55 protein-coding genes, 2 tRNA genes and 1 pseudogene (2 of these 58 running past the window's edge) are annotated in these 57,245 nt (G+C 49.8%); 32 read left to right on the top strand and 26 right to left on the bottom strand.

All coding sequences use genetic code 11. From position 1 onward, the window contains the following. Positions 1 to 791, top strand: partial view of an HTH-type transcriptional repressor PurR gene (gene purR / locus SK35_RS13450; RefSeq protein ID WP_003832757.1) — the 3' portion only. It extends 235 nt beyond the left edge of the window; the window shows 791 of its 1,026 coding nt (coding positions 236-1,026); its start codon lies off the left edge, out of view; it ends in the stop codon at positions 789 to 791. Here the strand turns inward: purR and punR are convergent. Continuing rightward, entirely contained in the window at positions 788 to 1,720 is a 933-nt protein-coding gene (gene punR / locus SK35_RS13455) for a DNA-binding transcriptional activator PunR (protein ID WP_003029215.1), read from the bottom strand. The two genes, purR and punR, sit on opposite strands and share 4 nt — an antisense overlap. A gap of 112 nt (positions 1,721 to 1,832) precedes the next feature. Between punR and punC the strand changes: the two genes are divergently transcribed. Both punC and cfa read left to right on the top strand, forming a co-directional pair. Then, on the top strand, positions 1,833 to 3,038 hold the full coding sequence (gene punC, locus SK35_RS13460; protein WP_048214271.1) for a purine nucleoside transporter PunC: 1,206 nt from the start codon (positions 1,833 to 1,835) through the stop codon (positions 3,036 to 3,038). A gap of 290 nt (positions 3,039 to 3,328) precedes the next feature. After that, on the top strand, positions 3,329 to 4,477 hold the full coding sequence (gene cfa, locus SK35_RS13465) for a cyclopropane fatty acyl phospholipid synthase (protein ID WP_048214272.1): 1,149 nt from the start codon (positions 3,329 to 3,331) through the stop codon (positions 4,475 to 4,477). A 41-nt stretch (positions 4,478 to 4,518) separates the two neighbouring features. Here cfa and SK35_RS13470 read toward each other — a convergent pair whose 3' ends face one another. Beyond that, positions 4,519 to 5,166 carry a riboflavin synthase gene (locus SK35_RS13470; protein ID WP_003832752.1) on the bottom strand — a complete coding sequence of 216 codons (648 nt, stop codon included), beginning with the start codon at positions 5,164 to 5,166 and terminating at the stop codon, positions 4,519 to 4,521. Between the two features lie 217 nt (positions 5,167 to 5,383). On the opposite strand from SK35_RS13470, the gene mdtK reads away from it, so the two are divergent. Next, positions 5,384 to 6,757 carry a multidrug efflux MATE transporter MdtK gene (gene mdtK, locus SK35_RS13475; RefSeq protein ID WP_048214273.1) on the top strand — a complete coding sequence of 458 codons (1,374 nt, stop codon included), beginning with the start codon at positions 5,384 to 5,386 and terminating at the stop codon, positions 6,755 to 6,757. Positions 6,758 to 6,793: 36 nt separating this feature from the next. On the opposite strand, the gene SK35_RS13480 is transcribed toward mdtK, so the two are convergent. Further along, a complete protein-coding gene (locus SK35_RS13480; RefSeq protein WP_008784660.1) occupies positions 6,794 to 7,492 on the bottom strand; it encodes an RluA family pseudouridine synthase in 699 nt (232 codons plus the stop codon). A 129-nt stretch (positions 7,493 to 7,621) separates the two neighbouring features. Between SK35_RS13480 and SK35_RS13485 the strand changes: the two genes are divergently transcribed. The 7 genes from SK35_RS13485 (at position 7,622) to SK35_RS13515 (ending at position 14,003) form a co-directional block, all read left to right on the top strand. After that, positions 7,622 to 8,413, top strand: coding sequence for a PhzF family phenazine biosynthesis protein (locus SK35_RS13485; RefSeq protein WP_048214274.1), 792 nt, complete (start codon positions 7,622 to 7,624; stop codon positions 8,411 to 8,413). 36 nt (positions 8,414 to 8,449) lie between these two features. Next, positions 8,450 to 8,758: a monooxygenase gene (locus tag SK35_RS13490; RefSeq protein ID WP_008784658.1), complete on the top strand. Its 309-nt coding sequence runs from the start codon at positions 8,450 to 8,452 to the stop codon at positions 8,756 to 8,758. A gap of 245 nt (positions 8,759 to 9,003) precedes the next feature. Beyond that, the gene (locus tag SK35_RS13495; RefSeq protein WP_003832744.1) at positions 9,004 to 9,399 is read left to right on the top strand and encodes a RidA family protein; all 396 of its coding nucleotides are present in this window, start codon (positions 9,004 to 9,006) and stop codon (positions 9,397 to 9,399) included. Between the two features lie 27 nt (positions 9,400 to 9,426). Beyond that, on the top strand, positions 9,427 to 10,395 hold the full coding sequence (locus SK35_RS13500; protein ID WP_048214275.1) for a threo-3-hydroxy-L-aspartate ammonia-lyase: 969 nt from the start codon (positions 9,427 to 9,429) through the stop codon (positions 10,393 to 10,395). Positions 10,396 to 10,510: 115 nt separating this feature from the next. Next, a complete protein-coding gene (locus SK35_RS13505) occupies positions 10,511 to 11,152 on the top strand; it encodes a helix-turn-helix transcriptional regulator (protein ID WP_048214276.1) in 642 nt (213 codons plus the stop codon). 410 nt (positions 11,153 to 11,562) lie between these two features. Beyond that, positions 11,563 to 12,057, top strand: a complete 495-nt coding sequence (locus SK35_RS13510) for a molybdopterin-dependent oxidoreductase (protein WP_048214277.1) — start codon at positions 11,563 to 11,565, stop codon at positions 12,055 to 12,057. A 17-nt stretch (positions 12,058 to 12,074) separates the two neighbouring features. Next, the gene (locus tag SK35_RS13515) at positions 12,075 to 14,003 is read left to right on the top strand and encodes a putative bifunctional diguanylate cyclase/phosphodiesterase (protein ID WP_048214278.1); all 1,929 of its coding nucleotides are present in this window, start codon (positions 12,075 to 12,077) and stop codon (positions 14,001 to 14,003) included. A 12-nt stretch (positions 14,004 to 14,015) separates the two neighbouring features. On the opposite strand, the gene SK35_RS13520 is transcribed toward SK35_RS13515, so the two are convergent. After that, positions 14,016 to 14,975: a YbgA family protein gene (locus tag SK35_RS13520; protein WP_048214279.1), complete on the bottom strand. Its 960-nt coding sequence runs from the start codon at positions 14,973 to 14,975 to the stop codon at positions 14,016 to 14,018. A 321-nt stretch (positions 14,976 to 15,296) separates the two neighbouring features. Here SK35_RS13520 and SK35_RS13525 point away from each other — a divergent pair, with 321 nt between their 5' ends. From SK35_RS13525 to trpS, 4 genes are all read left to right on the top strand, one after another. Further along, positions 15,297 to 15,662: a VOC family protein gene (locus tag SK35_RS13525; RefSeq protein ID WP_048214280.1), complete on the top strand. Its 366-nt coding sequence runs from the start codon at positions 15,297 to 15,299 to the stop codon at positions 15,660 to 15,662. 299 nt (positions 15,663 to 15,961) lie between these two features. Beyond that, positions 15,962 to 17,071 (top strand): AI-2E family transporter, encoded by a 1,110-nt coding sequence (locus tag SK35_RS13530; protein WP_003832733.1) that lies wholly within the window; start codon positions 15,962 to 15,964, stop codon positions 17,069 to 17,071. A 119-nt stretch (positions 17,072 to 17,190) separates the two neighbouring features. After that, positions 17,191 to 18,975: a diguanylate cyclase gene (locus tag SK35_RS13535; protein ID WP_048214281.1), complete on the top strand. Its 1,785-nt coding sequence runs from the start codon at positions 17,191 to 17,193 to the stop codon at positions 18,973 to 18,975. 215 nt (positions 18,976 to 19,190) lie between these two features. Further along, complete coding sequence (gene trpS / locus SK35_RS13540) at positions 19,191 to 20,195, top strand: tryptophan--tRNA ligase (RefSeq protein WP_048214282.1); 1,005 nt, start codon at positions 19,191 to 19,193, stop codon at positions 20,193 to 20,195. 109 nt (positions 20,196 to 20,304) lie between these two features. Here trpS and SK35_RS13545 read toward each other — a convergent pair whose 3' ends face one another. The 4 genes from SK35_RS13545 to SK35_RS13560 form a co-directional block, all read right to left on the bottom strand. Beyond that, complete coding sequence (locus SK35_RS13545) at positions 20,305 to 21,348, bottom strand: ParB/Srx family N-terminal domain-containing protein (RefSeq protein WP_048214283.1); 1,044 nt, start codon at positions 21,346 to 21,348, stop codon at positions 20,305 to 20,307. 155 nt (positions 21,349 to 21,503) lie between these two features. Further along, complete coding sequence (locus SK35_RS13550) at positions 21,504 to 23,198, bottom strand: NAD-dependent malic enzyme (RefSeq protein ID WP_048214284.1); 1,695 nt, start codon at positions 23,196 to 23,198, stop codon at positions 21,504 to 21,506. Between the two features lie 40 nt (positions 23,199 to 23,238). Further along, a complete protein-coding gene (dcuC, locus tag SK35_RS13555) occupies positions 23,239 to 24,621 on the bottom strand; it encodes a C4-dicarboxylate transporter DcuC (RefSeq protein WP_048214285.1) in 1,383 nt (460 codons plus the stop codon). A 114-nt stretch (positions 24,622 to 24,735) separates the two neighbouring features. After that, complete coding sequence (locus tag SK35_RS13560; RefSeq protein WP_048214286.1) at positions 24,736 to 25,878, bottom strand: M20 family metallopeptidase; 1,143 nt, start codon at positions 25,876 to 25,878, stop codon at positions 24,736 to 24,738. Between the two features lie 114 nt (positions 25,879 to 25,992). Here SK35_RS13560 and SK35_RS13565 point away from each other — a divergent pair, with 114 nt between their 5' ends. Next, on the top strand, positions 25,993 to 26,907 hold the full coding sequence (locus SK35_RS13565; protein ID WP_048214287.1) for a LysR family transcriptional regulator: 915 nt from the start codon (positions 25,993 to 25,995) through the stop codon (positions 26,905 to 26,907). Positions 26,908 to 27,438: 531 nt separating this feature from the next. On the opposite strand, the gene SK35_RS13570 is transcribed toward SK35_RS13565, so the two are convergent. The 3 genes from SK35_RS13570 to SK35_RS13580 all read right to left on the bottom strand — a co-directional run bounded on the left by SK35_RS13570 (position 27,439) and on the right by SK35_RS13580 (position 30,280). Then, the gene (locus SK35_RS13570) at positions 27,439 to 27,954 is read right to left on the bottom strand and encodes a phosphoribosyltransferase (RefSeq protein ID WP_003832724.1); all 516 of its coding nucleotides are present in this window, start codon (positions 27,952 to 27,954) and stop codon (positions 27,439 to 27,441) included. Positions 27,955 to 28,026: 72 nt separating this feature from the next. Further along, positions 28,027 to 29,142 carry a gluconeogenesis factor YvcK family protein gene (locus SK35_RS13575; RefSeq protein ID WP_003832723.1) on the bottom strand — a complete coding sequence of 372 codons (1,116 nt, stop codon included), beginning with the start codon at positions 29,140 to 29,142 and terminating at the stop codon, positions 28,027 to 28,029. A 1-nt stretch (position 29,143) separates the two neighbouring features. After that, positions 29,144 to 30,280 carry an MFS transporter gene (locus tag SK35_RS13580; RefSeq protein ID WP_048214288.1) on the bottom strand — a complete coding sequence of 379 codons (1,137 nt, stop codon included), beginning with the start codon at positions 30,278 to 30,280 and terminating at the stop codon, positions 29,144 to 29,146. Between the two features lie 262 nt (positions 30,281 to 30,542). Between SK35_RS13580 and SK35_RS13585 the strand changes: the two genes are divergently transcribed. Next, on the top strand, positions 30,543 to 31,313 hold the full coding sequence (locus SK35_RS13585) for a DeoR/GlpR family DNA-binding transcription regulator (RefSeq protein WP_048214289.1): 771 nt from the start codon (positions 30,543 to 30,545) through the stop codon (positions 31,311 to 31,313). A gap of 127 nt (positions 31,314 to 31,440) precedes the next feature. On the opposite strand, the gene SK35_RS13590 is transcribed toward SK35_RS13585, so the two are convergent. After that, positions 31,441 to 32,076 carry a GNAT family N-acetyltransferase gene (locus SK35_RS13590; RefSeq protein ID WP_234692304.1) on the bottom strand — a complete coding sequence of 212 codons (636 nt, stop codon included), beginning with the start codon at positions 32,074 to 32,076 and terminating at the stop codon, positions 31,441 to 31,443. A 216-nt stretch (positions 32,077 to 32,292) separates the two neighbouring features. On the opposite strand from SK35_RS13590, the gene SK35_RS27065 reads away from it, so the two are divergent. From SK35_RS27065 to SK35_RS13625, 7 genes are all read left to right on the top strand, one after another. Then, on the top strand, positions 32,293 to 32,427 hold the full coding sequence (locus tag SK35_RS27065; RefSeq protein ID WP_326929072.1) for a hypothetical protein: 135 nt from the start codon (positions 32,293 to 32,295) through the stop codon (positions 32,425 to 32,427). A 161-nt stretch (positions 32,428 to 32,588) separates the two neighbouring features. Then, entirely contained in the window at positions 32,589 to 32,921 is a 333-nt protein-coding gene (locus SK35_RS13600; protein WP_063941528.1) for an EmrE family multidrug efflux SMR transporter, read from the top strand. Between the two features lie 33 nt (positions 32,922 to 32,954). Then, positions 32,955 to 33,503 carry a GNAT family N-acetyltransferase gene (locus SK35_RS13605; RefSeq protein WP_048214290.1) on the top strand — a complete coding sequence of 183 codons (549 nt, stop codon included), beginning with the start codon at positions 32,955 to 32,957 and terminating at the stop codon, positions 33,501 to 33,503. Between the two features lie 168 nt (positions 33,504 to 33,671). Further along, positions 33,672 to 34,154, top strand: a complete 483-nt coding sequence (locus SK35_RS13610; RefSeq protein ID WP_048214291.1) for a glutathione peroxidase — start codon at positions 33,672 to 33,674, stop codon at positions 34,152 to 34,154. A gap of 199 nt (positions 34,155 to 34,353) precedes the next feature. Continuing rightward, positions 34,354 to 34,430: transfer RNA gene (locus tag SK35_RS13615), tRNA-Val, on the top strand. A gap of 4 nt (positions 34,431 to 34,434) precedes the next feature. Further along, a tRNA-Val gene (locus tag SK35_RS13620) sits at positions 34,435 to 34,511 on the top strand. A gap of 185 nt (positions 34,512 to 34,696) precedes the next feature. Further along, on the top strand, positions 34,697 to 35,419 hold the full coding sequence (locus tag SK35_RS13625; protein ID WP_048214292.1) for a substrate-binding domain-containing protein: 723 nt from the start codon (positions 34,697 to 34,699) through the stop codon (positions 35,417 to 35,419). Here SK35_RS13625 and SK35_RS13630 read toward each other — a convergent pair. The 4 genes from SK35_RS13630 to puuE form a co-directional block, all read right to left on the bottom strand. Then, entirely contained in the window at positions 35,406 to 36,158 is a 753-nt protein-coding gene (locus SK35_RS13630; RefSeq protein WP_048214293.1) for an ABC transporter ATP-binding protein, read from the bottom strand. The genes SK35_RS13625 and SK35_RS13630 overlap by 14 nt on opposite strands. Continuing rightward, positions 36,155 to 37,159, bottom strand: coding sequence for a FecCD family ABC transporter permease (locus tag SK35_RS13635; RefSeq protein WP_048214294.1), 1,005 nt, complete (start codon positions 37,157 to 37,159; stop codon positions 36,155 to 36,157). The genes SK35_RS13630 and SK35_RS13635 overlap by 4 nt, the downstream gene beginning before the upstream one ends. Next, positions 37,146 to 38,201, bottom strand: a complete 1,056-nt coding sequence (locus SK35_RS13640) for an ABC transporter substrate-binding protein (RefSeq protein ID WP_048214295.1) — start codon at positions 38,199 to 38,201, stop codon at positions 37,146 to 37,148. Before SK35_RS13640 ends, SK35_RS13635 begins: the two co-directional genes overlap by 14 nt. Before the next feature lie 177 nt (positions 38,202 to 38,378). Beyond that, positions 38,379 to 39,641: a 4-aminobutyrate transaminase gene (gene puuE / locus SK35_RS13645; protein ID WP_048214296.1), complete on the bottom strand. Its 1,263-nt coding sequence runs from the start codon at positions 39,639 to 39,641 to the stop codon at positions 38,379 to 38,381. Between the two features lie 106 nt (positions 39,642 to 39,747). Here puuE and pdxR point away from each other — a divergent pair, with 106 nt between their 5' ends. Then, positions 39,748 to 41,223 carry a MocR-like pyridoxine biosynthesis transcription factor PdxR gene (gene pdxR / locus SK35_RS13650; protein ID WP_048214297.1) on the top strand — a complete coding sequence of 492 codons (1,476 nt, stop codon included), beginning with the start codon at positions 39,748 to 39,750 and terminating at the stop codon, positions 41,221 to 41,223. A gap of 43 nt (positions 41,224 to 41,266) precedes the next feature. Here the strand turns inward: pdxR and SK35_RS13655 are convergent, their stop codons facing one another. From SK35_RS13655 to SK35_RS13670, 4 genes and pseudogenes are all read right to left on the bottom strand, one after another. Continuing rightward, entirely contained in the window at positions 41,267 to 42,475 is a 1,209-nt protein-coding gene (locus tag SK35_RS13655) for a c-type cytochrome (protein WP_048214298.1), read from the bottom strand. Positions 42,476 to 42,478: 3 nt separating this feature from the next. Further along, positions 42,479 to 44,371 (bottom strand): NAD(P)-binding protein, encoded by a 1,893-nt coding sequence (locus SK35_RS13660; protein ID WP_048214299.1) that lies wholly within the window; start codon positions 44,369 to 44,371, stop codon positions 42,479 to 42,481. A gap of 88 nt (positions 44,372 to 44,459) precedes the next feature. Next, positions 44,460 to 44,933: an ester cyclase gene (locus tag SK35_RS13665; protein WP_053071018.1), complete on the bottom strand. Its 474-nt coding sequence runs from the start codon at positions 44,931 to 44,933 to the stop codon at positions 44,460 to 44,462. A gap of 11 nt (positions 44,934 to 44,944) precedes the next feature. Further along, a pseudogene (locus tag SK35_RS13670) lies at positions 44,945 to 46,372 on the bottom strand (gamma-aminobutyraldehyde dehydrogenase). Between the two features lie 315 nt (positions 46,373 to 46,687). Between SK35_RS13670 and SK35_RS13675 the strand changes: the two are divergent. Further along, positions 46,688 to 47,413, top strand: a complete 726-nt coding sequence (locus SK35_RS13675) for a FadR/GntR family transcriptional regulator (protein ID WP_048214300.1) — start codon at positions 46,688 to 46,690, stop codon at positions 47,411 to 47,413. A 24-nt stretch (positions 47,414 to 47,437) separates the two neighbouring features. After that, complete coding sequence (locus tag SK35_RS13680) at positions 47,438 to 48,136, top strand: cache domain-containing protein (protein WP_003832700.1); 699 nt, start codon at positions 47,438 to 47,440, stop codon at positions 48,134 to 48,136. A 21-nt stretch (positions 48,137 to 48,157) separates the two neighbouring features. Here SK35_RS13680 and SK35_RS13685 read toward each other — a convergent pair whose 3' ends face one another. Next, positions 48,158 to 49,639 carry an APC family permease gene (locus SK35_RS13685; protein WP_003832697.1) on the bottom strand — a complete coding sequence of 494 codons (1,482 nt, stop codon included), beginning with the start codon at positions 49,637 to 49,639 and terminating at the stop codon, positions 48,158 to 48,160. A gap of 332 nt (positions 49,640 to 49,971) precedes the next feature. On the opposite strand from SK35_RS13685, the gene SK35_RS13690 reads away from it, so the two are divergent. Continuing rightward, positions 49,972 to 50,112, top strand: coding sequence for a hypothetical protein (locus SK35_RS13690; protein ID WP_003832695.1), 141 nt, complete (start codon positions 49,972 to 49,974; stop codon positions 50,110 to 50,112). A gap of 52 nt (positions 50,113 to 50,164) precedes the next feature. On the opposite strand, the gene SK35_RS13695 is transcribed toward SK35_RS13690, so the two are convergent. Then, on the bottom strand, positions 50,165 to 51,058 hold the full coding sequence (locus SK35_RS13695; RefSeq protein ID WP_048214301.1) for a LysR family transcriptional regulator: 894 nt from the start codon (positions 51,056 to 51,058) through the stop codon (positions 50,165 to 50,167). A 305-nt stretch (positions 51,059 to 51,363) separates the two neighbouring features. On the opposite strand from SK35_RS13695, the gene SK35_RS13700 reads away from it, so the two are divergent. Genes SK35_RS13700 through SK35_RS13715 form a run of 4 tightly spaced genes read left to right on the top strand, consistent with a single transcriptional unit; the run spans position 51,364 to position 54,469 of the window. Then, the gene (locus tag SK35_RS13700) at positions 51,364 to 52,197 is read left to right on the top strand and encodes an ABC transporter substrate-binding protein (protein ID WP_048214302.1); all 834 of its coding nucleotides are present in this window, start codon (positions 51,364 to 51,366) and stop codon (positions 52,195 to 52,197) included. 1 nt (position 52,198) lies between these two features. Then, positions 52,199 to 53,017 carry an amino acid ABC transporter ATP-binding protein gene (locus tag SK35_RS13705; RefSeq protein WP_048214303.1) on the top strand — a complete coding sequence of 273 codons (819 nt, stop codon included), beginning with the start codon at positions 52,199 to 52,201 and terminating at the stop codon, positions 53,015 to 53,017. Continuing rightward, positions 53,017 to 53,802, top strand: coding sequence for an amino acid ABC transporter permease (locus tag SK35_RS13710; protein ID WP_048214304.1), 786 nt, complete (start codon positions 53,017 to 53,019; stop codon positions 53,800 to 53,802). Before SK35_RS13705 ends, SK35_RS13710 begins: the two co-directional genes overlap by 1 nt. Continuing rightward, positions 53,792 to 54,469, top strand: coding sequence for an amino acid ABC transporter permease (locus SK35_RS13715; RefSeq protein WP_003832686.1), 678 nt, complete (start codon positions 53,792 to 53,794; stop codon positions 54,467 to 54,469). The genes SK35_RS13710 and SK35_RS13715 overlap by 11 nt, the downstream gene beginning before the upstream one ends. 9 nt (positions 54,470 to 54,478) lie before the next feature. On the opposite strand, the gene ydhT is transcribed toward SK35_RS13715, so the two are convergent. The 4 genes from ydhT to SK35_RS13735 form a co-directional block, all read right to left on the bottom strand. Then, positions 54,479 to 55,291 carry a protein YdhT gene (ydhT, locus tag SK35_RS13720; protein ID WP_048214305.1) on the bottom strand — a complete coding sequence of 271 codons (813 nt, stop codon included), beginning with the start codon at positions 55,289 to 55,291 and terminating at the stop codon, positions 54,479 to 54,481. A gap of 3 nt (positions 55,292 to 55,294) precedes the next feature. Continuing rightward, positions 55,295 to 56,080 (bottom strand): thiosulfate reductase cytochrome B subunit, encoded by a 786-nt coding sequence (gene phsC, locus SK35_RS13725; protein ID WP_032943228.1) that lies wholly within the window; start codon positions 56,078 to 56,080, stop codon positions 55,295 to 55,297. After that, positions 56,077 to 56,745, bottom strand: coding sequence for a 4Fe-4S dicluster domain-containing protein (locus tag SK35_RS13730; RefSeq protein ID WP_020996435.1), 669 nt, complete (start codon positions 56,743 to 56,745; stop codon positions 56,077 to 56,079). Before SK35_RS13730 ends, phsC begins: the two co-directional genes overlap by 4 nt. 64 nt (positions 56,746 to 56,809) lie before the next feature. Further along, positions 56,810 to 57,245, bottom strand: partial view of a YdhW family putative oxidoreductase system protein gene (locus tag SK35_RS13735; RefSeq protein ID WP_048214306.1) — the 3' portion only. Its footprint extends 230 nt past the window's final position; only the last 436 of its 666 coding nucleotides appear in the window; its start codon lies beyond the right edge, outside the window; its stop codon occupies positions 56,810 to 56,812.

The raw sequence follows: 57,245 nt of genomic DNA on the forward strand, positions 1-57,245 counted from the left end.
AAGCCGTTGAGAAAAACTGTTTCCAGAAAGGCTATACCCTGATCCTGGGTAACGCATGGAACAGTCTCGAAAAACAGCAGGCTTATCTGTCGATGATGGCGCAAAAGCGCGTTGATGGTCTGCTGGTGATGTGTTCTGAGTATCCGGAGTCGCTGCTTTCGATGCTCGAAGAGTATCGCCATATCCCGATGGTCGTTATGGACTGGGGCGAAGCAAAAGCCGACTTTACTGATACGGTCATTGATAACGCCTTCGAAGGCGGTTACATGGCGGGCCGGTATCTGGTAGAACGCGGTCATCGTGAGATTGGCGTGATCCCTGGCCCAATGGAACGTAACACCGGGGCCGGGCGTCTGGCTGGCTTTATGAAAGCGATGGAAGAAGCGCTGATTAAAGTGCCTGAAAACTGGATTGTCCAGGGCGATTTTGAGCCTGAATCCGGCTACCGCGCCATGCAGCAAATTCTGTCGCAGTCTCATCGTCCGACCGCGGTCTTCTGCGGTGGCGATATTATGGCAATGGGTGCGCTGTGCGCCGCTGACGAAATGGGACTGCGCGTACCGCAGGATGTCTCACTCATCGGCTACGACAACGTGCGCAACGCCCGCTTCTTCACGCCGGCCTTGACGACCATTCACCAGCCGAAGGATTCACTGGGTGAAACGGCCTTCAACATGCTGTTAGACCGTATCGTGAATAAACGTGAAGAGTCACAGTCTATCGAGGTGCATCCGCGCCTGGTTGAGCGTCGCTCCGTTGCCGACGGTCCGTTCCGCGATTACCGCCGTTAAGCCTGTTGTGCGGGAGTCTCATCTGGCTCCCGCAGCCATTCCTTGTTCAACGTTTCACTATCTCCTAAATAGTCCAGCAGCCAACTCAATGCCGGTGACGTATCGTTCTGCTGCCATGTCAGACAACATGCGGCATCAGGAAAGGGGTTCTCCAGTTGCAGCGCAACCCATTTACCGCTATCGATCCACGGCTTGGCAAAATGCGTCGGTACCATGCCCACGCACAATCCCGCGGACAAACAGGTCGCAGAAGATTCCCAGTCCGGCACGACGACGCGCTTTTGGTTGTCCAGCAGCCAGGTAATACGCTTCGGCAATGTTCGGGAGGTATCTTCGCGCACCAGTGACGGCCAGTTGCGCAACGTGTCATCACTTAACGGTCCAGGCATTGACGCTAGTGGATGATGGCTGGCTACCACGCAGCTCCAGCTCAGCATTCCCATATCGCGGAAGGTATACCGCCCCCCGACCGGAATGGCCTGTGTGGCCCCGATGGCCAGCTCCACACGCCCATCAGACAGTGCGTCCCACACGCCGTTAAACACTTCCTGAAAAACTAACAACTCCACATCATCAAAGTGACGGTAGAAATCCACGATCATCTGTCGGGTACGATCCGGGCGGACAATGTTATCGACGGCGATCGCCAGCTGTCCGCGCCAGCCGTTGGCAATTTGCTGACATTGCTGGCGCGTGATCTGCATTTTTTTGATAACAGAGCGGCCTTCTTTTAAAAACCATGCCCCGGCAGGCGTTAATTCCACATCCCGATGGCGTCGCTCAAAAAGTGGCACCGCCAGCCACTCTTCCAGCTGGCGCACGGTGTAGCTTACCGCCGAAGGTACACGGTGCAGCTCCTGCGCGGCCGAACTAAAACTGCCGTTACGCGCTACCGCATCAACCACTTCAAGTGAATATTCCGACCACATATTCTGCCTGCAAAAAATTTGAAATCAGTAAGCAAATATTAGCGTTTCACAGCGAGAATTACACTCACTACACTCAGCGGCATTGTTCTACTGCTAAAAAAGAGAAATGATGATGCAACCTGGGAAAGGGTTTTTAGTCTGGCTGGCAGGTCTTAGCGTGCTCGGTTTTCTGGCAACGGATATGTATCTACCCGCCTTTGCTGCTATTCAGTCCGATCTGCAAACACCTGCATCTGCCGTCAGCGCCAGCCTGAGCTTGTTCTTAGCCGGTTTTGCCGTCGCGCAACTTTTGTGGGGGCCACTTTCCGACCACTACGGTCGCAAACCTATTTTGCTACTGGGTTTATCTATCTTTGCACTGGGCAGTCTGGGCATGCTGTGGGTTGAAAACGCCACTGGTCTGCTGGTACTGCGATTTGTTCAGGCCGTTGGCGTCTGTGCGGCATCGGTTATCTGGCAAGCGCTGGTGACCGATTATTATCCTTCACAAAAAGTAAACCGCATCTTTGCCACTATTATGCCGCTGGTCGGGTTATCTCCTGCACTCGCCCCGCTATTAGGTAGTTGGATCCTGGTACATTTTTCCTGGCAGGCCATTTTTGCCACTCTGTTTGCCATTACTCTGATTCTGATGCTTCCGGCTCTGCGTCTAAAGCCAACGGCTAAAGCGCGCGATGACAGCCAGGATAAACTGACTTTCGCCACCTTGCTGCGCTCGAAAACTTACCGTGGAAACGTGCTGATTTATGCCGCCTGTTCCGCGAGCTTTTTCGCATGGCTGACGGGTTCCCCGTTCATCCTCAGCGAAATGGGTTATAGCCCAGCGGTAATTGGTCTGAGCTATGTTCCGCAAACTATCGCCTTCTTAATTGGTGGTTACGGCTGTCGTGCAGCGCTGCAAAAATGGCAGGGTCGTCAGCTGCTGCCCTGGTTACTCATTCTGTATGCCTTCAGCGTTGTAGGCACCTGGGCGACCGGCTTTATTCATCATGTTGCATTGGCTGAAATCCTGATCCCATTCTGCGTTATGGCGATTGCGAACGGCGCGATCTACCCTATCGTTGTCGCGCAGGCATTACGCCCTTTCCCACAGGCCACGGGATGCGCAGCCGCATTGCAGAATACGCTGCAACTGGGTTTATGCTTCCTGGCAAGCCTTGTCGTTTCCTGGTTGATTGCCACCCCGCTGCTGACCACCACCAGCGTTATGCTGACAACAGTATTGCTGGCTGCTGTGGGTTACAAAATGCAGTCGCAGAAAACTGACGCCCCGCAAACAGATGATCGTGCGCAAGTTGCCCACGGAGAGTCGCACTAATAATGGTTGCGGGCATTTAGTTAGCCCGCTAACAATTATTGGTTGAATCGTCAAAAATTCAGGCATATACTGATTTTCAGTTGTTAAAAAAACGATAATTTTAATGCGTTAACGGGGACAAGAACGTTCCCGTTTTACCACGGATGGCCTTTTCGGCAAGGGTTTCTCCCTTCCTCTGTTCTACGTCGGATTATAGATTCGCGGATTAATTCCGTGAGATTTCTCACAAAGCCCAAAAAAGCGTCTACGCTGTTTTAAGGTTCTGATCACCGACCAGTGATGGAGAAGCTATGAGTTCATCATGTATAGAAGACGTCAGCGTACCGGATGATGACTGGTACCGCATTACCAATGAATTATTGAGCCGTGCAGGTATTGCTATTAATGGCCCTGCACCGGCTGATATTCGAGTAAAGAACCCCGATTTTTTCAAACGCGTATTGCAGGAAGGATCGTTAGGGTTGGGTGAAAGTTATATGGATGGCTGGTGGGAATGCGACCGGCTGGACATGTTTTTTAGTAAAGTCTTGCGCGCCGGTCTTGAAAACCAACTCCCCCGCCACTTTAAAGATACGCTACGTATCGCCACGGCTCGCCTGTTCAATTTACAGACCAAAAAACGTGCGTGGATGGTCGGCAAAGAACATTACGATTTGGGCAACGATCTCTTTACCCGCATGCTTGACCCCTATATGCAGTATTCCTGCGCCTACTGGAAAGATGCCAACACTCTGGAATCTGCCCAGCAGGCGAAGCTCAAAATGATTGCTGAAAAATTGCAACTGAAGCCAGGAATGCGGGTGCTTGATATTGGCTGTGGCTGGGGTGGTTTATCCCAGTTTATGGCATCGCAATATGGCGTGAGCGTGGTGGGTGTGACCATTTCGGCAGAACAGCAGAAAATGGCACAGGAACGTTGCGCTGGGCTGGATGTCACCATTTTGCTGCAGGATTATCGCGACCTGAACGACAAATTCGACCGCATTGTCTCCGTCGGCATGTTTGAACATGTTGGACCGAAGAACTACGCCACCTATTTTGAGGTGGTCGATCGTAATTTAAAACCGGATGGTCTCTTTTTACTGCATAGCATCGGCTCCAAAAAGACCGACAATAACGTTGATCCGTGGATCAATAAGTATATCTTCCCAAACGGGTGTTTGCCGTCAGTTCGCCAGATTGCCAACGCCAGCGAACCACATTTTGTGATGGAGGACTGGCATAATTTTGGCGCGGATTACGACACGACGCTGATGGCATGGCACGAGCGTTTCATGAGCTCCTGGCCTGAAATCGCCGATAACTACACCGAACGTTTCAAGCGGATGTTCAGCTATTATCTGAACGCCTGCGCCGGGGCGTTTCGTGCTCGAGATATTCAGCTATGGCAGGTGGTCTTTTCCCGCGGTGTTGAACACGGTCTGCGCGTTCCCCGCTAATCGTTTTCGCCCCCGTAGCAACGGGGGCTTTACTCTCAGGCTTAGGCTCCCGCTTCGCCCGTTATGTTGCTGATGGCGCTTTCACGCGCCGCCAGGACACGCTCAACGGTATCAACCACCGCCTGCGTTTGGGGATCGATTTCGATATTAACCCGTGCGCCCAGCTTTTTCTTGCCAAGCGTCGTACGCTCCAGCGTTTCCGGGATCAAATGTACACAGAAACGCGTCGGCGTCACTTCACCGACCGTCAGACTGATACCGTCAATACCAATAAATCCTTTGTACAGGATATATTTCATCAGCGACGGATCCTGGACTTTAAACCACACCTGACGGTTATTCTCCGAGGTCAGAATTTTCGACACTTCGGCAGTGGTCATAATATGGCCCGACATTAAATGTCCGCCAATCTCATCACTGAATTTTGCCGCACGTTCAACGTTAACCAAATCTCCAACCTTCAGATCGCCCAGGTTGGTGATACGCAGCGTTTCTTTCATCAGGTCGAAGCTTATCTGGTTACCGTTAATTTCGGTGACCGTCAGGCAGCACCCATTGTGGGCAACCGATGCGCCGGTCTCCAGCGCATCCAGCATATATTCAGGCAACTCCACAACATGCGTACGAAAATTCGGTTTTTCATCAATGGACACCAATTTTGCGGTGCCCTGCACAATACCCGTAAACATACTTCCTACTCCTGAACTCAATTAAGACATCTCTGCACAGCACAATAGCAGGTGGAAATTCAGGTTGCCAGCAATGCGCCACCAGCGCCTGTTTTTTCACTGGAGAATTACGTATTCCTCGCTACAATAGACTGAAATTTCCCCTGCTTTTTCTCCTTGCTGCCATATAAGGCGGCTTTTTTAGTCTCTCAAATAACAACAATATAGTGGTGTACACGTGCAAAAGTATGTAAGTGAAGCGCGTCAGTTATTAGCTCTGGCAATTCCGGTGATTCTTGCGCAAATCGCTCAAACCGCAATGGGATTCGTTGATACCGTCATGGCGGGCGGATACAGCGCGACGGATATGGCGGCAGTCGCCATTGGTACGTCCATCTGGCTACCGGCCATTCTGTTTGGTCACGGACTACTGCTGGCGTTGACGCCGGTAATTGCGCAACTCAATGGTTCCGGACGCCGCGACCGTATCGCCCATCAAATACGTCAGGGATTCTGGCTGGCGGGCAGCGTCTCCGTGCTGATTATGGTTGTGCTATGGAATGCGGGGTACATTATTCGCTCCATGCATAACATCGACCCGGCACTTGCGGATAAAGCCGTTGGCTACCTGCGTGCCCTGCTGTGGGGCGCACCGGGTTATCTGTTCTTCCAGGTAGCCCGTAACCAGTGCGAAGGATTAGCCAAGACTAAACCGGCGATGGTGATGGGCTTTCTCGGCCTGCTGGTGAACATTCCGGTCAACTACGTTTTCATCTATGGGCATTTAGGCATGCCGGAACTGGGCGGCGTAGGTTGTGGTGTGGCAACAGCAGCGGTTTACTGGGTGATGTTTGTCGCCATGCTCTCTTACGTCAAACGTGCGCGTTCGATGCGCGATATCCGTAATGAGCGTGGTTTCCTGAAACCTGACACTGCAGTAATGAAGCGTCTGGTACAGCTGGGGTTACCTATCGCGCTGGCGTTATTTTTCGAAGTGACGTTGTTTGCGGTGGTCGCGCTGCTGGTTTCTCCACTGGGGATTGTCGACGTAGCCGGACATCAGATCGCACTGAACTTCAGCTCGTTAATGTTCGTCCTGCCAATGTCTCTGGCTGCCGCCGTCACCATTCGTGTCGGTTATCGTCTGGGCCAGGGTTCGACGCTGGATGCGCAAACCGCAGCCAGAACGGGTCTGGGTGTCGGTGTGTGCATGGCGGTCGTAACAGCGATTTTCACCGTGACATTCCGCGAGCATATTGCCCTGCTCTATAACAATAACCCGGAAGTTGTCGCCCTGGCGGCTCAGCTCATGTTACTGGCCGCTGTGTATCAAATTTCGGACTCTATCCAGGTTATTGGCAGCGGGATCCTGCGTGGTTATAAAGATACGCGTTCCATTTTCTTTATTACCTTTACGGCATACTGGGTGCTGGGCCTGCCGAGCGGTTATATTCTGGCGCTTACCGATCTGGTAGTTGACCGGATGGGACCGGCGGGATTCTGGATGGGCTTTATTATCGGCCTGACCTCTGCGGCGATACTGATGATGCTGCGGATGCGGTTTCTACAACGCCAACCATCAGCGGTTATTTTACAACGCGCTGCGCGATAACCTCATAAAAGCCGCCGCCAGGCGGCTTTTTTCGCCTCAAAAGGGGCTGGCGTTTTTGGCGTTCATCCACGCTTCACTAATGGGATGCCTGAAATGCAGTTCACTGGCATGTAGCATCAGCCGTGACGTTTGTTCAGTCCCCGGCAGCAGACGTCCACCGTACAGATCGCACCCCAAAATAGGATGTCCCAACTGCTGACAATGGATCCGTAGTTGATGGGTGCGCCCGGTTTCAGGGGTCAGTTGCACCCGCGTCAAGGGGAGCAACGTCCCCTCTTCCTGACGATGATAAAAACGCTCGACAACCTGATAGCGCGAGCGCGCGGGTTTGCCGTTGAGAGCACAAATCGACATCAATGGAAACAGCGCCGGGTCTTTGGCAATCGCGGCGTCGATAACCCCTTCGTCGTTCTCCAGATGCCCGCATAACAGCGCACTGTACACCTTAGTGACCGTCCGCTGGCTGAACTGCTGGCAAAGCGCGGCGTTAATAGCCTTGTTACGAGCGACCACCATCAGCCCAGAGGTGCCGAAATCAAGCCGATGTACCAGCGTGCAGCCAGGGTAAATCTGTACCAGCCGGTGATGTACCGAATCGAGATTCTGCGGATTTTTGCCCGACAGGCTAAGCAACCCGCTGGGTTTATTGATGAGCACCAGATGCTCGTCCTGATAGAGGGTCTCTATCTCGTCATGGCAAGGCGGGGCAATAAAGGTATCGAAGATCGTAGACATCAGGCGGCCAGAATGTGGTGTGGGAACGGATGATAACGAATTTTCACCACAGTGGCGAATCTGAGCATTGACCCAATGGCTGACATGGTAGAGTGTGATTTATCCTGAGTGCGATGAGAGGGTTACTCTGTGCAACAAATCGATTTTTACATGGTGGATGCCTTTACCACCACGACATTTGGCGGTAATGCCGCAGCTGTCTGTCCGCTCACGGACTGGTTGCCCGATGAAACATTATTAAAGATGGCGCAGCAGCATAACCAGTCAGAAACTGCTTTTTTTGTCGCCAATGAGAATGGCTTTGAGCTGCGTTGGTTTACCACTCAAGGTGAAATCAATCTGTGTGGGCATGCCACGCTTGCCGCTGCGCATGTCATCTTTGAACATCTGGATTACCCGGATACGAAAATCCATTTTGCTACCCGCTTTGTAGGACCGCTGACGGTCACGCGCTGCGGTGAATGGCTGACGCTTGATTTTCCAGCCTGGCAAAGCGAATCTGCCATGCCGCCCGCTTTACTGCTGGAAACATTAGGCATCACCGAATACAAAGAGGTGCGTGTGGCACGCGATTACATGGTAGTGCTGGAAAATCAACAGCAGGTTGAGGCTGTTCGCCCCAACATCCACGCCATGATTCCGCTGGGGAAAATGGTATGCATCACCGCGTCGGGTGACGGGGAATACGATTTTGTCAGCCGTTTCTTCTGCCCGGGTGAAGCCGTCGCGGAAGACCCGGTCACAGGCTCAGCACATAGCATGCTGATCCCTTACTGGGCTGAAAAACTGAATAAAACACAGATGCTGGCACGCCAGGTCTCTGAACGCGGCGGGGATTTACGCTGCCAGTTAGCAGGAACCCGTGTTTATATCAGTGGGCAGGCGATAACTTATCTGACCGGTAAAGTGCTGTTGCGCTAGCAGCCTTACCCAAAATAACCAATCCATGGAGGATTTATGTCGAACAAACTCGTGCAGATACACTTTGATTTTCATGGTCCGTTTGGGGCTGAGATGTCGAATCAGCTCGTTGAACTGGCAGAATCAATCAACCAGGAGCCGGGGTTCATCTGGAAAATCTGGACCGAGAACGAAGCAAATCACGAAGCGGGAGGCATCTACCTGTTCCAGGACGAAGACACCGCTCAGACCTATATCAAAAAGCATACCGCCCGCCTGAAGCACCTGGGTGTGGAGGAAGTAACGTTCAAAATCTTCGATATCAATGAACCGCTAAGTAAAATTAACCACGGTCATATCAGCTAAACTTTTGCCTTAGACGCCCCCTCCCGGGGCGTTTCTTCATTTCCCCCTGCTTTCCCCTTTCAACAGCGATATCCCCGTCACCGCTCCAGGACAGTGATTTAGCCTGGGCCACGTTTGCAGTAGTTCACAAAATCAGCGTTAGCGAAAACTATCGCTGGCCGAACGCACTATGAAGGAGTATAAAATAATACAAACAGTATTATTTTAAACAAAATGAATCACAAACGGCGACTGGAGATTCTCATATGACCGCGGACATTACACTGAACTCATCTGCTGGAAGCTTCCCGCCAGCAGGTCATTACTCGCACAGTACAACGGCTGGCGGATTCGTCTTCATTTCCGGGCAATTGCCGGTCACTTTCGACGGCGAGAAAAAAGCGGATGCCTCTTTTGAAGATCAAACCCGGCTGGTACTCAAGAATATTGATGCTTGTCTGGCTGGTGCTGGGGCATCACGTCAGCATCTGGTGTCTGTTCGCGTCTATGTGACGGATATGAACCAGTGGCCGACGTTTAACAAAATCTATGGAGAGTGGATCGGCGATTTCCGTCCATCCCGTGCAGTAGCAGGTGTTGCGGAACTTCATTATGGTTTTGCGCTGGAAGTTGAAGCTATTGCGTTGGCCCCGCAAGCGTGACATTTAACAACATACAGGTGAACAACAATGACTGAAATGACACTGCCTGATTATTACGATGTTGCCGCTGCGGCAGAGCGCATCGCAGATTATGCCAACAAAACGCCGGTGATGACCTCCCGAACGGTAAATGAAGAATTTGGCGCGGAAGTCTTCTTTAAGTGCGAAAACTTCCAGAGAATGGGCGCCTTCAAATTTCGCGGCGCTATGAATGCGCTACGCCAGTTCACCCCACAACAACGCGCTGCGGGCGTCGTGACGTTTTCTTCCGGCAACCATGCACAAGCCATTGCCCTGTCGGCAAAGTTGTTAGGCATTCCAGCAACAATTATCATGCCGCATGATGCCCCGGCGGCCAAAGTTGCGGCGACGAAAGGCTATGGCGGAAAAGTGGTAACTTATGATCGCTATACTGAAGATCGTGAAAAAATTGGTCGGGACCTGGCAGAGAAACAGGGGGTAACGCTGATCCCCCCTTACGACCATCCGCACGTGATCGCAGGCCAGGGCACCGCCACAAAAGAGCTAATTGAAGAAGTGGGTCAGTTAGACGCCCTTTTCGTGTGTCTGGGCGGTGGCGGCCTGCTCTCAGGATCCGCCCTGGCGGCCAGACATCTGTCTCCTGACTGCATCATCTATGGTGTCGAACCTGAGGCGGGTAACGATGGTCAACAGTCGTTTCGTAGCGGCAAAATAGTTCATATCGATACGCCCAAAACCATTGCTGACGGTGCTCAGACTCAACATCTCGGGAACTATACGTTTCAGATTATCAAGCAAAACGTGAACGATATTCTGACTGTTTCAGACGCTGAGTTAATCGCCTCAATGAAATTTATCGCTGAACGCATTAAAATCGTCGTTGAGCCGACCGGGTGTTTGGGTTTTGCTGCCGCCAGAGCGCGTAAAGCTGAGCTTCGCGGCAAGAAAATCGGCATTATCATCAGCGGTGGAAACGTGGATATCAGTCGCTACAGTGAATTTCTGGCCGGATGATAAACAGGGTATCTGCCATGCAGATACCCTACTTTTACTGTCTGTACACTCCCGTCTGGAAAAACGCTCCCAGGTCACTGTAAACTGGCAACAGACATCACCGCAGGAGACTGGCATGCCAAAAACCGACAATAACTCGCTTCTCAGCCAAATTGATACTATCGCCAGGGGATTGAGTGAGACCTTCTCTCCGTTTTGCGAAGTGGTGGTTCATGACCTCAAAAATCCAGAACATGCCATTTTGTCCATCCATAATAATCTTTCCGGACGTCAACCTGGCCAGCCAGCAACCGAGCTTGGCCTGGCGAGAATCGCATCACCTGACTTTCCCAGCATCATTGCGAACTACAGTAATCAGTTTGCCGATGGCCGTCCGGTGAAAAGTACCTCCATTGGCATCAAGGACGAAGACGGCAAATACGTAGCGGCACTTTGCCTGAATGTCGATATGACGCTGTTCCGTGGTATGCAGAGTGCTCTTGCGCGTTTTACTGAAACTGAAAATTCCCCCATTAAGGAACATATCGATCCCGGCAGTAATGAAGTCATTCGCCAGCGTATTGATGACTTTGCCGCTAAACGCGCCACGACGGCCCGAGCCCTTAAACCTCAAGACCGTAAGCTGCTGATTCAACAATTACGCCAGGACGGTTTGCTGAACGTACGCAAATCTATGGATACGGTTGCACAGCATCTGGGCGTATCGAGGGCCACCGCCTATCTGTATGCCCGCCAGTCAGCTCAGGCGGGTGATTAAACGGGTTCAGATAGACCACACTTGCCGCGTATAGAATTTCTGTCCTTGATTCCCGACACGAAGCGCTCCCGCTCCACTAAAGGTGGCTTCGTGCCCGATATAGTTACCCACCAGTAAACAACCAAATCCAGCTGCAGTGAAAAAATAAACCTTTATTTTCGTGCGTATTTATTGGCACTGAGTAAATAGATGATTTATTTTTGTACATACATAGTGAAATTTATCTTTACTCAAATAACACACCAGCATTTTTAATGCACCACAGCAGAACAAGCAACAACTAACTCACTGATTTAAAAGAGTTAAAAAGCTATTGAAGTTATTACACCAATAATACCCATGCAATATATATAAATAGCGTGATATCTAAATTATAATTCTTTAACATCCGGCTGATTGGTGAGGTAAGAATGCGGTTAATGATCATGTTGGTAAGCTTTGTACTCTCCACCCAGCTATGGGCAGGTGAACTTTCCAGGCCCACCGGTAAAGTGCTTTTAACGCTGTCGGGTAATATTGAAAATACAAATGCAGACGGGAAAGCCGTTTTTGATACCGCCAGCCTTGAGAAGCTGGGCATGGTCAGTTTCCAGACCACCTCCCCCTGGTATAATGGGCGCACTACCTTTACGGGTATTCCGCTACAAAAGCTCATGGATTATGTCGGGGCGAACGGCTCTGTTGTTAAGGTCACTGCACTTAATGACTACACCACTGTTATCCCTCTTAGTGATTTCAAAAAATACAATGCTATCCTTGCGTTAAAAATCAACGGAAAATATATGCGCATCCGTGACAAAGGCCCGTTATTCATTGTGTACCCCTATGACAGCATGCCAGAACTGAATAATCAGATTTATTATTCAAGGTCTGCATGGCAGGTCAGTAGTATGGATATTGAGTAAGCGTTCAGAGGAACATCATGAACAGAATACTGGCTGGCATCATCTTTTTTCTTTTTATATCTACCGGGTATATCTCTTTCCTCGTGCATGAACGACAACAAGAGTTACAGAAACTGACTCACTACACCGATTCCTGGTCTGCTGCTCAGCTGGTATCACAATATTACCGATTTGAATCGTTGCTTGGTCTTTACACTATCGATGATACGATGAATCTCGATGATGTACGCATGCGCCTCGACATTATGCTTAGCCAGAGTGATTTGATAAAAGAAGGTGACCTGGGGCGCTACATCGAAAGCAATATAGCCCACCGCGAGCTGGCGGTAAAACTTGAAAATACCCTTAGTTTTCTGGATGTTAATCTAGAAAAAATGAACCGTTCAGCACTCCAGGCTTATCTGAAAAAAATGCATACTCTGGATGCGCCACTGGGTCGTCTTTCATCTGGTGCGTTAAACAAAGATGTTAACTCGATCAATAACGCCAACCAAAAAATTCAGACGCTGTACTATATTTATTCTGCAACCTCTGTGCTGCTGATAATACTGAGTGCGATTCTGGGCGTGCTCATTTTCTATCAAAACAGAAATATTCTGCGGGCGCACCTGCAGGTCAAGTGTCTTGTCGAAGAACTGCAGAAATCTAAAGAAAAACTGCAAATTCAGAATGCTAAACTGGAATATGACGTCTACCATGACTCTCTTACCGAGATGAATAACCGTCAGCTATTCTGGAGCGATTTAAATAAAACAATTGAGAGAGCAGAAAAAAATCACGATTCTGTGACTGTGATGTTGTTTGATTTAGATCGATTCAAAGAGGTAAATGATACGTATGGTCATGATGCCGGTGATATGTTGCTACGCCAGATATCTGACCGACTGGTTTCGATGAGTCTTACTTCGGATACGCTGTATCGCCTGGGTGGAGATGAATTTGCGTTTCTCTCAAGCGGCCTGACAGAAAGCCACGCCGTTTCGCGCGCCCAGAAAATATGTGAATTTATCAGCCAGCCCTACACTATTTATAACACGATTATCAACATAACCACCTGTGTTGGCATTGTTATCTCAGACACTGAACGTCGTTCCGACTATCTTTATAAATTTGCCGATCTGGCCCTTTATGAAGCCAAAGGTGAAGGCTCTGGTAAGATAAAAGTTTTCCGACAACGAATGTTAGAAAAGCTACAAGAAAGCAGAACGCTTGAGCATGATATGGCATTGGCAATAGTGAACAAAGAATTCGTGGTTTATTATCAGCCCATTGTTGACTCCTTCAGCCAGGAAATTTATAGCTATGAAGCCCTAATTCGTTGGCTCCATCCTCTAAAGGGCCTCCTGTCGCCGGATAGCTTTATTCCTGTTGCTGAAAAAACCGGAATGATTAATGAGATGGGGAAAGCTGTGCTTGAAATTGCCTGCCGGGAAGCGGCTTGTTGGGCGGTTCCGGCTAAAATTTCAGTGAATGTCTCTCCTGTCCAGCTAAGCAGCAAAGCCTTTGTTGGTATCGTACTGTCTATTCTGAAAGAAACTGGACTCCCAGCCGATCGTCTTGAACTGGAAGTAACAGAATCCTCTCTCTTCACTGAGAGTACGACGCCGATGAATACACTTAATAAACTCAGAGCCATGGGTGTAAAAATCTCCATCGATGATTTTGGTACCGGATATTCTTCCCTTTCGCGCCTGAGCAGGCTTGCCTTCGATAAAATTAAAATAGACAAGTCGTTTGTCCATTCAATATCCACACAGGAAGATGCGCTTAATATCATCAAACTGATCACCGGCATGGCGAAATCCCTCAATATGAAGGCTGTTGCTGAAGGTGTTGAAACGCAGGAACAACTAAAAAGCCTTCAGGCGCTGGGCTGCGATTTCGCCCAAGGATATCTGTTTGGTAAACCTCAGCCTTGTATCGATGAGAAAATCAGAAACGGTTGAATCGCTCCCAGGCTATTTGATCATCAACCGTAGCGCTAAATCATTCGGATAAGGATCAAAATAGTTCTGGGTAAGCAGATAGCTGTCTGGGTATTCAGCCAGATAGTGCTTGAGTAGCGTCAGAGGCGCCAATATTGGCAGCAGCCCACCGCTATAGTTGAGGATAACGTCACGTAACTCTCCGCGCTGGCGTGTGTTCAACTGTTCGCGGAAGTAGCCCTGGATATGCATCAATACGTTGGTGTGATTTTTCCGTGAGGCGGGCTTTTTGAGGATCGTCATGAGCTTTTCACGATAGACAACAAAAAAAGCCTCCAAATCATCCCACTGGTGAAGCGAGGCAACGAATGGGCCGATTTCCCGGTAACCGGCCTGGTGATGAGCCAGAAGCTGGAGCTTATAGCGACTGTGAAAGTTGAGTAAGCCATGGCGAGTAAGACCATTGGCCCGCAGCCTGTTAAGCTCATGCAATGCGAACACGCGTTCGACAAAGTTCTCCCTCAGCACTGGATCGTGCAAGCGGCCATCTTCTTCGACTGGCAACCACGGGTAGGTTTCCATTAACGCGCCAGTAAACAGACCAGTCCCTTCTTTTCGCCCACGATTTCCCTTCTCGTCATACAGTCTCACTCTTTCCATACCGCAACTCGGTGATTTAGCACAGACGATAAAACCCGAGAGGCCATCAAGTCCCTGAAGATATGAGTTGGTGAAATCGGACATTTTATCGGTTACATCCTCACCAGGCGCATGGCTAAAACAGATGCGGACATTCCCTTGGGCGGTTTGAACCAGACGCAACGCGGGACGTGGTACAGGCAAACCGATGGACATCTCTGGGCAGACAGGTTTGAAAGTCACCCACTGAGCCAGCTCGTCCATTACAAACCCCATCCGTTTATGCCCACCGTCGAATCGCACGGCTGAACCAGTTAAACATCCACTAATCCCGATGACAGGCTGAGTGTTCATAACAACCCCCTCGTTAATTGACGACCCTTTTCGGGAAAAAAATGACGGTTTCACTATTAAATCATAGCGTACGTTATCTGCTGTGAGTTGAACTGATAGATGCAAGTGTAAGTATCCCCCATAATCGTGCCATTCCTAATGAATATTTAGGCGGGATACAAACCAGGCAATCAAAGAATCCAATTAAAACAGCAAAGGCAGGTACTGTAGATATATAGATCTCTAAATTGATGTTCATCACATTGACAGGTTCTTACGTGAATTCGACTTCAATCTCTTTATATACTCTTTATTTGTTCATATCTTCATGAGGAATAAAGAATGTTCGATCATGTGAAAATCGGTGTAAGTGATTACGAAAAAAGTAAAATTTTCTTTCTCAACGCGCTTCAGCCGCTTGGCGTAGAACTCATCGATGAAGGCACACCAAGCTACGGTGTTGAAATGGGCTCCGAGAATGTTTCACTTTGTCTGTTCCAGACGAATGACAAGCCGGCTCCTCTGCATCTGGCGTTTGTCGCAAAAACCCGGCAGCAAGTTGATGAATTTTACAATGCTGCTTTGCGCACGGGAGCCCAGGATAACGGAGCACCTGGCTTACGTTCCTATAGTGAAAACTACTATGCCGCATTTGTCATTGCACCTGATGGCCATAATATTGAGGCGGTCTGCCATGCGCCGGACTGATTAAGGTGCAGTTTGGATATCGAAAAATTATTCGACGTTGATATTGAATCTGTCTGAAGAGCTGTAATAACGCTGCTTATTTGAAGCTATAGCATAAGAGTATCGTTGAAAAGAAGGAATTCGTATATGTCTAAGATTAAGTTTGAACTGAGGCGTGGATAGCTCTCCCGCCAGTGAAGCAAGGACAATAAGAATGTAGCCTTAGTGCAACATCTTTATTCTAAATATCTGCAGCTAAAGTTGGTAAATCCCCTGAACGGTTCTATAGTCGGGACTGCTTCTCATTACAGGGTTCACTAATGCGATTTAACGGACTGACTAAAGGTTTCTTCATTTTCATACTTGCCCTCGTGACCTGGGCGTTCTTCGATGTATTGTCCCCCTACTTTTCCGCCATTTTGTGGGCCGCGATATTAACGACTATCTTTAACCCGGTAAAAAACAGACTGCGTAGCGCGCTTGGCGAACGCAACGGGCTGGCATCGTTGATTACCATCGTCATTATCTGTCTGATTGTCTTTATCCCGCTGATGGTAATCCTGTCATCGCTGGCCATTGAACTGAACGTGGTATACACCAAACTGCAACAGAATGACACGCAGTTCCCGGAAGTCGTCACTTCTATTCTTTCGTACCTTCCTGACTGGGCCAGAGGATTTCTGGCAGAACACAATCTGGATGATGTCGCGCAGATCCAGAAAAAACTGTCCGATGTCGTGCTGCAAGGCGGGCAGTACCTTGCTGGCAGTGCATTTCTGATCGGGAAAGGCACATTCGGCTTTGCTATCAGCTTTGGCATCATGCTGTATCTGCTGTTCTTCTTACTGAAGGATGGACCGTATCTGGTGCGCCAGATTCTGGACTCATTACCCCTTTCTGATTTTGCCAAACAGCACCTGTTTGCCAAATTCGTCGGCGTGACGCGGGCAACCGTCAAGGGCACGGCGGTCGTCGCTTTGGTTCAGGGTATTCTTGGCGGCATCGCGTTTGCAATTGTGGATATCGACGGCAGCGTTCTGTGGGGGGCGTTGATGGCGTTTCTCTCCCTCGTGCCTGCCGTGGGCTCAGCGATCGTCTGGGTCCCTGCAGCAATATTCCTGTTCGCCACCCACCAGCTATGGCAAGGGCTGTTTATCGTTGGCTTCTTCGTGATTATCGTTGGGCTGGTGGACAATATCCTGCGCCCGCTGCTGGTAGGTAAAGACACCAAAATGCCGGACTATCTGATTTTGATTACCACTCTCGGCGGCATGGAGATCTACGGCATTAACGGCTTTGTGATTGGCCCCCTGATTGCTGCACTATTCATAACCTGCTGGAACCTGTTTTCCGGGCGTGACCATGAAGGTAACGTGGAAGGAATCGACGAAGCCTTTATGGAAGAAGGAAAAAATCCTCCAGATTTATGATTGCAGGACGATAACAGAAGGCGGTTTCGGGACCGCCTTTTTTATTTTCACGCAAAATCATGCGTTTCCTATAATTGCAATCATGCGTATTCATTAATCGTCGCAGAAGGAACTAATCAGTGCGAATTGCCACAATCACCAACTGGGCCTATAGCGCGACGGTATGCCTGACCATCGCTTCAGGCGTTGTCATGCTGATGGCATCCAGCGCCGATAACACAGAACGCCAGGTGGTAGAACAGCGTTATCAGTTCGATCAACTTACCGAAGAAGTCGAACTCGATGCCTGGTCGCTGTCCGACCTGGCACGCGACTATGTTATTGCAAAAGATCCTGAGGTGCTTGACGCCTACCGTCAGAAAGAAACGTCGCTGAAAGCTGTTGAGCATCGTCTGTCGAAGCTCAAGGACCTTGGAGCAACGGATGAAGAGCTGGCGCTATTGCACGAAGGGCTGCAGATTGTTGATGCCCTGCAGGACGAGCAAGCTGCGGCGCTTGCCAGCATCGCGCGCGCAGAAGAGTCGCAGGCTATTGCCCTGCTCTATGGGAAAAGCTATGAACAGGAACTGGAACGCGCCCAGGACCGGATAGATCATTTCCGCCAACTGCTCGATAACCGCGTACGTAATACGATTGAAGATGCAACCCAGTCATCCCGCATGCTGCGGACGGCCTCTGAAGTGATGGTCGGTCTGACGGCGCTGCTGTTTTTATTCGTTCTCGGTTTCATTTTAAAGCGTCGCGTCCTGCGCCCCGTCGTGCGTTTGAGCGATGTCGTAAACCGTCTCGCATCGCAGGATTATGCCGTTGAGACGCCCAGTTTTAACCAGATAGATGAAATAGGCGACATGGCACAGGCGATCCGGATATTTCGCGAGAACGGTCTGGCGCGTCAGAGACTGGAGAAAGAGCGAGATGCAGACTGGGCAATCCGCGATCTGCTGGCGCGCATGACGCAACGTCTGCAGGGTTGCGAGAGTTTTGCCGATGTCATCAATGTGGCAGAGCTGTTTGCACCGAATATTGCTCCAGGTATCGCCGGGCGGCTTTACATACTGGACCAGGAACCCTGGCAAATGCGCTGCGTTGCACAATGGCTTTCTCCGCAGGGTAAAGCGGATGCGTTCCACCCGGACGAATGCTGGGCTGTGCGCCGCGGCCAGAGTCATCCTCCGGTACAAGGTGAACCCGATATCGCCTGCTACCATCTGCCAGAGTCATGCCAGCACCACACTCTGTGCGTCCCGCTGATTGCCCAGGGCGAAGCCATCGGCCTGCTCTCATTCCAGAACCTTAGCGATGATTCAGCCCCCTCCCGTGCATATCTGGAGCTGATGGCAGAAGCACTCGGCCTCGCATTAGCCAACCAGCGTCTGCGTGACGCCCTGCTGGAGAAAGCGCTCTACGATCCGCTAACCGGACTGCGCAACCGTCATCATCTTGAAGATACACTGCGTACCCAGATGAGCCAGGCAGTGCGTAACAAAGAACCGATCAGTTGCCTGATGATCGATATCGATCATTTTAAAAGTATTAATGACCGCTTTGGCCATGAGGCAGGCGATAGCGTAATCAAAAGTATCGCTGCGACTATTCAGCGCGTTGTCCACGACAGCGGCATGGCCTTCCGCTACGGCGGTGAAGAGTTTCTGGTACTGCTGGCCAATACGGATGAACAGGCCGCTAACCGCTTTGCTACGGAAATCTACAACGGCGTACGCGAACTGTCGCTGCGCTTTGGCGTTTCCGATATTGGACACGTGGATGTCTCTATAGGTGTCGCCAGTTACCCGCAGCATGCCCAGAGCGACAACCTGTTACGCGCCGCAGATGTCGCACTGTACCGCGCGAAAGAGTTAGGTCGTTCGCGCATTGTGAGCTTTGGCATGCTGGAAGCGAGCTGATAGGAGCCAGCACTTCGGGCATTGCTTCACCTCTACGCCAGGTGGTATGTTAATTGGATGAACACAAAACACGATATCAACGGTTTTAATCACAACCTGTGGTGGCTGCCTTCTTAAAGGCGGTCAGAATGTGTTTTCCTCATTTTAAATAACCGCCGAAAGGCGGTTATTTGCATTTAGAGACCCCTTTCGGTTTTATGACTAAGGAGTCTTACATGAACAATAAAACCATCATCCTCACTGGCGATCGTCCCACCGGCCCGCTGCATCTTGGCCATTATGTGGGGTCATTGCGCCAGCGCGCCACGCTGCAACACGATTATCAGCAGTTTATATTGGTGGCTGACCTACAAGGGTTAACCGATAACGGCAGCACACCGCAAAAGATCCGCAACAATATTCCCGAAGTACTTGCCGACTATCTTGCCGCAGGAATAGACCCGTCACTTACCACCATCTGTCTGCAATCTGCACTGCCTGCTCTCGCAGAGTTAACCGCGCTTTATATGAACATCGTCACCGTGGCTCGCGTGGAGCGTAATCCTACGGTCAAAAACGAAATTGCGCAGAAAGGGTTCGCCCGCTCGTTACCGGTTGGTTTTCTGGTTTATCCCATCAGTCAGGCGGCAGATATTACGGCCTTCAAAGCCGAAGTCGTTCCCGTCGGCGACGATCAGTTGCCAATGATTGAACAGACTAATGAGATAGTGCATAAGATGAATAGCCTGTTACCGGCCCCCGTCCTATCGCACTGCAAAGCGCTGCTGAGTGAAACCAGCCGCCTTCCAGGGATCGACGGAAATGCCAAAATGTCAAAATCGCTTGGTAACACATTGCTCCTGTCAGCCAGCGAAGAAACCATTCACCGCGCGGTTAGCGCAATGTACACCGACCCTAATCATCTGAAAGTGTCCGACCCAGGGCAAATAGACGGCAATATGGTATTCACTTACCTCGATGCTTTTCATCCGGATAAAGCAAAAGTGGCGGAAATGAAAACGCATTACCAACGGGGTGGACTGGGTGACCGGACATGCAAAAACGAGCTGGAAGTGTGCTTACAAGAACTCATCGCGCCAATGCGCGAGCGGCGTGCAACCTACATTCAGGATAAAGGCATGCTGATGGCGATGCTCAAAAAAGGAAGCGAGCAGGCGCACGAGATTACGCAGCAGACATTAAGAGAAGTGAAGCAAGGACTGGGTTTGCCGGTGTTCTGATATCGAGTTGCAACAGGAGCGATAAGTAACGATAACTCCCGTCTGAATGCCACCGCCGGGAGTTATCAGAAGCTGGCTCGCGTTTTATCGAAAAAATTAAGGGTAAAAATCAATCTCCTTTAACCCGCTGAAAAATCTTGTCCCGATACGCATCAAGATGATGTTTTTGCAGATAACGTTCCACCTCCGTAGCCCATTGGGTTCCCTCACCGAGAGTAGCGCGGCTATGCGTTGACGCGTAAAGATATCGTCTGTCATAGAGACTAATCAGCGTCTGATTTACCGCATTGACACTGTAATTGGGGTTGTTAGCCAGCTGCTTTTCCAGCGACTGAACGATACGCGCCTGATGGGCAGCATCGGCAGGAAATTCCGTTTCATTAAGCTCGCTCAACACCAGAAATAAAGGGGGGATCTGCTCTTCAATCGCCGCCTGTAATCGATAATGCCCATCAAGGATCACATAAGATCCTAATCCGGCGATATACCAGACCAGTATCGGCGGCAACGTCCCCTCTCGGCATTTTTTACGCCACCATTTTAATCTCCCCGTATTGGGTTGAATGGCATAACGCCCCCGCAGCAAATAACCGCCCCACCACCAGTCAACCAATCTGACGTTTTCCGGCTGCGTCAGATCTGGGAAATCTTCACCGTACAGCGTCCACTGGCAGTTAATATTTTCAGTGCTTTCTGGCGCTGAGAAACGCCAGTTTTCTAACGCAATGGGTTGGGGACTGGAATAGCTCGATGAACATTGAATCGGTAACATCGGTCTTATCAACCAACGCTGCGGTGAGAGTAATGGTGTTGGCGCATTCATTAACTGACGAACAAAATACCGGCACCATTCGCCGATCCGCACCTGCTCGCCTTTGGCTTTTATCCGTTCAATATCTTCAGAAGTTACCGCAGGTAATATCTCCTGGCTCCGTGGATGATCTGCATTAAAAACCAGCCAAACGCCGGAATGATCTTCAAGCATTGAAGCCCAGAATAACGGCTCTCCGGCGAGCTGCAATGCCATACGCCCAAAATGGCCACTGAGCATTTCCATCGCTGGCTCAGTTCTTTGATTTTCTTTGAAGATCAGTTCCAACCCTTGCCACTGGTTATTACGATCAACCAGGTCTTTCCACCAATAATCTGTCATTGCCGCCTTCCCTGAGTAACGGGTTAATATCCCATGAGCTTCGCCATCGGTCAGCAAGGGTGTCTTGCGTTGAGAATAAGATGCATTGTGTCAAAATCCAACCTCCCTATCGATGAGTGGCGTCAATCCCCCTCCAGAGAGGGGGTTGATTAGCGTCAGTATGAGGTCCGTCTGTATTGACGATACTGCGGATGCCAAAAAATCTCGTCAATTTTGCCTCGTAATGATTCCTCCGGTATACGAATGGCTACGCCATCGCGTTGCGCTGCAATACCAACATTAAAGGCAATGGCCTTTGTTACCTCCTGAATATTATTTATATCCGGTAATAATGGAGAATCTTTATTGCTTTTCATTGGCGAAAAAGAGGCTAACGTTCGGCTTGCCGTTATTAACATATTTTCTGTAATTCGTGTGGCGCGGCTTGCCAGACACCCTAGACCAATACCAGGGAAGATGTAAACATTATTACATTGTGCAATGGGATACTCCTTTCCTTTGTATATTACGGGATTAAATGGACTTCCCGTTGCAACAATGGCGTTTCCCTCTGTCCATTCAATAATATCTTCCGGCCTCGCCTCGACCCGCGAAGTTGGGTTGGATAACGGCATGATTATTGGGAACTTACAGTACTTGTACATTTCCCTAATAATAGCTTCGCAAAACAAGCCTGGTTGGCCGGTAACACCTATCAACACCGTAGGATGCGCGTGACAAACAACATCCATCAGCGTCATTTTTTCGCTTTCCACACCCCAGCTTTCGACGATCGTTCGAGGCTGTGACAGTTGTCGCTGAAAAGGTGGAAGGTTTGCCTGGTCATCAGTCAACAATCCGAACCGATCCACCATAAAAATTCTGGCGCGAGCTTCCACTTCAGACAAGCCTTCAGCGATCATCTGCTGAATAATATGCTCCGCAATACCGCAACCAGCCGATCCGGCCCCCAGAAATACAACCGTTTGCTCGCATAATGAACGACCGGAGACTGAGCTTGCCGCCATTAAACATCCTAGCGCGACGGCAGCAGTTCCCTGGATGTCGTCATTAAAACAGCACATCTCATCTCTGTATCGCTCCAGAAGAGGAAGTGCCGTTTGCTGAGCAAAATCCTCGAATTGCAGTAGGACCTCAGGCCATCGACGTTTAACCGCGTTTATGAACATATCCACAAACTCAAAATATTCTTCCCCGGTAATTCTTGGGTGACGCCATCCCATATAAAGAGGATCATTTAGCAGTTGAGAATTATTGGTTCCAACATCCAGCAGAATGGGTAATGTATTTGCCGGATTTATACCACCGCAGACGGTATACAAAGACAGTTTGCCGATTGGAATCCCCATGCCACCAATACCTTGATCCCCAAGTCCCAGGATCCGTTCACCATCGGTGACGACGATGACACGAATATGCTGTTTCGTGGCATTGTGCAATATATCATCGATTTTATGGCGATCCGGCCATGCGATAAATAACCCTCTGGCCCTACGGTAAATATCAGAAAAATGTTCGCATGCATGGCCAACAACAGGTGTATAAATAATAGGTAGCATTTCTGCTAAATGTTTATTCACCAGATAATAGAATAGTGTTTCGTTAGTGTCCTGAATGTTCCTAAGGTAGATATGCTGTGCAATAGCAGACTTAAAATCGCTAAACTGGCGATATGCTCGATGGGATTGCTCCTCAATTGTTTCAACTGCATTGGGTAGCAATCCTTCCAGATTGAATATCACTCGTTCCTCTTCGCTAAAACCACTTCCTTTATTAAGAAGAGGAGATTCGAGTAGAACAGAACCTGAGTAAGGAATATAGAGCAAATTATCCACATTTTCATTTAACATAGTGTTCATCCAGATAAAAACCTTCCGTATTCAGTTACTCTTACATACTGGAAATTAGCGTATTAGCGATTAGCATAGTTATGATTCCACCAAGTGCCGGAATGACCGTTCTGCGCACGATCATAAATGGGGAACACTCTCCCGATTTACTGACGGCAATAATAATACCGGCAACAGGCGACATTGCGCGTCCCATCCCAGCCATCAGTTGCATTGGCAGAAGCATATGTACGGCGTTCATACCAAATTTTGTTGCAATAGACTGCGCCATACCGGCAAATGAAAAGAAGGCTGCAACCCCCGACCCTGTCAGTACGGCCGTTACCCCGACCAAACATGCCATTACAATCGTCATGCTGGTGAAACCAAAGCCAGCGTTATGTGTCGCATCGAGTAAATAATCCACTGCACCAATTTTTTGTAAACCCTGTGCGAAAATTTCGGCGCATACCAGTAATGAAACGATATTGGTAAACATACTCCCCATACCTTTAAAGAAGACTTGTACTCCCTTGCAGCACTCTTTAAAGTTTCGTTTTACACATAGCTCAAAAATAAAGGCGACAATAGTTCCAATAACCATTGCAGTCACGACATCTACTTTAATGGTATCAACAACCAACGGACTGAACACCAATACCAGAACGACAGGAAAAATGGGCAATAACCCGTAGAACTTAGGTGCTGGCGCGTCATCTTTTTCAGCAATCTCGGGTTGCACAGCACATTGTGACGCAACAACATGTCCATCTTTTTTGTCAAAATATTTCGCCGTAAAATAGATTAATATAGAAACGACAACCATCACCGCCGCAGCTACCGGCATCTGATAATGAGCAAAATACAGTGCTGTTTCCATGCCAGCATATTCAGCAGCTAAGTTCGCGGTGCCAACGGCCGGCCCAAGATCCATAAAGGCACACATGCCAATCATAGCCGCGGCAGCAGCCTTACTTACCCCAAGCCGAACCAAAACCGGGAAAAATGTCACCAGCAATAACATTGCAAGGCCCGCAGCACTGGAGATGGCAACATGGAGCAATTGCGCAAAAATGTAGCCGATGGCAAGGATCAGGTAAGGTGCTTTTAAAGCCTCCAGCGGCCGAATGCAGACATCAACCATGGCCTTTGAAGCTTTAATATGATCCATATAGCTGGCGAAACCACCGGCCGCCATAATAATCAAACCGATCCCTGCTACCTGCGTTGATAATGAACCTTTTACAAAAGCAAATATATCAATCCAGACAGACCCTGTGGATTTTGCATTTCCATATAAGATACTTTTTTCAGGGTAGAAAATGGCTGTAATTGTTAACAAGGAAAGCCCCGCTAACAGCAAAACAGTTTGCGGCTGGTAATTCTTGATAATTAACCAAGCCGCAACGACAGTAATAACTATCGCAATAATAAAAGCACTCATGGATATTTCCTGTTATTTATTCGTCAAGATATCAATAATCCATATAGCCACAGTGGTTACATGAGGATAACAAACAATAATGTCGTTGAGTGTGCATGATGTGTTTAGCTAAAATTATGCCCCATCATCAGAATTAATATCGTTAAGCATCATTCCAGCAACCAGTGCGGTTCTGGTAACGATATTTTCGGGTAATATATGCTCATGGAGCGCATGGATACCGGCTCCTGTCGCACCAAGGCCATCTAATGTAGGAATACCTAACGCCGCGGTGAAGTTTCCATCACTACCACCTCCAGCCGATTTCGCGGTAATCGTAATGCCCAGTATTTCCGCAATCTTTTGCGCTTTTTCAAATAGCTGTTCGGAAGCTGAAGAACGTTCCATCGGTGGGCGAGTTTGCCCTCCTTCAATCCTGAGTTGACTACCCTGCAAATGAGGTGTCAAACGGGTGATAGCATCATGGATCCGTGCAGCTTCTGACTGATTTTCCACTCTGGTATCAATTTCTAATTCGGCAGAATCCGCGACGACATTGACCCGACTGCCACCCCGTACAATACCAACGTTAACGGTGGTACCGCGCTCAGGATCATTCAACTCTCGCAATTTGAGGATCTGAAAAGCCATTTCCTCAATAGCACTAACCCCCTCATCAGGATTATTGCCTGCATGCGCAGCAAGACCTGTGATAGCAATGCGGTAACGGCCAGTGCCTTTACGGGCAATTTTTAAATCACCATGAGTTGTCGCCGGTTCAACAACCAATACTTGCTCAGATCCTGTAGCATTACGGATAATCCATTCCTTCGAACTTGGACTTCCGAGTTCTTCATCACTATTGCACAGGAAAACAATGCGCTTACCACCGAGATGCCCGCTCTCTTTTAACGCACGAACCGCCCAGATAGACTGAATCATCCCGGCTTTCATATCGAGGATCCCCGGGCCATACCATTTCCCCTCTTCTTCGCGAAGTGAGAGTACCCCTTTATCCCAGACCGTATCAAAATGCCCCAAAATTGTGGTTTGCGGGCCCTCTTTTCCCAGAACAAATTTTAACTGGTTACCGTAATGTGTCTGTTTTTCAGTTTCAGCCTGTATACCCAGACGCTTTTCGAAAATAGCTTTTAAAACGTCACCACAGTGGTCAACAGCAGCTTTATCAGTTGAAGGAGACTCAGCCAGTACCAAATCGCTGATATCTTCCATAATAAGGTCAGTATGTTTCTGTAAGTAATTAACAACGCTCTTCATTGCCACACTCTCCGCATAGGTATTTAGCATTAGTATGTGATGAATCCCGGTTGAAAAAGAATCAGGCTCCTATGCTATTATTGTTGCTTTCAGGTCAACAATAATGGCAAAAACATGACATTGAGCACCTATCCAGAAAAAGCGATCCGTTATTTATATATGGTCGGATTGTACGGTGGGATCCGCAGAGCCGCCGACATCCTTGGCTTTAACCCTTCGGTTGTCAGTCGCCAAATCTCTCTTCTGGAAAGAACAATACAGCTGCCATTATTGGAGAAAAGAGGACGTAACGTTGTCCTCACCGAGGCGGGAAGATTACTGGCTGATGACTACGCCATTACTCAACAAAAACGCAATGAACTTGAGCGGCAACTCAGCGATATGCGCCATATGCGTGGAGGGACAGTTACGCTGCGCGTTGGACAAGGGATGGTCCAGGAAATCATTACCCACGTCGTGAGCGATTTTGCCCAAATCTACCCGAATGTGTTTGTAGATATCACTTCTGGCAACATGGAAACGTCGATGGAACTCATTGCAAGAGGTGAAATGGATATGGCCGTGGGATTTGGTCCCGTTGGGCAACCGGCACTTAAACGATATAGCTATAATCGGGGAGCCATTTGTGCCATTGTCAGGAAGGATCATGTTATTTCTGATTTAAAGAAAGTAACGCTTCAGGAACTTTCCCGGCATCGCCTGATTGCTATGCATGACAATTTTGGGCTTCAGCGATATCTCACTGCGATGTTTCGCGATGAAGCGATTATGTTCAGGCCATCCTACTGCTGTAATTTGTTTACCAGCGCAATAGCCCTGTGCCGTGCGGGACTGGGGATTGCTTTTATGACAGAACAAACCGCTAATGCAAATTCTTATCCTGGGGAATTGACGGCAATACCGATTGATCATCATATTGCCAGAGAGTGTCAGTGGCATGTATTGCGTAGCTCCGATCATCGTTTTACACCGGCTGCTCATTACTTATGGAAGTTGCTGTGTAATTATTTAAGTGACTCCAGCACGTAGAAATGTAAAAACATCACGCAGTTTAACAATCAGGTGTGACTCGCCCGACGCACAGCCTGAGTAAATAGCATTCTGCAAAATTAACAAAATACAATCATTTCAAAACTCAAAAAAAAACATATAAATCATTACGATAAACAATTACTGGGACAGTTAATAGCGGGTTATAGCAGCTATTAATGTGTCCCTTTTTATGTCCCTGCTCCTAAAGATGCCCCCAAAATCACGCCTCAAGTGGGGTAAAACCACTCCAAAACCACACAGGTTATTCAAGCCTCTCATCATCCGTACTTATGGCCTTCAACTATTCAAATTTCACGTGAAAAACAGTACCTCCTCATACGACTGCTCAGTGCCAACAGCGGACATTGTTTCGGTCTACTGTCAGTGTTGTAACTTTTCTTAACTGACTGTTTTTGTGGGGCTGGCGGGAATTGAATCTGCGAGCACACAGAAAAGTGATCCAGAAAATTAACCATTAAAGGCAATTTATCCGTAACCGATCCCCACTTAACATAAGTGCACGACTGGTTATTTCATTAATTTAGTAATATTGGGCCGATTGCGATATTTATTATCCCATGGCATACCATAGCCAATGAGTAGATCATCACTCTCCATTTCATAGGCAAAATACTGTTTTACAGGAATATTCACTCTTCCAGGTTTGACGAAGAGGACGGCAACAGACAGGGATGCTGGATTGAAATTATCTAAGATATATTTAATAAGGCGCTTCATTGTACCACCTGATTCTATTGCATCATCAATAAGAATGACATGACGATTTTCAATCTCAATATTTTGATGGTAAACAATAGTGGAGTTGTTATTTCGTTCCCCAGGTGTGTGAGGGCAGGATATGTAATCCATGCTTACATCAAACTTCAGCTTTCTTGTTAAGTCTGCTGTATAGAGAATACCGCCTGGAACAACAGTTATAACAACAGCATCGGTGTAGTCATTGTTCAACTGCTCAGCCACACGACTGACACCGACAGCAATACTTTCTTCATCAAGAATAACTTCACCAATATGATGATTCATCGTTCGAACTCCACGTATGTTGTAATAACGAACTAAGCATTCAACTTATCAATCAAAAAGACTTCTTTCCGATTAATTTTCAACCAGAGACAATAGCCTGTTTGCAAGTATTTCACCATCGTGTTTACCACGCACCCAGACATCTTCAAACTCATCCAGCACACAGGTGTAGCGGGTTGATTCATTGATTTCATCCGAGAGATAGGCAAATTCACCCACATATTTTTCAATTGAAAGAAATCTCTGATTTCCCAGAACCATCAACTCAGGCAAGGCAATGGATGCGTCTGCATTGTGCCATTGCTGGATAAAACGATTAGCAACATCCTGCAAACCCAGTCCATGACTCTCACGGCATTCTAAAATATTAGCGATCAGTGCTACGGGGCATCCTGCTTTTGCTATGGCTGCGATTACGCCCTTAACCTGAAGATGTGGCATGATACTGGTATAAAAACTGCCAGGACCGAAAGCGACAAGATCCGCGTTCTTTATGGCTTCCAGCACGGCAGTATTTACCTGAGCATTGCTTCCGTTGGACGTTTGCAATGTGACAGAATTGATGCCAATCTCCGCCTGTTGCCTAGAAAGATGGGTAATTCTGTCCTGAGGTGAAACATGCTGCCCATCATTAAGATTAGCGGAAAGCACAAGATCATTATTGAGTGAAGAAGGCCAGACTTCTCCTGTAATGCCGCAGAGTTTTCTGAAAACAAAAATCGCGGTATTCATATCCCGATTATGTGCCAAATAGGCGCCGGTTAAGATGAAATTCCCGATACTGCCATTACGGTAGTCAAATGCGACACCCACAGTGGTAGAAAAAATCTGGAGATAATTAACAATTGCGCCTCTCAATCCAGTATCGAGGCGCTCAAGCAAAGGATGTCTGTCCTCCGCATAAGCCTGAAATTCTCTCAAAGCTTCCTGAGTTTCCCCCTCGGATGATAAACGGGTATTGCAGATGCGAACGATATCACCCGAACAGTTTTCACCATAGGCCATGGTCATTAGCGCCTGGCGGATATCACCTACAGATAATACATCGATATTTTCTCTAATTGATCGTGAGCTTCCACCGCTATCCCACGCAGGAACAATACGAGTCAAAGAAACTGGATGGTGGCAAAGCGCAATATTCAGAGAACGGCATGCACTGCCACCAGAAAACAAAACAATACGCTTCACTTTAAATCTCCTGGTGCAATTTTAGTGTTTTACTTAATGCCAGACTTAGCATTAATACGAGAATCATGAGTGCCGCTACAAAGATAAAGGCCGCAGGCAAAGAACTTCGGTGGGCAATAAAACCAATCATGGCTGGTCCTGCAAGTACGCCGATATACCCCATCGTAGTCACAGCTGGAACTGCAACTGCCTGCGGCATGCTCTGCTGTTTGCCAATCTGGCTGAACATAACAGGTACAATGTTTGCGCAGCCTGCGCCTATAAAGAAATAGCCGGCAAGGAGTGCGGGAATTGAGCTAACCAGGATAATGAGGCAAAAACCGAAAAAGGCCAGAATTGCACCGTAAATGACGACAGGCAAAGCGCCAAGGCGACTAATGACCGCATCACCGCTAAGTCTTCCCACCGTCATAGCGACAGCAAAGCAAGTGAAACCGAGACCTGCCTGAGAATCCGCAACTTGCCTTACTTCCGACAGATAAACAGCACTCCAGTCAAGTACGGTTCCTTCAGCCAGAAAAACGATAAAGCAGATGACACCTAAGAGCAGGACATCTCCTTTAGGAAAGGAAAATGATGGGCCTTCTGCTGGGCTGGCATAGGTAAGAAGTTGTCTGTAACTGGTTATTAACAACAAGAAGATAATGAGACAGACTGACAATGATGCTGTGTGAATGTTCAGACCAACAGTGAGCAGGCCGGTCATTACGCCAGCTCCCGCAATACCTCCTACGCTATACATCCCATGGAAACCGGACATAAGTGGGATGCTTTCGTTTTTCTCTACCAGTATTGCCTGAATATTCATGGCGCAGTTGGCAAGGCCAATCCCAGTGCCGAACGTGAGTAGAAGAAGGCCAAGTGAAACGGGGTCATTGGCTAATGTTAAAAACGGCATGGATAACAGAATAATCAGTACTGCACAGCCGATAATTTTACGACAGCCGAAGCGAGCTGTGAGAGGCCCTGCAAGGGGCATAGAAATAATAGCGCCCCCTCCTAGGCACAGGAGTAAAACACCCAAAACTGCCTCGTTAGCTCCAGTATTAATTTTTGCAAAAGGGACCATCACAGCCCAGGCTGACGTTGCCAATCCTGCGATGAAGAATATGCATCGTGTTGCAACTTTTTCGTTCATTCTTGTGCTCGCTTTGCGTTCGTTACGAGAGCGGTCTTTCGCATTTTCGCACTGCACCAGCCTGACTCATGGATACACAAATGTTGCTCTGATAATGAGATAAAGGGGCACGGTCGAAACATGCTTTAACCAGCTGAAATTTATGTTGATTTATGAATCCCCTATGCGCCGGGGAGTAATGTAAATCAACGGAGTTGACACAGATAATATGAATGCACGATCATGCACCCTCTTGCTCGTTTAAATGAACTTAGGAGTTAACGTGCTCGATTATGCAGTTTTTCCGGATCAACGACAAGCCCTAATTCGTGAGCTCTTACAAGAAAAAGGACGGGTTGTTTGTGTCGAGCTTTCTGCTCAACTAGGTGTGTCAGAACACACAATTCGCCGTGATTTACATGAGCTTAGTAAGGATGGCGTTTGCAAAAAGGTATACGGTGGGGCTGTGGCCACACTGCCTGAAGTAGGGAATTATGCTGATCGCACAACTACAAAAACAGATGAAAAGAGCATGATCGCGCAAAAGTGCGCGCAACTTATCAAAGCAAATAGCTGTATCTTTATCGATTCAGGCACGACGAATCTTGCTATGGCCATAGCTCTTCCGGAGTCAGTGGCTTTAACTGTGGTGACAAACTCGCCAGAAATAGCTGCCATTCTATTAAGAAAACCGTTATGCGAAGTCATCATGTTGGGTGGAGCGGTTCAACGCTCATCTGGAGGGTGTGTTGGCAGTCCTGCCCTTGAACAAATTAAAGCAATTATCTTCGATCAGGGTTTCATCGGAGGTTGTGCAATGTCGTTAGAATCAGGTCTGACTGGTTTCGATTATGCTGATTGTGAGTTCAAGAAAGCGGTTATCAGACAGTGCAGCGAAGTGATTGTGGGATTAACATCCGACAAGATCCCTGCGGCCGCTCGCTATGTCGTTGCAAGTAGCAGCCAGATAGATGTGCTCGTCATTGAGGGGGGGGGGAGCAAAAAATATGCTGAAGTATTCCAGGAAGCTGATCTTCAGATTTATGAAATTTAGGGTAAGACTGTGCTGCCAGTCCGCATAACCCCCATGTCTGACTGTTTATGCTAACGCCGTTGTGGGGGGGGAAGTGCAAACGTCTGCTGTTCGCTCACAGCAGACCTTCTGTCCGCAAAACCTCGAGTTATTTCTCTTTCCTGTAACTGGAAAGGCGGTGCTCAAGGTTGGTCCGAACCTGCGGCCACTCATCATCAATTATGCTGTACCGTATGGAAGTACGTTTTCGACCATCAGGCATAATTCGTTCATTTCTGATGATGCTTTCCTGGATCGCACCAATACGGAGAATGGCAGCCTGCGAGCGCTCATTCAATACATCAGTCGTAAACTGAACGCGAACACACTTCAGTTGCTCAAAGGCGTACCGCAGCAATAACAGTTTACTCTCGGTATTTGCAGCTGTTTTTTGCCAGCTTTGTGAATACCAGGTATGACCAATTTCGAGCTTTCGGTTTTCTCTATCAATCTTCCAGAAACGTGTTGATCCAATGACACGTTGATCTGACGAAAGCGTTACAGCAAACGGCATGACTGTGCCTTCGATCTGCCCCTTGAGGGCTTTCTGAATGTAAGAATCTGCGGTGTCAGCAGACGGAACCACCGTAAATGGCAGGGACCAGAGTTCCCCATCCGCTGCCGCATCAATCAATAGCTGAGCATCTGTCTCAAGCAGAGGACGGAGCGTGACAAGAGATCCTTGCAATGTAGGCGTCATATTTGTGACCTCACAATTATTTTGTGTCGATTGATTGAGCTGCATAATCCTGTACTGAATGAATTACTATGCCCCGTTTGCATTGAATAATCGACTCATCAAGAGGCGATTATCTATTCACTGCTCATGTTGGTAACTTGTCCACTCCGTGCCAGTAATGGACTTCCCTCTTTTGTTAAACAACGATGTTGAAACGAAACCGTTTCATGATAAATCTATAAATGTAATGAGGCGATTAAAAGAGGGCTGAAACAGTTAACCTTGACCTCAACACCAAACGCGCAAACTTTCTACGAAAAGCATGGTTTTATGTTTATCAAGGAAACGATATCCCCATCAAGACTTGCCCAAACAGATCTGCGTTGTATGGATATGTCCATCGCATTATCAGCCTGAGTTTTCTTTTGCTCTTGGCAGGAGAACTCACCAACGGAAATCTAATCGCTATGAGTTCAGTACGGCAGCTTCGAAGTCTTGGGCGGATAACTTCTGTGTTCAAACTCACCCACCCCTTTGTGATACGATATTTGCTTTAGATTGTCATATGGGGTCAGATTTTGAATTCATACATTTTCCTTGCCGGGGCCATCGTAGCTGAAGTCATAGGTACAACCCTGATGAAGTTCTCTGACGGATTCACACGCCTATGGCCATCTGTAGCAACTATTGTGTGCTACTGCACAGCCTTTTATCTTCTCTCCCAAACTCTGTCGACCATTCCAACGGGTATTGCATACGCAATTTGGTCAGGTGCTGGAATCGTATTAATCAGTCTTTTGGGCTGGTTGGTAAGTGGGCAAAAGCTAGATTTTCCGGCGATCGCAGGTATGCTTCTTATTTGTGCTGGGGTTCTGGTTATTAATATTTTTTCAAAATCCTCCCCACATTGATCCTCTTATCTTGATCGAGTAGGAAAAGTGCATATGAAAATACCAATACTCCATACGGAACGCTTGCTGTTAAAACCATTAGAAGCCGAAGATGCCTCGCAGATTCAGGTGCTTTATCCCCGCTGGGAGATAGTTCGCTATATGGTCTCCTCAGTACCCTGGCCCTATCCTGATAACGGTGCGGAGAATTACGTCAATAACGTTGCCCTGCCTGATATGGAAAAAGGGATTGCGTGGATCTGGACTATCAGACTCCGTGAGGCCCCTGACGCTCTCATAGGTTTAATTTGCCTTTATGACGTTGAGGATAATAACCGTGGATTTTGGTTAGCTCCGGAATATCAGGGGCAGGGTTTTATGCGTGAGGCCAGTAATGTCGCTACGGATTACTGGTTTAATACGTTAAATAAGACGGTATTGCGTGCGCCGAAAGCCTCTCTCAATATCCGTTCCAAACGTATTTCAGACAGTAGCGGCATGCGGCTTATCAAGACGGAAAAGAAAGAGTATGTCAGCGGTTTGCTGGATTCTGAACTTTGGGAAATCACGCGCGACGAATGGAACGCTCGTCAGGTTGGTTAATATAAATTATGGAATGTCCATAACCGAACCGCAGAGAATTTCTATTTTTGCCCTGCACCAATGGCAAGTTTATTAATCCTGCAGTTGCGATCATAATAAATAGATACGCAGCGAAGCCTGTCACTCGCGGGCAACATGAGTAATGCTATCTTATTTGAGGATTCTGGCATGGCCCCCTTTCATCAACTGACTGCCACCAGTTTGCATGGCCAGCCCATCTGTATGACTGACTACGCTGGCAAACTGGTTCTGGTGGTTAATACCGCCAGCCATTGTGGTTTCACTCCACAATATGCAGGCCTCGAAGCGCTCTACAAGAAGTACGCCGCGCAGGGTCTGGTGGTGCTTGGTTTTCCCTGCAACCAGTTCGGTAACCAGGAGCCCGGTGGAGCCGACGAAATCGCGCAAACCTGTCACATCAACTACGGTGTGAGCTTCCCGATGTTTGAGAAAGTGGAAGTCAACGGTGCCGCTACGCACCCGGTATTTCGTTACCTGAAAGACGAATTACCCGGCGTGCTGGGTGGGCGGATCCAGTGGAATTTTACTAAGTTCCTGATCGGGCGTGACGGCAAGCCGCTTAAGCGATTTGCCCCCTTCACTACCCCAGAGAAAATTGAAACCACCATCCTTACATTGCTTAAAGTCTGAGCGCCTCTGTAATTCAAACCGCCCCTGGTATGCCCCAGTTCGCTGTCTGAATAAAAAACACGCTGCAAAATCAACAAAATATAATCAATTTGCTTAATTACTCTGCAATCGCGTGAGATCAGGAAGAAAAATGCTATTTCCCTCTTGCCTCATTCGGTCTGTGCCGCTAATATTCGTCCCCGTTGTCACCTACAACGTTGCGTTCATAGCTCAGTTGGTTAGAGCACCACCTTGACATGGTGGGGGTCGTTGGTTCGAGTCCAATTGAACGCACCATTTTGCGTCCGTAGCTCAGTTGGTTAGAGCACCACCTTGACATGGTGGGGGTCGGTGGTTCGAGTCCACTCGGACGCACCAAATCATATTCCTTTGATTTGGTGCTATTTAACTTCAAAACTATTTTTTATCTTCAGTTTGTATCCGTCAGTTTTATCATTTCCCTTGATGATTCAATAGCACTGCGCTAAATCATTCTAAATTCCATGCTCAACGCGTATCATTCATCTTCTTCGCATAATGTCATTCGCCAGAGATCGGATACCATGCCCTCTTCCATCTTCCTGTTAGCCGCAGGCAGTTTGCGCCCTGCATTTACGCCATTGATAAGCCAGTTCACGCGCATGAGTGGAATAGACGTTAAGGTTGAATATGGTCCGGCCGGTTTATTGCGTGAACGTATTGAAGCGGGAGAACCGTGTGCGCTCTTTGCCTCGGCCAACCGGGAACATCCGCAAAACCTGTTAGCACGTAATATAGCCGTCTCTACGCACACTTTTTGCTGGAACAAACTGAGCCTTGTCAGCAACCGAACCGGTGTCTGGCTGGATTTACTCCGCGACCCAACGCTGCGACCTGGTACATCAACCCCCGGCTGCGACCCTTCCGGAGATTATACCTGGGCATTTTTTGACAATATGGATGTACTGGAAGCAGGACTCGGGCAACAGCTTCGGACGCGGGCAATCCCGCTGGTGGGTGGTCGTGATACGATAAAAATCCCGCAAGGTGAACTGGCGAGCGCCTGGATCCTGCGCCAAGGACTGGCCGATCTGTTTATCGGTTACGCGCATTACGCACACGCGCTGCGCGCGATGCCCGACGTACATTACGTGGCTATTCCCGATGAGCACAATATTCGCTGCGAATACCAACTGGCGGTGCTTGATGCATCCAATGAAGTCATGGCACTGGTTGAATTCATACTCTCCCGCGGCGGGCAGGAATTTCTTAGCGCCGCAGGATTCTTAACGCTTAACGGCGAATAGAAAACAACGGTGCGATAAACGGCGTCTGGTAGTTCTCCACGCTGAGTTTTCTCAGCGTTAAGCCATAGGCCAGGAATAAATTCTCCTCCGTCACAATGCTGTTCGTGGGCCCTGCCCGCCATTTTCCTTCAGGGAGTAGCAGCAAAGTATGGGAAGCAACCTGTAACGCATGAAGCGGATCGTGAGTCGAAAAGAGAATACTGCATCCCTGATGATGGGCCAGATCGCTGATGAGCTGCAGCACCACCTGCTGATTGGCGAGATCCAGCGCGGAACACGGTTCATCCAGTAACAGCGTTTGACACTCCGTCACCAAAGCCCGGGCAATCATCACCAACTGTTGCTGCCCGCCAGAAAGTGAGCCAAATGAGCTGGAGGCGAGATGCGCGATATTCAACTGCTCTAACGCCTGCATTGCTCTTTTTTGATCCTGCGGACTGGGTTGCGCAAACAGCTTCACGTGCTGTGCTCGCCCCATCAACACCACGTCGCTGACCGTGTACGGAAACGGCAGATGACTATGCTGTGCCACAATCCCTATCCCACCGTTATTTTCAATACTCCCGCCTATAGAAGGCAGCGTGCCGGTTAACGTATCGAGCAGTGTACTTTTACCCAGACCGTTACGTCCCAGCACGGCCCAGATCTCACCTTTCTGGCAACAGAACGTTAGCGGCTCAAATAGCGGCGTACGATACCCATAAGTAAGCTGATTTACACGCAGTGCGGCAGGTATCATGATTTCTCCCGACGGCTGGTACGAATGAGTAAGAAAGCAAACAACGGCGCGCCGAACAATGCGGTAATAATCCCCAACGGTATCTCCGCGTGCATCAGGGTGCGAGCAATATCGTCCACCACAATCATATATCCGCCCCCCAACCAGAAGGCGCACGGTAGTAAACGACGATGATCAACCCCCACCAGCAAACGCGCCAGATGCGGAATCACTAATCCAACCCAGGCAATACTGCCGCTGACCGCCACCTGAGCAGCGACCAAAAATGCGCAGCACACCAAAACGCTGCGTCGCAGAGGAACCACCGCCACACCCAGTGCTCTGGCATCTTTGTCATTGAGCGACAACAGGTTTATCCGCCAGCGTAGCTGGTACAAAACCGTCGCGGCGATACCGACCGGGACCGCCAACAGCAGCACTTTATACCAGTTGGCCGTCGCGAAGCTGCCCAGTAGCCAGAACACAATATTAGGTAACGTCTCTTCGGTATCAGCCTGATACTGGATCAGGCTCACCAGCGCGGCAAAAAAACCGCTCAAAATGATACCCGACAGGATCAATACCAGCGTATTCTCCAGCCCCTGTAACGCAGCAATGGCATACACCAGGATCAACGCTGTCAGACCAAAGAAAAACGTTGATCCCATCATCAGCCAGGGCGAAAGACCGAGCAGGATGGCCAGTGTTCCACCAAAAGCCGCCCCCGACGTCACGCCGATAATATGCGGGTCGACCAGAGGGTTATGAAATACCCCTTGCAGCGTCGCGCCGCATAACCCAAGCGCGCCCCCCGCCAGCAGTGCCATCAGAATACGCGGTAGCCTGACCGTCCAGATAACCTGGCTGCCTATTCCCTCAGCGTCGCTATAGTGCGTCAGGTGGTAAAACACTTCGCTTAACGACAGCGGATACTGTCCGAGGCATAGCGAACTGACGCCCAGCAACAGGACCACAACGATTAAGAGCGGTTGCTGGGGCAAAATACGGTTACTTAGCTGCATCAGGCTGCCAGTTCACACGATAAAAACGTTGATAGTAGTCCTGGGCCTGCGCATCAACGTCTACGTTTTTATAGGCATCCGGATACAGTTTTTTGGCCATCCAAAGTTCACCGATCGCCAACGCTTCCGGCATCGGATAGCCCCAGGCTTTGGCATATTCAGGCATCAACCAGACGCGACGATTTTTCACCGCATCAATCCTCTGCCAGTTCGGATCGTTTTGGATCTGAGTTACCACCTGCGGATAGCGATCCTGGACAAAAATCACCTGCGGGTTCCACGCTAATATCTGCTCCAGCGCAACCTGACGGGCACCTTTCACACTGGCAGCCGCCACATTTAATCCCCCCGCGTGCTGCATCATCAATCCCGTGTACTTCCCGGAGCCGTAAGTCATCAGATCGGGGTTAGCCATATAAATACGGACTTTTTGCTCATCCGGGATTGTCGCAACCGGCGCATTGAATTTTGCCCGCGCGGCAAAAACGTAGTCGATTAACGTTTCGGCCTGCGGTTTGCGCCCAACCACGTCCGCAATCAGGCGAATACCCTGCTTCAACCCTTCGTTGTAGACCTGCTCTTCATCGGCCATGGTCGGGTTCATTTTATTCTGTTGCCCGGTGGCATCCTTGCGTAATGAGATAGCCACGACCGGAATACCGGCGTTCTGAATCTGCTGGATCATCTCCGCGGGCGCATAGTTGGCGACAAAAACCACCTGCGGATGAATCGCCAACAAGCTTTCGATGTTCACGCTGGTGAGATCGCCTGGCGTCGGCAATGTAGTAATCGTCGGCATAAAGCGCGCAAATTCAGGCCCGAGCTGCTTTTTCCAGCTCGACATCACACCAACAATGTCCTGCTGGGCATTGAGCTGGACCAGAATATTCAACGTCTGGTGTTGCAGCACGACCACTTTGTCCACGTGGTCAGGAATCGTGACCTGTCGACCAAGCTGATCGGTGATCGTTCGGTCGGCCTGAGCAGAAAACGCAAACAACATGCTGGCGCAAACCAGCACAAAAGAGCGGAAAGTTAACATGGGATACCATCTGAATAGAGGAGTAAAAACGATATGCATTAAATTATATAACGAGAGGCCTAGCAACCCATTCGCGATAATTACCGCGCTACACACGAGGAAGATCAATTTATGCCAACAATAATAAAGCCGACGGTGATGACGACCGTCGGCTTTGGGTAAATGACAACTAACGAATTACTTGGTTGCTGCTTTGATAATATCTAGCGCTTTGGCGAACTGATCCTGCGGAATTGTCAGCGGGTAAAGGAAACGAATAACGTTGCCATACTGACCGCAGGTCAGCAGCAGTAATCCTTGCTCAAGGGCTTTCTTCTGCACGCGTTGTGCGGCGGCAGCGTTGGGTTCTCCTGTCGCTGCATCACTGAATTCAGCAGCAATCATAGAGCCTAAACCTCGCACTTCGGCCAGTTCAGGACACCCTGCTTGCGCGTCTGTCAGAGCGGCGCGCAACTGTTCGCCGAGAGCCGCCGCACGCTGGCATAACTGCTCATCACGAATGATATCCAGCACCGCATGGGCCGCCGCGATCGACAGCGGGTTTCCGGCGTAGGTTCCACCCAGACCACCTGGCGCAGGCGCATCCATAATTTCGGCTTTGCCCACGACGCCTGACAACGGCATGCCGCCCGCAAGGCTTTTCGCCATGGTCATCAGGTCCGCTTTATCGGCGTAATGATCCATCGCAAACAGCTGACCCGTACGGGCAAACCCGCTTTGTACTTCATCAGCGATCATCACGATGCCATGCTCGTCGCAAATACGGCGGATGGCAGCCACAAATTCTGGCGGTGCCACCACGAAGCCCCCTTCGCCCTGGACGGGTTCGAAAATAATCGCCGCAACCTGGGTTGGATCGATATCGGCTTTAAACAGACGCTCAATCGCTTTTAGGGAATCCGCCGTGGAAATGCCCTGCAATTCAGAAGGATATGGCGCATGGTAAACAGAGCCTGGGAACGGGCCGAAACCTTTTTTATAGGGTGCCACCTTGCCGGTTAACGCCATCGTCATGTAAGTTCGCCCATGAAAACCACCGCCAAATGCGATAACGCCAGGACGGCCGGTATGCGCGCGCGCAATTTTCACCGCGTTTTCTACCGCTTCAGCCCCGGTAGTGAAGAATGTGGTTTTACGCTTGCCGTCGATTGGCGCAACGGCGTTGATTTTCTCAGCTAAAGACACATAGCTTTCGTACGGGACAATCTGATAAGCCGTATGGGTAAAAGCCTGAAGTTGCGCTTCGACTGCCTGCACCAGGCGAGGATGGCGGTGTCCGGTGTTCAGCACGGCGATCCCGGCGGCAAAATCGATGTACTGATTGCCTTCGATATCGGTAATTGTGCTGTTTTCTGCCGACTGAGCATAAAAATCACACATCACACCCACGCCACGCGGGGTGGCATCCAGACGACGTTGTTGCAGGTTTTTATTGTTCATTCTCTACACCTTGTCCATTAATACATTTCGGTTGAATTACCCTTTAAATTTAGACGCCGTCTGGTACTTTAATCGAGAGCCAAATCGTTTTATTTTAAGGATCCAAATGCGTTCACTTGCCGGAGATGTGATCAAGCATGCATTTAATCAGCAGACTGACGAAAAACTACATCGCCGCCTGTATGCCGCCATTTGTAGTTGCATCCTCGAAGGTAGCCTGAAACCGGCCACCCGAATGCCTCCGTCGCGTGACCTGGCAGGAGAGCTGACGCTATCGCGCAATACCGTCCTGCGGGTGTACGAACAGTTGCAAGCTGAAGGGTATATTTCCGCGCGCACCAGCAGCGGCACATTTGTGACCGACAGCGTGCTGGACAATCTCGACCTGCGTCCTGACAAAGAGCCTGTTACTGACGCTCAGGAAGATCACACCCGTTTATCCGCCCGCTGCCTTGAGCTGTTAGGTAATGCCAGCGCCAGTCCCCGTCAGTGGGGGGCATTTATTCCAGGCGTGCCTGATGTAGAGCATTTCCCGCACCGGGTACTCAAGAAAATTCAGGACAGGCTGGCAAGACGACTGCGCCCGGAGTTTCTCACTTACGATGCCACAGGCGGCGTGAATGAGCTAAAAGAAGCACTGGCAGACTATCTGCGCACCGCTCGCGGCGTACGGTGCTCACCGGAGCAAATTCTGATTACTGAAGGTATTCACCAGGCCCTGGATCTGGTGACCCGGACCTTATGCAACCCGGGCGATTACGCCTGGATTGAGGAACCGGGCTACTGGGGAATCAAAAATATTCTTCGCATCAATGCCGTTAATTTTTCGGCTATCCCGGTTGATGAACAAGGCATGGTCCCGCCGGATGCCGGCGAAACACCACCAAAACTTATTTTTGTGACACCGTCACATCAATACCCACTCGGTTCGGTAATGAGTCTGAGCCGCCGCCGGCAACTTCTCTTTCGCGCACGTGAAACGCGAAGCTGGATAGTGGAAGATGATTACGACAGTGAGTTCCGCTTTTCCGGCCAGCCGATTCCCTCTTTGCAGGGGCTGGAAGAAGAGACACCGGTCATTTACATCGGGACATTCAGTAAGACACTCTATCCCGCACTACGACTCGGGTATGTCGTGCTACCTAAATCGTTAGCCGCTCCGCTGAAAAAGGTTCATAACGACCTCTATCGTGGTGGGCATCTGTTGATTCAGGCCGCACTGGCGGAGTTTATTCGCGAGGGTTATTACGCGGCACACATTCGGAAAATGCGTCAGCTATACAGTCGTCGTCGCCAGATGCTGGTAGAGCTTATCAGCCGCCAACTTGGTGAACATTTTCTTGGTTCTTTCAGCAGCAACGCCGGGCTGCATATGATCTTACAGTTACCCGCCGGGAGCGATGACACGGTCATTGCCCAACAGGCGAATGCGCAAGGGTTGTTGGTGCGCCCGCTGTCACGCTATTACGTAAATGAAGGGAAACGCAGCGGCCTGCTGCTGGGGTTTGCCAGTATTGAAGAGCATGAAATGACGGCGGCGTTTACCCGACTCGTGGATATTATCAGGGTAAACACCGTGTAAGCACTGCCGGATGAAGGTGCAAGCACCTTATCCGGCATACTGTTTAATGTGACGCTTTTTTAACGCCAGCCAGGTCTTCCTGGCTTACTTCGCGATTCCCTTCACCCCAACTTTTACGTACGTAGTTAATCACGTCGCGCATTTCGTTGTCGCTTAACAAGCCACCGTAGGCAGGCATCTTAAAGGAGACGCTGCCACGCGTTGTCGGTGTTTCTGCGCCGTGGGCAATCACTCTGAACAGCGGTGTCGGGTCATCAACCATCACCAGTGGATTGTTAACTAAAGAAGGCGCGTTATCATCCGTACCTTTCCCTTCCAGACCGTGACAAGTTGAACAGTAGCGGTTATAGGTCACTTTGCCCGCCTCAGGTGAATTCGACCAGGATGCTGTAGTCGCCGCAGCACGTACCGTTTCAGGCTTCGCACTTTTCAGGCTCAACAGATATTGGGCGATCGCCGTGGCATCTTCGTCGGTCAGATACTGTGTACTCTGCGTGACGACTTCAGCCATCGAACCTGAAACCGCGGCATGCTTGCTTTTACCGGTCAGCAACAGCGATTTTAACTCCTGCTCAGACATACCGGTGCCGCGCAGCGACGGTGCATACCAGCCGTCAATCATCGCGCCGCTCAGGTATTCGGCATCAGCATTAGTATACGCTTTTTCGTTCATCGCCATGCCTCTCGGGGTATGGCATGAACCGCAGTGTCCGGGACCTTCCACCAGATAAGCACCCCGTTTTACCAGGGCAGCATTATCATCCGTTTTCGCGCCCTCTACAGCCGACCCTGGCGCGTCGGTAAACAGCCAGTTCCAGATATGCAGCGGCCAGCGGGCGGAGAGTAGCCACGGAATGGCATTCTCTTTATTGGGCTGTGCTGACGGCGTGACGTCATGCATAAAATAGCTATACAGCGCCTTAACATCCTCGTCAGAAAGTTTTGCATACGAGGGATAAGGCATCGCCGGATAGAGCGGATGACCATCTTTGGCAATCCCCTGCCGTAAGGCCTTCTCAAAATCCTCGTAAGAATAGTTACCAATACCCTGCGTCTTGTCCGGGGTAATGTTGGTCGAATAAATATCCCCTACCGGAGTAGGAAACTTTTTGCCCCCCGCCATCGCTGCACCACCTTCAGCGGTATGACAGGCGACACAGTCTGAAATTCGCGCGATGTATTCACCGTTAGATTCAGCAGCGGAAACCGAAGCAGTAAATAAACAGGCGGCGAGAATGGTTACGTTACGCATAGATCACCCCATATCCTTGAGTTCATTAACCGCACGCCATGCCTGATCGATTGCCGTATGGGCATAAGCACTCCAGTCAGAATCGGAGTTAGCGATGGCAATGCGACCGACTGGCTGACGCGCCCGCTCGATAATTTCTGGCATCTTATCCATATCATCGAACAGCGAGTTGGCGTAGTACGCATAGTCATGCGCCCAGCGGTTAACCGTAATGGCGGAAATATCGCGTTGATTATCAAAGCCTGTTGAGCCAAACATCTCCTGCAACTGGGAGCGAATCATCTCCTCATGCGCCGCAAAGGTGGTCCCCAGCAAATAGGCTCGTCCCAGACGGAACTGCTCTCTGGCCGACAGGTTACTACCCGGATAGGTCGGCACATAGACCATATGAATGACCATCGGGTCGTCCGGGGAGGCCGGATGTTGATACCCACCAATACTGACCGGATAGTCGAGCTTGACCCTGCTATAAGGTGCCGCCGGAGAATAAAACTCATGCACGCCAAGCTGTTTGAACGCCTGCCAGTTTTTGACCACCACGTTGGTGTACACCAGCGGTGCCTTCACGTTCAGTTTAAGATCCGCCTGCTGCTGTTCCGGCATCTCAGGCACCAGATACGGGATCATCATGTTATAGCCTGCCATGATGGTGTTCTTACCGCGCACACGGTGCATTTTACCGTCACGCAGATAGGTCACCGCCACGCCATCCTGCACGTTGGCCGCATTAATCACCGTGCTGTTCAGGCGCAGGCGCGTGGTGTTTTCCGGCAGATCCAGCTTTTTGTAATGTAATCTGGCGAGGACAGAGTCTTCCATCGTGTTGCCCGGTAGCGCATCCGGCAGCATATATCTGACTAACAGGCGGGCTAACCCGGCGTTACCGTCCGGGAAGTGGTAAACATACGGCTCTTCGAGGTCGGCCAGCGACTCTCCGTCCAGCGGCGGTAACCCCATCCCTTCCATGCCGGGTAAGGCGCACGCCCTGGCATCACTACAAGAAATACCTTCAATACCAATAGCAAAGAAGTCGTTGGAACGCTGCTGGAAATAGAGCAGCGCCATTTTGCTCAAACCGACTTTTGTTGCCAAAAATTCACTGTAGCTGTGGGTATCCAGCCATTCCATTTTCTCATCGACCGTCATTCCCGGCAGGTAATCACCGGGCCGGACGTGCAGGTCGATCAGCGCTTTTCTGTCATTCTCACTTAGCGGAAAATCATTGATAAAGTCTTCAATTTTACGCCCATTGAGCCTGTCCGGCGGAATATCATCAGATACCGCGCGGCCCGGATCGCCGCTGACGATTTTTGTTTCGCCAAAATTCTTCTTATCGAAGAAAACGCCGCGACTGAGCTGCCAGTCGGGGTAGAAGTTTACGTCAAAACTCTCTTTCAACCGCGTGACGCTGACGCCCACGGTTTCCATCAACTTTTGTACTTCAGGGCTGAAATTATGCGCAGGTGACTGGAATGCTTCGCTGCCACCATAACCGAGTAATTTCTTACCCGAGCTGGTAAATTCATTGCGTTTGGCGTGTCCACCAAAGTCGTCATGGTTATCGAGGATCAGGATCCGGCTATTTTGCCCGGCAACTTGACGCCAAAAACAACCGGCAGCTAACCCGCTAATCCCGCCACCCACAATCACCAGATCGTACTCTTCCTCAACGGGCAGAGCGTTTAAATCAAAATGTTTATGCTCGCGGCCTAGCGCATGCGCCATTTCAAACGATCCAGGATGATTACCCCGCAGCCCCGTCAGCGCAGGAGGATAATAATTTCCATCTATAAATGCGTTTCCCTTTCCTGCCGCCCTGACCCACTCCAGCGGGGTAAGCCCCGCCGCAATAGTCACCGCGACGCCGTTGAGAAAATCACGTCTGGTAATTGCCATTAACTTTTTTCCTTATTGCTACACACTGCCTTTAATACGACACAAATAAGAGAGATACCCCTTCTTATTTATAAAGGGGTACAACCGACTACTTCACTGGCTTTAACTCTTCATCCAGTTTTTTAGAATCATAATAATCACCCTGCCAGGTGATTTTTCCTGCTTTAACATGAATATAGCTGACGCCTTCAAATTTGATCGGATTATTTGTCGGCGCACTCCCTGCCCATTCACCACTATTTTTGCCTGAAAATTCCCAACGAAAGGCCACGGTATCTTCGTCGTAGACGGGTTTTCCAACCATTTTCCAGCTAAGATCTGGAACCGCCTTAATAAAAGCGCCGATAACCTCTTTTTCTGCTTTTTCCCTGCCGTTTATCGGTTCTCCTGCGGCGGCATCATAATAGACCGCATCATCAGCAAGAAATTGAGCGGCTCGCGAAGCATCATGCGCATTCCACGCCGCCATATACTCTTTTACGGTATTCAGCGATGTACTTTCTGCCAGGCTATAGCCCGAGAACATCACTAATGAAAGCACCGCGATTTTTAATGTTTTCATCGTAACCCTCTCTATTCAGAAATGTCGCACATGATATGTTTCACCCGAGTGTATTCCTCGAGTGAATAAGATGAGAGATCTTTGCCGTACCCCGATTTTTTGAACCCGCCGTGCGGCATCTCGGCACACAGAGGAATGTGATTGTTAATCCACACCGTGCCAAAATCGAGGTCAATGCTGAAGCGTTGGGCGCGACCATGGTTACTGGTCCAGACGCTGGCGGCAAGACCATACTCCACATCATTCGCTTTGTGTAGTACCTCTTCGTCAGTAGAAAACGACTGAATAGTCATTACCGGGCCAAATACTTCATGCTGAATAGCTTCATCATTTTGATGCAAACCGGAGACGATCGTCGGCTCAAAATAGAAGCCTGGACCAGATCCTGCGCGCCCACCGGTTTCAATTTTTGCATGTGCCGGTAAACGCTCAATAAAGCCTTTCACCTGCTCCAGCTGATTCCGGCTATTCAATGCGCCGTACAGTGCATTTTGATCTTCTGGCGGCCCATATTTGATACTTTTTGTTTTCTGGATCAGTTTTTCCAGAAACTCAGCGTAGATAGATTAGTCTACCAAGATCCGCGTTGCCGCTGTGCAATCCTGCCCGGCATTGAAAAAGCCAGCTGTGGTAATCGTCGCAATCGCCTTGTCCATATCCGCATCGGCGAACACGATTGCGGGCGCTTTCCCGCCCAATTCCAGGTGTGCTCGGGTCAGATTTGCCGCCGCCGAAGCCGCAACCTGCAAACCCGCACGGACCGAACCGGTAATAGAAACCAATAAAGCCTTCGGGTTTGAAACCACCAGCGAACCAGTGCTGGCTTTGCCCAACACAACGTTAAACGCCCCTCTCGGGAACAACGGTGCGGCCAGTTCAGCCAACAGCAGCGTACTAACTGGCGTGGTGTCGCTTGGTTTTAACACCACCGTGTTACCTGCCGCCAGCGCAGGTGCAATCTTCCACACCGCCATCATGAACGGGTAGTTCCATGGCGTCACTTGCCCAACAATACCCAGCGGTTCACGACGAATGGTTGAAGTAAATCCTGCGGAATATTCTCCGGCCGCCTTTCCTTCAAGACAGCGCGCCGCACCGGCAAAAAAGCGGATGGCATCGCAAGATGCCGCGATCTCCTCTTTCTCAATAAAATGGCGAAGCTGACCGGTTTCCTGGCTCTGCGCGGTTACCAGTCGCTCAACGTTGCGTTCAATCTCATCGGCCAGCCGCAATAACGCCTTTTGCCGCTGTGCCGGCGTCGATTTTCGCCAGATGCTAAACGCCGCCTCCGCTGCTGAGTAAGCCTGCTCTACCTCTGCCTCGTTAGCGTTGGGAGATATTGCGTACGTTTCACCGTCAACCGGACTCACCAGTTCGAAGCTATCTTCGCTACTGCCTGCTACATAGTGCCCATTAATAAAATGCTTCAGGGTTTTCATGTTTGTCTCCTGCCAATTAATACATAAAGAATCTTATGTAATATATATATTGTAAAATTTTTTCAAATGCGCAACATTGACACTATGATAAGCCTCGCATTTTTAACTTAATTTTCACATTTGCAGGATGAGGCTTTTTATTGCCAGCTGACGCGTTACGCCCAGCTCATCATAAGGTTATCGGGACACACATCCGCTTGTGCAGTGACGTTGCGCCCAGGCATGTAAAATAACTCGGCCATTCTTACCTTCCTTGCCCGACGGGCATGTGTTAAAAATGGTCGTTGTTTCAGGGAATTGAGTACAGAAAAGATTATGATTACTCACGCGGTCATATTTGCGCCTATCGGGCAGGTCAGTCGTTCAGACCAGATAGTCCAACGCCTTTCAAATGCCATTATCACGGGGTTGCTGGAGCCAAAAGAACAGCTCCCCAACGAAACTGATTTGGCAAAGATGATGGGTGTCTCACATATCACTATCAGAGAAGCGCTAAACACGCTTCGGGCTAATAATCTTATCCATACGGTTCGTGGTCGTAATGGTGGGAGTTTCGTTTGCGAAAATATTGATGGCAAAAATAGCACCCTGCATCCGTTCAAGGCGATCAGTACGGATTATCTGTCTGATCTGGGTGAAATGCATTGCGCCATTATTAGCCATAGCGCGAGGCTGGCTTCCCGACGGATGACCGGTGCGGATATCGCCAAATTTCGCGAGTTTGTCGAGGTGCTCAGAAAGGCAAACTCACCTGAGCTGATGACCCAGGCCGATATGCGTTGTCTGCTGGCGATTGCCGCCAGTTCGCATTCAGCGCGACTGGCCAATCAGGAGCTGCAGGTTCAGGCTGAATGGGCATCGCTGGTGGCGATACTTTATCGCACAGACAGTATTCATGCAGAAATTATCGCGCTTTATTCGGCGCTGGCCGATGCGCTGGCTGCTCACAACGAGGCAGAGTCAGTACAGTTTGCCACGCAGATCATCGACACGTTTACCTACTACCTTATTGAAAAAAAGCTGAAATATAACTCGAACTGACAATCAGTGAAGGCAGGACAGACAATGAGCTCTTCGACATCCCTAAGCGCATTAATTCGTAAAATTGATGACATTACTGTTTCTACCGTAGATTCTACCGTTGCGCTGGCGAGGAGCATCCATGAGGCGATTTCAGGGGTACAAAAGGCCTCAGCCGAGGTCGTTCTCGACCCCTCAGTCAGATCCACCGTTCAACAGCACATCAAGCGCACGCTCAATAACAACCATTACTGCTCAGGGGCGGGATTCGCCAGCCATATTGAGAGTACCGCAACCACAAAAGAGTACTGGTTGCTGGAGTGGTGGTATAAGAAAGACAATGGTTTGAGCCAGGCGCATCTGGATTTGGATCAGGCCACGCAACAACGACTGGACTTCAGAACCTTTGAGTGGTTTAAGCATTCTCCTCCGGCTGGCAAAGCCTATATCCACGGTCCCTACGTCGACTATATTTGCAATATCTCCTATACCCTAACGTCAGCCGTCCCGGTCTACTACAACGATCAGTTTCTCGGTGTTGCCGCGGTCGATCTGCTGGTCAGTCAGATAGAAGCCGAACTGCTTTCCTGTGCCCATCCTGACTATGTGATTCTGACTAATCTGGAAAACAGGATCATTTTCTCCAGTTGGCCACGTTTTCGCGTGGGTGAATTGCTATCACCTGCAAACAGTACCGTTGTGTATCAGAGCGACTACTTTATCCTTTATCACTATCAAAACTAAGGGCCCGAAGGCCCTTAATTTTTAGTTATCCTGCCCCATATTGAGCTTATTGGCGTAGGCAATGGCGTCGTTTTCCGGCGCCGCTGAACGGCCAAACGGACGGGTCAGGAACATATAAATAAGCCCCGAGCCAACAACAATCGCCAGGCCGAACAGGACCGTCCAACGGTCGATGAAGTCGCTGCTGTCTGCCGGTTGCGCCAGTAACCAGATCCCGCACAATCCGTAAGCTAACGCCAGCACATTCACGATTACGCCCCAACCGCCAATGGTCCACTCCCCCGCCGGTTTCCAGCCTTTCAGACGCTGGCGCAGCGCGGCCAGCACAACCATCTGGAACGAGATGTATATTCCGATAACAGCAAACGCGGTGATACGCGACAGGTTATCTGGCTGGAAATAAACCCAAACGCAGATAATCACTGGCAGCAGGCAACTGACGACCATGGCATTATCCGGAACACCATTTTTAGAGATTTTGGCCATCCATTCACTTCCCGGCAGCATTCTGTCGCGGGAGAAAGAAAAGATAAGACGGCTTAACGCAGCCTGCAGAGACAAAATGCACGACAACATGGCGATAATTGCGACGACGATAAAGACAGTTGCGCCAGTTTCGCCCAGAGCTTCATTAAGGATTGCAGGGATAGGATCGGACGTTTTGCCATTCACGATGCTGACCAGATTCGGTGAAGCCAGCAAATAACCCATAACAGAAATAATGGCGGAAATCGCGCCGAATACGATGCTTAAAATCATCGCCACCGGGATCTTTTTACTTGGATTCTGCACCTCTTCCGCAACGTTACCGCAGGCCTCAAAGCCAAAGAACATAAACAGCCCCATCAGCGCAGCGGACATAAATGCGGTGGAGTAGCTGCCGTCATGCGCCAGCACGCCCATCGAGTCAAAAATCACAGAGAACGGCTGCGAACGGTGGAAAATCAGCAGATAAATCCCCAGCGCGATCACGCTGACAATTTCACACCAGAAACCAATTTTCGCCACCCGGGCCAGATTTTTAGTCCCGGACATATTAACGGCCATCATCAACAGCAGCAGCAGGACGGAAGTCACCAACATCGTGGCCGGCGTCTGACCATAGTGGAAGAGTGATTCAACAAACGTTGATGTATATTCCGCGATCGACGTAATGGTGACCACCAGCGCCCACAGGTAGATCCAGGCGGCGATCCACGCATACTTCTTGCCCCACAACCTTCTGGCCCAGGGGTAAAGCCCGCCGGTTATCGGATACTGGGAAGCGACCTCACCAAACACCAATGCAACCAAAAGTTGCCCACATGCGACGATTAAAATCCACCATACTGCGGGCGGCCCCGCCAGCGTTACGGCCAGCGCAAACAGCGAATAGACGGCGGTAAGCGGCGACAGGTAGGTAAAACCCAACGCAAAGTTTGAAATAAGACCGATCGAGCGATTGAACTGTTCTTTGCCATCTTTTTGAAAATTATCGTTTTTCTTATCAGGTGTCTGTTCCATATTGCTTTCTCTTTTGTGGAATAGTCGCAGGGTTGAACAATTAATGTATAAAAGATATTAAGTTATATGTATAGTGATTTTGTCGCAGATTTGTTAAAAATGATCGCGCATCACGTTAATGAAAAAGTGGAGATAAAACGGTAGAGAGAGCGAGAATTTTGCGGTATTTACAACCAACGATTCTTTAGCAATTGCGAACCATAGGCTATTTTGGCGGATAAATACGCACAGCGGATTGCGTTCGATGCTAAGTAGCAAGAATCGCTGCTGTTAAGCAACATTTTTGCAATATAATAACGTGATGTTAAACGCTGAACCTGAGCAGGTGAATGATGGAAATTGATCTCGATAATCTGGTCTTTGATGGACTGGAAGAAGCGCAAGAGCGTAACGCTGAACGTCTGGAAGATGCAGACAAGAAAGCGCAGGAAATTATTGCTGATAATGACTGCGGCGACGCCTGCAAAATCTGATTTCCAAACCGGCGCAATGCCGGTTTTTTATCGCCTGTTAACCCCACCCACTTCAGCCCGTATACCGTAAGGCCTCAATCAGTTGGGCAAAGGCGGCGGTATGCTGTTTTCGGCTGGGATAGTACAAATAATAGCCAGGAAAAGGTTCGCACCAGTCCTCCAACACTTTTTCCAATGCCCCCTCTGCAACAGCCTGCTCGACGGTGTCTTCCGGCACAAAAGCCAGCCCCATTCCCGCCATCGCTGCGCTAATTCGCGGGGGTAGATTGTTAAAAATAAGCTGCCCTTCCACCCGTACGCGCAAATCTTGCCCGTCTTTAGCAAACTCCCAGGCGTATAATCCGCCCAACGTCGGCATGCGCATGTTAATACAGCTATGATTTTGCAGGTCGTGAGGGGTTTTCGGTTTACCATGACGAGCAAAATACGCCGGTGACCCCACCACTACCATACGCCAGTCCGGGCCAATTCTGACGGCGACCATGTCTTTTGCCACCTGCTCACCGAGCCGAATACCCGCGTCATAGCGGCCAGTCACAATATCCGTCAGACTATTGTCGATGGTCATTTCCACATTCACATCAGGGTAAGCCTGCAAAAACGGCTCCAGCGCGGGCCAGACGGTAGATTGCAATGCATGTTCGCCCAGCGTCAGGCGAATGTTACCGGCCACGCGCTGACGAACATCGGTTAATGCCAGCAGCTCTGTTTCAATGTCATCAAAACGCGGGCTGATACTGTTGATAAGCCGTTCTCCGGCTTCGGTCGGCGCAACGCTGCGCGTGGTGCGGGTCAGAAGCCGTACATCCAGCCGCTCTTCGAGTCCACGTATCGCATGGCTTAACGCTGACTGCGAGACCCCGAGCTTTGCCGCAGCCCGCGTAAAACTCCGCTCGCGGGCAACGATAATGAGATAATAGAGATCATTAAAATTATCACGCAGCATGCTTATCCCCACTCCAGACCTGTTGTGACATATGGTACAGGTCCGGAGGGTATTCCAGTAGCATTTCTGGACATTAGCACAGTTCAACCTTATTCAAGCGTGCTCTCACACAAAAACCAAATGCGAATTATTACCAGGCTTATGCACGATTTTACCTTTCACTCATGCATTATTTTCACCCGCTATTAACACATCCTTCACTAATAACATTTTGTATATAGATAAGAATTTTTTCTTATTTTGTCCCAACCGTAAGTTATGGGAGCGTAAAAAGCACAAACCAAAAACTACAGGGATTTCATACAATGATGGCAACGAAAACTTACCGCGCTAAAAAAACACTGCTGGCATTGGGCGTGCTGCTGGCCTCAGGACTTACCGTCTCGCAGGTTCAGGCTGACCAACTGGCCGATATCAAAGCCGCAGGCGTCGTAAAAATCGCGACATTTGACGCGAATCCTCCGTTTGGCTCCGTCGATGCCAAAACCCATAAGATTGTCGGCTACGACGTTGATTTTGCCGAAGCGCTGGCCAAATCCCTTGGTGTAAAACTGGAACTGGTCGCGACCAATCCGGCAAACCGCATTCCGTTATTACAATCCGGTAAAGCTGATTTAATCGTCGCGGATATCACGATTACACCTGAACGGGCGCAGGTAATAGATTTCTCCGTTCCTTATTTTGTTACCGGCCAGCAGTTCCTTGTGCCAGCAAAATCTCCGGATAAGCTCGATGAATACAGCAAAGCACGCATCGGCGCGGTAAAAGGCACTACTGGTGAACAGGCACTGCATCAGCGCTTCCCGCAGTCGCGCGTGTTGGCCTACGACGATATCCCGCTGGCGTTAACCGCGCTACGCAACGGCAATGTTCAGGCCATTACCCAGGACAGTACGATTCTGGCCGGGTTATTAGGCGCTGCGCCGGATAAAGCTGATTTCAAAATTCTGCCGGACCTGCTGAGCAAAGAAGAGATCGGCGTGGGGGTGAAAAAAGGTGAGCCAGCGTTGTTAAAAGCCGTCAACGATGAACTTTTGAAGCTGGAATCTACCGGGCAGGCAGCCAAAATTTATGATGTCTGGTTTGGTCCTGAAACCAAAAATCCGCAAGCCCGCGCCTTTAAAATAGAAGCCAAGTAATATGCTCTCAGCCCTTTTTCCTCGATCCGCAGCTTCGGCTGCGGATTTTACCCATTTGCGCCAGGCGAGCGTCGAACTACGCAATGTGATTAAACAGTATGACGCTCATACCGTCCTTAACGGCGTTAGCCTGGCGGTTGAACCCGGTGAAGTGGTGACTATTCTGGGGCCTTCCGGCTCAGGAAAATCCACTCTTATACGTCTTATCAACCAGCTTGAGTCGCTCAGCGGTGGCGAAATCTTCATTGATGGTAAACCGGTTAGCCAGTTGCGCGGGGCGGCGTTACGCCAGCTACGTAGCCGTATCGGTTTCGTATTTCAGCAATTCAATCTCTATTCGCATCTGACTGCGCTGCAGAACATAGCACTGGCGCTGGAATATGTTCACGGCTGGAACAAGACGGAAGCGGATCGTCGGGCACTCGAGTTACTGGAAAAGGTAGGACTGGCGGAAAAAGCCAACGCCTATGCCGCGCAGTTGTCCGGTGGGCAGCAGCAGCGCGTGGCCATCGCCCGCGCACTGGCTTCGTCTCCACAAATTATTCTGTTTGATGAGCCCACTTCCGCGCTGGATCCGGAAATGATCGGCGAGGTATTACAGGTAATGAAAAATCTGGCCCACAGCGGTATCACCATGATCGTCGTGACCCACGAAATGCATTTTGCCCGCGAAATTGCCGATCGGGTGGTTTTCATCGATGGTGGCGATATTCTGGAAGTGGCCGCGCCGGAGGATTTTTTCGTCCGACCACAGCACCCGAGAACCCAGCGTTTCCTGAAAAAAGTGCTCGACCCGTTACACCAGGAGTCATCGTCATAATGCATGCAATGGACTGGCAGGGGGTGCTGAGCGGGCAACCCCTGCAATGGATAATTTCCGGTTTTCTCACCACGCTCTGGGTGACGCTGGCGGGTATTGTGCTCGCCACGCTCATTGCCATCTCACTTCTCGGCCTGCGCCTGACGGGCAATCGTCTCGCTAAAGCGATGGTCGGGGTGTGGGTCTCGGTGTTTCGCAACACGCCTTTACTGGTGCAACTGATGTTCTGGTATTTTGCCGCCTGGAACTGGCTACCCCGTAACGTCATTAGCTTTATCAATGCCGATCATCCATGGTCAATTTTGCCGGGTGATGTCTGGTGGTTAACGCCGGAATTTATCTGTTCAGCATGGGGGTTGGGGGTATTTACCTCAGCATTTTTGGTTGAAGAGATCGCTTCGGGTTTACAGGCTGTTTCTGCCGGACAACGCGAGGCTGCCGTGGCGCAGGGGTTTTCATCCTGGGCGATATTTCGTCACATTCTGCTGCCTCAGGGGCTGGCAAACGCCTGGCAACCGATTGTTGGGCAATATCTCAATCTGATGAAGCTTTCCTCGCTTGCCAGCGGTATTGGATTTGCTGAGCTCACCTACCAGGTACGGCAAATTGAGAGCTATAACGCGCACGCGCTGGAAGCCTTTGCCGTTGGCACCGTGCTCTATCTGTTTACCGGTATCGTTCTGGGAATGCTGCTTACGCGTCTTGGCCCGCAGTCTGCGTCGGGTAAATCGTCAAAGATAAGAATGCGCATCTTCAGCGTCAGGAGCATACTGCATGATCGCTAATGTTTCGGTCATTACCGACAATCTTGACTATCTCCTGTGGGGACGTGTAGCTGAGGGGCAACCCGGTGGCGTCCTGCTCACTTTGCTGATGGCTATCGGTGCGGCTTTGCTGGCGCTGCCTGGCGGGATCGTTCTTGCCTGTTGTGCCTGGCGATTTCCGGGCGCGGTTCGCAACGGGTTGTTTATCTGGGCGGAATTTATTCGCGGCATTCCGCTCATCTTTGTGATTTTCTGGATGTGGTATTTGCTACCCATGCTGACCGGAAGCGATCTGCCCGGTGCCGTTACCGTGACGCTGGCGCTGGCATGGTTCACCGCCGCCTCGGTGATGCACTCGGTGTATGCTGGAATTAGCGCACTGCCTGGCGGGCAATATGAAGCGGCAGTCGTTCAGGGTTTTCGCCCGGATCAGGCCCTGTGGCTTATCTTGCTGCCGCAGGTGCTGCGTAACGTACTACCGTCGCTGACAGGGATTTTTATTGGGCTGCTGAAGGACACGTCACTGGCGTTTATCGTTAACGTGCCGGAACTCACGACAGTTGCCGGTCAGGTTAACAGCCGGGTGCAAATTTACCCCGCCGCCATTTTTATCTTTACCGGGCTGGTTTATTACCTGCTGTGCTTTAGCCTTGAAAAAATCACCCAGCGCCGATTCGCACTAAAATGACCTCTCGGCTCAACATTCCACGAACTGATGGTCTTCGTTGAGCCGATATTTCACGCCCGCCCGAATGTTATTTTCCCCTTCAACGGCAAGCGCAAAACGCATTCTTTCGCCATCGTGATAAGCCAGCGCCGCACATCCGCCGGGACCAAGAATTATCGAGTCGACAGCACCGGTACTGGCAACAACGGCGTTCTCTCCGCTGGCAATAATGTGGATATTGTCCGCGCAGTTAGCGATTTTCGCCTCTGCGCCAAAACAGGCCAGTTGGGTTAAATCACCGCTACTGGCAATCCGATTTCGGTCGCCGAGCGAACTGATACGTACGCGCATGCCAGTACTGGCAATACGTGTTCCATCGCCCACACTGCTGATACGCGCCGAGTTTCCCGCAATCGCTATTCGCCCGCGTTCGCCTGAACTGCCGATATGCGTGTTATAGCCTACACAGCCAATCCGTGCGCTGTAACCGGCACAGGCGATCTGTGCAGCATACCCGGCGCTGGCAATTTTAACGTTGTCACACGCACTGCTAAATCGGGCATAATCTTCCGCACTCGCCAACGGACGACTAGTTTCCCCCGCGGCTTGCTCACAGGAAATATTCCCCATTGCGTCAATATCCTGCTGAGCAAAACTCGCCTCTTCCCGCCATTTTGACCAGCCGTATTCCACCAGGCTATTTGCCCAATCGGTATACCCTTCCCGCTGGAGCGCACGATGAACATCGGCATAGCTTCCTCCTGCGGGAAACGCACGTAGAAACCAGCGGTACATGACGGGCCCAACACGCCAGGCCCGTAAGTCACTTCGCGTAATCATCATCGCTTAATGCCGGTGGTAGCCATCCACCATACACTTAAAGGTTTCGCCCGGCGTGCGCCCCGTAGTGCAGAGATAAAGATGCCCAAAAATGAAAAACAGACTGACTATTGCCAGCGCAAAATGCGCCTGAAGCAGCCAGTAACGCACCCCGGGGAACAGATCGCCGACGACCGTCGGGTAAAGCGATAACAATCCAGTGATCAGTAGCAGTGGCAACAAACCATACATCACGCCAACATAGGCCGCCTGCTGTAACGGATTAAATTTAGAGCGAGGTGAGGCCGGAAATGGGTGTGACTCGCCCTGCATAATGCCAAACAGGTAAAAACGAGTTTGTCTTTGCGCACGTGCGATCCAGCCCTGACGTTGAATAATATAGTGATGTCCGTTGCCGCCAATCAGGTTGATCAGCACAAAACCAATCCAGCAGGCAAGTAGCAAAAAGCCACAAACCTCATGAACGGTGAGCAGGCTTTTCATTACCGGTGCGCTAACGGCAGAGAAGTGATTGACCAGGCCACTAACCAGAAGCAACAGAAATAACAGCGCATTCGACCAGTGCCACAGGCGGACAGCCTTCGAATATAAATAGACCTTCTCACCATGCCCTGCCGACGCTTTATGCGCCGCCCGAAAGCGCAACATGGCGTGAAGCGCCAGCACCAGCCACATTCCCACCAGCATTAACCCGGCAACGACTAACCACACAGGCCAGTAGTCCGGTGAAAACAGGGGGACATACTGTGCAAGTTGGGCGTGAAACTGTTCGGCATTCTGCGACGCGTTCATACATTTTCCTTTTTAATCAAATGTTGACCGAACCGACGATACAGATGGGGTTTCCCGGCGCCTGCAAGTTGATATTCGTAATACTTGTTTTCTCGCAACCAGGTCTGAATTTCCGGGCTATCTTCACGACCGAAAATCAGCGCATGTTCCGGGCAAGCGTTAACACAGATCGGAGGGAAACCTTTTGCCAGCCGAGATTCAGCGCAGAAGTCGCATTTATCCGCCACTTTGGTTTGCGGGTTGAGATAGCGCACCTGATAAGGACACGCGCCAATACAGTAACTGCAGCCAATACAGCAAGACGTATCTACTCGCACAATACCGTTCTCATCTCGCCAGGAGGCACCGGTCGGACACACCTCAATACAAGGTGCATCATCACAATGCTGGCAGGACTGACGGAAGTAGTGATACAGCGTTTCGTTGTCGTTATCGGTTACCGGAATATGCGCTATAGACAAACGGCTGCCCTGGTCAGGTACATGGTTGGTTTTCCGGCATGCACGAGCGCAAATATTGCATCCGTTACACAGTGATTCGTCGTGAATCATGACGTAACGAACGGCTTTAGGGCTCCTGGTACTCGCTAACAGATTTTGACCTGGGCCGGTAAAAAAAATCACCGTCCCCATGCCAATGACAAATTTTCGTCGGGTGAAGGACATCGGGTTATCCTCTAATGCTGTGACAGTGGTCGTCCACACATTCCATGACATCAACCTGAATATTTCAGGGGTTCTGATACTGCTCAACCTCAAGCCATTCACAAAGGCCGTACGCTTTGCCATAACTCATAAAACGTTCGCTGAACAAATAAGGCTCCGCATTTGACGATTCCACAGTACGTATATCTGCGTAATCAGGGTGCGTTTCCATGGCCGTGAGCGCCGCTGAAATCTGCTGAGACTCAAAGCTGTACGGCGGTTGCGTCAACATGGCGACCTTATAGGGGCGAGGATACGTTCGACAGTCGAAGCGTACCGCCTCGGCAATCGCACGACAGATGTCGTTTTCCACCACCTGCACGCACATGTCGGCGTAGTTTGCCGTCATGGTTTGCGTTGAGTAGAAATAGACATCTTCCGCACCCTGCACACGGGTGATATCCGCGTTATTCGCGTCCTGGCACAGCGTTTCCAGCAGCGCGCTAAGATCGGTTTCAGGG

Origin of the sequence: Citrobacter sp. MGH105 (assembly GCF_001037485.2) — a bacterium.
Taxonomy (GTDB): domain Bacteria; phylum Pseudomonadota; class Gammaproteobacteria; order Enterobacterales; family Enterobacteriaceae; genus Citrobacter; species Citrobacter portucalensis.

What these genes read in the sequence shown, in the direction of transcription:
- punR (WP_003029215.1), bottom strand. Translation starts at nt 1,720, where the DNA reads ATGTGGTCGGAATATTCACTTGAAGTGGTTGATGCGGTAGCGCGTAAC.
- punC (WP_048214271.1), top strand. Translation starts at nt 1,833, where the DNA reads ATGCAACCTGGGAAAGGGTTTTTAGTCTGGCTGGCAGGTCTTAGCGTG.
- cfa (WP_048214272.1), top strand. Translation starts at nt 3,329, where the DNA reads ATGAGTTCATCATGTATAGAAGACGTCAGCGTACCGGATGATGACTGG.
- SK35_RS13470 (WP_003832752.1), bottom strand. Translation starts at nt 5,166, where the DNA reads ATGTTTACGGGTATTGTGCAGGGCACCGCAAAATTGGTGTCCATTGAT.
- SK35_RS13480 (WP_008784660.1), bottom strand. Translation starts at nt 7,492, where the DNA reads ATGTCTACGATCTTCGATACCTTTATTGCCCCGCCTTGCCATGACGAG.
- SK35_RS13490 (WP_008784658.1), top strand. Translation starts at nt 8,450, where the DNA reads ATGTCGAACAAACTCGTGCAGATACACTTTGATTTTCATGGTCCGTTT.
- SK35_RS13495 (WP_003832744.1), top strand. Translation starts at nt 9,004, where the DNA reads ATGACCGCGGACATTACACTGAACTCATCTGCTGGAAGCTTCCCGCCA.
- SK35_RS13500 (WP_048214275.1), top strand. Translation starts at nt 9,427, where the DNA reads ATGACTGAAATGACACTGCCTGATTATTACGATGTTGCCGCTGCGGCA.
- SK35_RS13505 (WP_048214276.1), top strand. Translation starts at nt 10,511, where the DNA reads ATGCCAAAAACCGACAATAACTCGCTTCTCAGCCAAATTGATACTATC.
- SK35_RS13510 (WP_048214277.1), top strand. Translation starts at nt 11,563, where the DNA reads ATGCGGTTAATGATCATGTTGGTAAGCTTTGTACTCTCCACCCAGCTA.
- SK35_RS13515 (WP_048214278.1), top strand. Translation starts at nt 12,075, where the DNA reads ATGAACAGAATACTGGCTGGCATCATCTTTTTTCTTTTTATATCTACC.
- SK35_RS13520 (WP_048214279.1), bottom strand. Translation starts at nt 14,975, where the DNA reads ATGAACACTCAGCCTGTCATCGGGATTAGTGGATGTTTAACTGGTTCA.
- SK35_RS13525 (WP_048214280.1), top strand. Translation starts at nt 15,297, where the DNA reads ATGTTCGATCATGTGAAAATCGGTGTAAGTGATTACGAAAAAAGTAAA.
- SK35_RS13530 (WP_003832733.1), top strand. Translation starts at nt 15,962, where the DNA reads ATGCGATTTAACGGACTGACTAAAGGTTTCTTCATTTTCATACTTGCC.
- trpS (WP_048214282.1), top strand. Translation starts at nt 19,191, where the DNA reads ATGAACAATAAAACCATCATCCTCACTGGCGATCGTCCCACCGGCCCG.
- SK35_RS13545 (WP_048214283.1), bottom strand. Translation starts at nt 21,348, where the DNA reads ATGACAGATTATTGGTGGAAAGACCTGGTTGATCGTAATAACCAGTGG.
- SK35_RS13550 (WP_048214284.1), bottom strand. Translation starts at nt 23,198, where the DNA reads ATGTTAAATGAAAATGTGGATAATTTGCTCTATATTCCTTACTCAGGT.
- dcuC (WP_048214285.1), bottom strand. Translation starts at nt 24,621, where the DNA reads ATGAGTGCTTTTATTATTGCGATAGTTATTACTGTCGTTGCGGCTTGG.
- SK35_RS13560 (WP_048214286.1), bottom strand. Translation starts at nt 25,878, where the DNA reads ATGAAGAGCGTTGTTAATTACTTACAGAAACATACTGACCTTATTATG.
- SK35_RS13565 (WP_048214287.1), top strand. Translation starts at nt 25,993, where the DNA reads ATGACATTGAGCACCTATCCAGAAAAAGCGATCCGTTATTTATATATG.
- SK35_RS13570 (WP_003832724.1), bottom strand. Translation starts at nt 27,954, where the DNA reads ATGAATCATCATATTGGTGAAGTTATTCTTGATGAAGAAAGTATTGCT.
- SK35_RS13580 (WP_048214288.1), bottom strand. Translation starts at nt 30,280, where the DNA reads ATGAACGAAAAAGTTGCAACACGATGCATATTCTTCATCGCAGGATTG.
- SK35_RS13590 (WP_234692304.1), bottom strand. Translation starts at nt 32,076, where the DNA reads ATGCAGCTCAATCAATCGACACAAAATAATTGTGAGGTCACAAATATG.
- SK35_RS13605 (WP_048214290.1), top strand. Translation starts at nt 32,955, where the DNA reads ATGAAAATACCAATACTCCATACGGAACGCTTGCTGTTAAAACCATTA.
- SK35_RS13610 (WP_048214291.1), top strand. Translation starts at nt 33,672, where the DNA reads ATGGCCCCCTTTCATCAACTGACTGCCACCAGTTTGCATGGCCAGCCC.
- SK35_RS13625 (WP_048214292.1), top strand. Translation starts at nt 34,697, where the DNA reads ATGCCCTCTTCCATCTTCCTGTTAGCCGCAGGCAGTTTGCGCCCTGCA.
- SK35_RS13630 (WP_048214293.1), bottom strand. Translation starts at nt 36,158, where the DNA reads ATGATACCTGCCGCACTGCGTGTAAATCAGCTTACTTATGGGTATCGT.
- SK35_RS13635 (WP_048214294.1), bottom strand. Translation starts at nt 37,159, where the DNA reads ATGCAGCTAAGTAACCGTATTTTGCCCCAGCAACCGCTCTTAATCGTT.
- SK35_RS13640 (WP_048214295.1), bottom strand. Translation starts at nt 38,201, where the DNA reads ATGTTAACTTTCCGCTCTTTTGTGCTGGTTTGCGCCAGCATGTTGTTT.
- puuE (WP_048214296.1), bottom strand. Translation starts at nt 39,641, where the DNA reads ATGAACAATAAAAACCTGCAACAACGTCGTCTGGATGCCACCCCGCGT.
- pdxR (WP_048214297.1), top strand. Translation starts at nt 39,748, where the DNA reads ATGCGTTCACTTGCCGGAGATGTGATCAAGCATGCATTTAATCAGCAG.
- SK35_RS13655 (WP_048214298.1), bottom strand. Translation starts at nt 42,475, where the DNA reads ATGCGTAACGTAACCATTCTCGCCGCCTGTTTATTTACTGCTTCGGTT.
- SK35_RS13660 (WP_048214299.1), bottom strand. Translation starts at nt 44,371, where the DNA reads ATGGCAATTACCAGACGTGATTTTCTCAACGGCGTCGCGGTGACTATT.
- SK35_RS13665 (WP_053071018.1), bottom strand. Translation starts at nt 44,933, where the DNA reads ATGAAAACATTAAAAATCGCGGTGCTTTCATTAGTGATGTTCTCGGGC.
- SK35_RS13675 (WP_048214300.1), top strand. Translation starts at nt 46,688, where the DNA reads ATGATTACTCACGCGGTCATATTTGCGCCTATCGGGCAGGTCAGTCGT.
- SK35_RS13680 (WP_003832700.1), top strand. Translation starts at nt 47,438, where the DNA reads ATGAGCTCTTCGACATCCCTAAGCGCATTAATTCGTAAAATTGATGAC.
- SK35_RS13685 (WP_003832697.1), bottom strand. Translation starts at nt 49,639, where the DNA reads ATGGAACAGACACCTGATAAGAAAAACGATAATTTTCAAAAAGATGGC.
- SK35_RS13690 (WP_003832695.1), top strand. Translation starts at nt 49,972, where the DNA reads ATGGAAATTGATCTCGATAATCTGGTCTTTGATGGACTGGAAGAAGCG.
- SK35_RS13695 (WP_048214301.1), bottom strand. Translation starts at nt 51,058, where the DNA reads ATGCTGCGTGATAATTTTAATGATCTCTATTATCTCATTATCGTTGCC.
- SK35_RS13700 (WP_048214302.1), top strand. Translation starts at nt 51,364, where the DNA reads ATGATGGCAACGAAAACTTACCGCGCTAAAAAAACACTGCTGGCATTG.
- SK35_RS13705 (WP_048214303.1), top strand. Translation starts at nt 52,199, where the DNA reads ATGCTCTCAGCCCTTTTTCCTCGATCCGCAGCTTCGGCTGCGGATTTT.
- SK35_RS13710 (WP_048214304.1), top strand. Translation starts at nt 53,017, where the DNA reads ATGCATGCAATGGACTGGCAGGGGGTGCTGAGCGGGCAACCCCTGCAA.
- SK35_RS13715 (WP_003832686.1), top strand. Translation starts at nt 53,792, where the DNA reads ATGATCGCTAATGTTTCGGTCATTACCGACAATCTTGACTATCTCCTG.
- ydhT (WP_048214305.1), bottom strand. Translation starts at nt 55,291, where the DNA reads ATGATGATTACGCGAAGTGACTTACGGGCCTGGCGTGTTGGGCCCGTC.
- phsC (WP_032943228.1), bottom strand. Translation starts at nt 56,080, where the DNA reads ATGAACGCGTCGCAGAATGCCGAACAGTTTCACGCCCAACTTGCACAG.
- SK35_RS13730 (WP_020996435.1), bottom strand. Translation starts at nt 56,745, where the DNA reads ATGTCCTTCACCCGACGAAAATTTGTCATTGGCATGGGGACGGTGATT.